Annotated in this window: 57 protein-coding genes, 2 tRNA genes and 1 pseudogene (2 of these 60 only partly in view); 29 read left to right on the forward strand and 31 right to left on the reverse strand. The window is 71.1% G+C overall.

The annotated features are described in order from the left end of the window. On the forward strand, positions 1–211 hold the end of the coding sequence (locus ACIQV3_RS10400) for an acyl-CoA dehydrogenase family protein (protein WP_403711744.1). The gene continues 932 nt to the left of window position 1, outside the view; the window shows 211 of its 1143 coding nt (coding positions 933–1143); its start codon lies off the left edge, out of view; it ends in the stop codon at positions 209–211. A gap of 28 nt (positions 212–239) precedes the next feature. On the opposite strand, the gene ACIQV3_RS10405 is transcribed toward ACIQV3_RS10400, so the two are convergent. The 5 genes from ACIQV3_RS10405 to ACIQV3_RS10425 form a co-directional block, all read right to left on the reverse strand. Next, on the reverse strand, positions 240–584 hold the full coding sequence (locus ACIQV3_RS10405; protein WP_112446690.1) for a rhodanese-like domain-containing protein: 345 nt from the start codon (positions 582–584) through the stop codon (positions 240–242). A 126-nt stretch (positions 585–710) separates the two neighbouring features. Next, positions 711–1562 (reverse strand): J domain-containing protein, encoded by an 852-nt coding sequence (locus tag ACIQV3_RS10410; protein WP_403711746.1) that lies wholly within the window; start codon positions 1560–1562, stop codon positions 711–713. A 90-nt stretch (positions 1563–1652) separates the two neighbouring features. Then, positions 1653–3098 carry a DUF2252 domain-containing protein gene (locus ACIQV3_RS10415; protein WP_403711748.1) on the reverse strand — a complete coding sequence of 482 codons (1446 nt, stop codon included), beginning with the start codon at positions 3096–3098 and terminating at the stop codon, positions 1653–1655. A 44-nt stretch (positions 3099–3142) separates the two neighbouring features. Next, on the reverse strand, positions 3143–3790 hold the full coding sequence (locus ACIQV3_RS10420) for a response regulator (RefSeq protein WP_403712289.1): 648 nt from the start codon (positions 3788–3790) through the stop codon (positions 3143–3145). 20 nt (positions 3791–3810) lie between these two features. After that, positions 3811–5448 carry a sensor histidine kinase gene (locus ACIQV3_RS10425; protein WP_403712291.1) on the reverse strand — a complete coding sequence of 546 codons (1638 nt, stop codon included), beginning with the start codon at positions 5446–5448 and terminating at the stop codon, positions 3811–3813. Between the two features lie 399 nt (positions 5449–5847). Between ACIQV3_RS10425 and ACIQV3_RS10430 the strand changes: the two genes are divergently transcribed. From ACIQV3_RS10430 to ACIQV3_RS10455, 6 genes are all read left to right on the forward strand, one after another. Continuing rightward, a complete protein-coding gene (locus ACIQV3_RS10430) occupies positions 5848–6459 on the forward strand; it encodes a MerR family transcriptional regulator (protein ID WP_403711750.1) in 612 nt (203 codons plus the stop codon). A 465-nt stretch (positions 6460–6924) separates the two neighbouring features. Next, positions 6925–7728: a sensor histidine kinase gene (locus ACIQV3_RS10435; RefSeq protein ID WP_403711752.1), complete on the forward strand. Its 804-nt coding sequence runs from the start codon at positions 6925–6927 to the stop codon at positions 7726–7728. Then, positions 7712–8410, forward strand: coding sequence for a response regulator (locus ACIQV3_RS10440; RefSeq protein ID WP_403711754.1), 699 nt, complete (start codon positions 7712–7714; stop codon positions 8408–8410). The genes ACIQV3_RS10435 and ACIQV3_RS10440 overlap by 17 nt, the downstream gene beginning before the upstream one ends. Positions 8411–8640: 230 nt before the next feature. Beyond that, the gene (locus ACIQV3_RS10445; protein WP_403711756.1) at positions 8641–9465 is read left to right on the forward strand and encodes a UbiA family prenyltransferase; all 825 of its coding nucleotides are present in this window, start codon (positions 8641–8643) and stop codon (positions 9463–9465) included. Between the two features lie 108 nt (positions 9466–9573). After that, positions 9574–10353 carry a BTAD domain-containing putative transcriptional regulator gene (locus ACIQV3_RS10450; protein WP_403711758.1) on the forward strand — a complete coding sequence of 260 codons (780 nt, stop codon included), beginning with the start codon at positions 9574–9576 and terminating at the stop codon, positions 10351–10353. Next, positions 10350–11015 (forward strand): 4'-phosphopantetheinyl transferase family protein, encoded by a 666-nt coding sequence (locus ACIQV3_RS10455; protein WP_403711760.1) that lies wholly within the window; start codon positions 10350–10352, stop codon positions 11013–11015. Before ACIQV3_RS10450 ends, ACIQV3_RS10455 begins: the two co-directional genes overlap by 4 nt. A gap of 86 nt (positions 11016–11101) precedes the next feature. Here the strand turns inward: ACIQV3_RS10455 and ACIQV3_RS10460 are convergent, their stop codons facing one another. From ACIQV3_RS10460 to ACIQV3_RS10475, 4 genes are all read right to left on the reverse strand, one after another. Beyond that, positions 11102–12325 carry a lactonase family protein gene (locus ACIQV3_RS10460; protein ID WP_403711762.1) on the reverse strand — a complete coding sequence of 408 codons (1224 nt, stop codon included), beginning with the start codon at positions 12323–12325 and terminating at the stop codon, positions 11102–11104. After that, on the reverse strand, positions 12322–13143 hold the full coding sequence (locus ACIQV3_RS10465) for a hypothetical protein (protein WP_403711764.1): 822 nt from the start codon (positions 13141–13143) through the stop codon (positions 12322–12324). The genes ACIQV3_RS10460 and ACIQV3_RS10465 overlap by 4 nt, the downstream gene beginning before the upstream one ends. Before the next feature lie 407 nt (positions 13144–13550). Beyond that, a complete protein-coding gene (locus tag ACIQV3_RS10470; RefSeq protein ID WP_403711766.1) occupies positions 13551–15782 on the reverse strand; it encodes an MMPL family transporter in 2232 nt (743 codons plus the stop codon). A 122-nt stretch (positions 15783–15904) separates the two neighbouring features. Then, on the reverse strand, positions 15905–16558 hold the full coding sequence (locus ACIQV3_RS10475; protein ID WP_403711768.1) for a DedA family protein: 654 nt from the start codon (positions 16556–16558) through the stop codon (positions 15905–15907). Between the two features lie 190 nt (positions 16559–16748). On the opposite strand from ACIQV3_RS10475, the gene ACIQV3_RS10480 reads away from it, so the two are divergent. Further along, positions 16749–17402 (forward strand): class I SAM-dependent methyltransferase, encoded by a 654-nt coding sequence (locus ACIQV3_RS10480; RefSeq protein WP_403711770.1) that lies wholly within the window; start codon positions 16749–16751, stop codon positions 17400–17402. Here ACIQV3_RS10480 and ACIQV3_RS10485 read toward each other — a convergent pair. Continuing rightward, positions 17390–18091: a MerR family transcriptional regulator gene (locus ACIQV3_RS10485; protein ID WP_403711772.1), complete on the reverse strand. Its 702-nt coding sequence runs from the start codon at positions 18089–18091 to the stop codon at positions 17390–17392. The genes ACIQV3_RS10480 and ACIQV3_RS10485 overlap by 13 nt on opposite strands. A 215-nt stretch (positions 18092–18306) precedes the next feature. Here ACIQV3_RS10485 and ACIQV3_RS10490 point away from each other — a divergent pair, with 215 nt between their 5' ends. The 5 genes from ACIQV3_RS10490 (at position 18307) to ACIQV3_RS10510 (ending at position 22804) form a co-directional block, all read left to right on the forward strand. After that, positions 18307–19296 (forward strand): AfsA-related hotdog domain-containing protein, encoded by a 990-nt coding sequence (locus tag ACIQV3_RS10490; RefSeq protein ID WP_403711774.1) that lies wholly within the window; start codon positions 18307–18309, stop codon positions 19294–19296. After that, entirely contained in the window at positions 19293–19970 is a 678-nt protein-coding gene (locus ACIQV3_RS10495; protein ID WP_403711776.1) for an HAD family hydrolase, read from the forward strand. The genes ACIQV3_RS10490 and ACIQV3_RS10495 overlap by 4 nt, the downstream gene beginning before the upstream one ends. 43 nt (positions 19971–20013) lie before the next feature. Then, entirely contained in the window at positions 20014–20718 is a 705-nt protein-coding gene (gene fabG, locus ACIQV3_RS10500) for a 3-oxoacyl-ACP reductase FabG (RefSeq protein ID WP_403711778.1), read from the forward strand. Between the two features lie 114 nt (positions 20719–20832). Next, a complete protein-coding gene (locus ACIQV3_RS10505; protein ID WP_250738707.1) occupies positions 20833–21276 on the forward strand; it encodes an ester cyclase in 444 nt (147 codons plus the stop codon). A gap of 121 nt (positions 21277–21397) precedes the next feature. After that, positions 21398–22804, forward strand: coding sequence for an MFS transporter (locus ACIQV3_RS10510; protein ID WP_403711780.1), 1407 nt, complete (start codon positions 21398–21400; stop codon positions 22802–22804). Here the strand turns inward: ACIQV3_RS10510 and ACIQV3_RS10515 are convergent. From ACIQV3_RS10515 to ACIQV3_RS10535, 5 genes are all read right to left on the reverse strand, one after another. Next, positions 22707–23114, reverse strand: a complete 408-nt coding sequence (locus tag ACIQV3_RS10515) for a MaoC/PaaZ C-terminal domain-containing protein (protein ID WP_403711782.1) — start codon at positions 23112–23114, stop codon at positions 22707–22709. The two genes, ACIQV3_RS10510 and ACIQV3_RS10515, sit on opposite strands and share 98 nt — an antisense overlap. Continuing rightward, on the reverse strand, positions 23111–23608 hold the full coding sequence (locus ACIQV3_RS10520) for a MaoC family dehydratase N-terminal domain-containing protein (RefSeq protein WP_403711784.1): 498 nt from the start codon (positions 23606–23608) through the stop codon (positions 23111–23113). Before ACIQV3_RS10520 ends, ACIQV3_RS10515 begins: the two co-directional genes overlap by 4 nt. Before the next feature lie 154 nt (positions 23609–23762). Next, positions 23763–24893 (reverse strand): beta-ketoacyl synthase N-terminal-like domain-containing protein, encoded by a 1131-nt coding sequence (locus tag ACIQV3_RS10525; protein ID WP_403711786.1) that lies wholly within the window; start codon positions 24891–24893, stop codon positions 23763–23765. After that, a complete protein-coding gene (locus ACIQV3_RS10530; protein ID WP_403711788.1) occupies positions 24890–26146 on the reverse strand; it encodes a beta-ketoacyl-[acyl-carrier-protein] synthase family protein in 1257 nt (418 codons plus the stop codon). The genes ACIQV3_RS10525 and ACIQV3_RS10530 overlap by 4 nt, the downstream gene beginning before the upstream one ends. Continuing rightward, positions 26139–26414, reverse strand: coding sequence for an acyl carrier protein (locus ACIQV3_RS10535; protein WP_403711790.1), 276 nt, complete (start codon positions 26412–26414; stop codon positions 26139–26141). Before ACIQV3_RS10535 ends, ACIQV3_RS10530 begins: the two co-directional genes overlap by 8 nt. 268 nt (positions 26415–26682) lie before the next feature. On the opposite strand from ACIQV3_RS10535, the gene ACIQV3_RS10540 reads away from it, so the two are divergent. Genes ACIQV3_RS10540 through ACIQV3_RS10550 form a run of 3 tightly spaced genes read left to right on the forward strand, consistent with a single transcriptional unit; the run spans position 26683 to position 29875 of the window. Continuing rightward, a complete protein-coding gene (locus ACIQV3_RS10540) occupies positions 26683–27684 on the forward strand; it encodes an ACP S-malonyltransferase (RefSeq protein ID WP_403711792.1) in 1002 nt (333 codons plus the stop codon). Further along, positions 27681–29378, forward strand: a complete 1698-nt coding sequence (locus ACIQV3_RS10545; RefSeq protein WP_403711794.1) for a phytoene desaturase family protein — start codon at positions 27681–27683, stop codon at positions 29376–29378. Before ACIQV3_RS10540 ends, ACIQV3_RS10545 begins: the two co-directional genes overlap by 4 nt. A 2-nt stretch (positions 29379–29380) precedes the next feature. Beyond that, complete coding sequence (locus tag ACIQV3_RS10550; RefSeq protein ID WP_403712293.1) at positions 29381–29875, forward strand: TetR/AcrR family transcriptional regulator; 495 nt, start codon at positions 29381–29383, stop codon at positions 29873–29875. A 151-nt stretch (positions 29876–30026) separates the two neighbouring features. On the opposite strand, the gene ACIQV3_RS10555 is transcribed toward ACIQV3_RS10550, so the two are convergent. Then, positions 30027–30109 (reverse strand) — tRNA-Leu (locus tag ACIQV3_RS10555). A gap of 293 nt (positions 30110–30402) precedes the next feature. On the opposite strand from ACIQV3_RS10555, the gene ACIQV3_RS10560 reads away from it, so the two are divergent. From ACIQV3_RS10560 to pknB, 6 genes are all read left to right on the forward strand, one after another. Next, positions 30403–31257, forward strand: a complete 855-nt coding sequence (locus ACIQV3_RS10560; RefSeq protein WP_403711796.1) for an FhaA domain-containing protein — start codon at positions 30403–30405, stop codon at positions 31255–31257. Positions 31258–31267: 10 nt separating this feature from the next. Beyond that, positions 31268–31771, forward strand: coding sequence for an FHA domain-containing protein (locus tag ACIQV3_RS10565; protein ID WP_327305713.1), 504 nt, complete (start codon positions 31268–31270; stop codon positions 31769–31771). A gap of 150 nt (positions 31772–31921) precedes the next feature. Next, entirely contained in the window at positions 31922–33397 is a 1476-nt protein-coding gene (locus tag ACIQV3_RS10570) for a PP2C family protein-serine/threonine phosphatase (protein WP_403711799.1), read from the forward strand. A 31-nt stretch (positions 33398–33428) separates the two neighbouring features. Further along, positions 33429–34865 (forward strand): FtsW/RodA/SpoVE family cell cycle protein, encoded by a 1437-nt coding sequence (locus ACIQV3_RS10575; RefSeq protein ID WP_403711801.1) that lies wholly within the window; start codon positions 33429–33431, stop codon positions 34863–34865. Next, on the forward strand, positions 34862–36331 hold the full coding sequence (locus ACIQV3_RS10580) for a peptidoglycan D,D-transpeptidase FtsI family protein (RefSeq protein ID WP_403711804.1): 1470 nt from the start codon (positions 34862–34864) through the stop codon (positions 36329–36331). Before ACIQV3_RS10575 ends, ACIQV3_RS10580 begins: the two co-directional genes overlap by 4 nt. A 216-nt stretch (positions 36332–36547) precedes the next feature. After that, positions 36548–38584, forward strand: coding sequence for a Stk1 family PASTA domain-containing Ser/Thr kinase (gene pknB, locus ACIQV3_RS10585; RefSeq protein ID WP_403711806.1), 2037 nt, complete (start codon positions 36548–36550; stop codon positions 38582–38584). A 229-nt stretch (positions 38585–38813) separates the two neighbouring features. Here the strand turns inward: pknB and ACIQV3_RS10590 are convergent, their stop codons facing one another. Next, entirely contained in the window at positions 38814–39386 is a 573-nt protein-coding gene (locus ACIQV3_RS10590) for a hypothetical protein (protein ID WP_403711808.1), read from the reverse strand. 7 nt (positions 39387–39393) lie between these two features. Between ACIQV3_RS10590 and ACIQV3_RS10595 the strand changes: the two genes are divergently transcribed. Further along, a complete protein-coding gene (locus tag ACIQV3_RS10595) occupies positions 39394–39762 on the forward strand; it encodes a restriction endonuclease (protein ID WP_403711809.1) in 369 nt (122 codons plus the stop codon). A gap of 55 nt (positions 39763–39817) precedes the next feature. On the opposite strand, the gene ACIQV3_RS10600 is transcribed toward ACIQV3_RS10595, so the two are convergent. The 6 genes and pseudogenes from ACIQV3_RS10600 to ACIQV3_RS10625 form a co-directional block, all read right to left on the reverse strand. Next, positions 39818–40534 (reverse strand): class E sortase, encoded by a 717-nt coding sequence (locus ACIQV3_RS10600; protein WP_403711811.1) that lies wholly within the window; start codon positions 40532–40534, stop codon positions 39818–39820. A gap of 10 nt (positions 40535–40544) precedes the next feature. After that, positions 40545–41192: pseudogene (locus tag ACIQV3_RS10605) on the reverse strand (class E sortase); the annotation flags it as partial. A gap of 203 nt (positions 41193–41395) precedes the next feature. After that, positions 41396–42034, reverse strand: coding sequence for an aminodeoxychorismate/anthranilate synthase component II (locus tag ACIQV3_RS10610; protein ID WP_254382122.1), 639 nt, complete (start codon positions 42032–42034; stop codon positions 41396–41398). Continuing rightward, positions 42031–42231 (reverse strand): hypothetical protein, encoded by a 201-nt coding sequence (locus ACIQV3_RS10615; RefSeq protein WP_254382427.1) that lies wholly within the window; start codon positions 42229–42231, stop codon positions 42031–42033. The genes ACIQV3_RS10610 and ACIQV3_RS10615 overlap by 4 nt, the downstream gene beginning before the upstream one ends. A 65-nt stretch (positions 42232–42296) precedes the next feature. Beyond that, complete coding sequence (locus tag ACIQV3_RS10620; RefSeq protein WP_403711813.1) at positions 42297–42989, reverse strand: class E sortase; 693 nt, start codon at positions 42987–42989, stop codon at positions 42297–42299. Positions 42990–43002: 13 nt separating this feature from the next. Then, positions 43003–43779 (reverse strand): DUF881 domain-containing protein, encoded by a 777-nt coding sequence (locus ACIQV3_RS10625; RefSeq protein WP_403711815.1) that lies wholly within the window; start codon positions 43777–43779, stop codon positions 43003–43005. Positions 43780–43870: 91 nt separating this feature from the next. Between ACIQV3_RS10625 and crgA the strand changes: the two genes are divergently transcribed. After that, positions 43871–44125: a cell division protein CrgA gene (gene crgA, locus ACIQV3_RS10630; RefSeq protein WP_403711817.1), complete on the forward strand. Its 255-nt coding sequence runs from the start codon at positions 43871–43873 to the stop codon at positions 44123–44125. A gap of 106 nt (positions 44126–44231) precedes the next feature. Here crgA and ACIQV3_RS10635 read toward each other — a convergent pair whose 3' ends face one another. Both ACIQV3_RS10635 and ACIQV3_RS10640 read right to left on the reverse strand, forming a co-directional pair. Continuing rightward, positions 44232–45116, reverse strand: a complete 885-nt coding sequence (locus ACIQV3_RS10635; protein WP_403711818.1) for a rhomboid family intramembrane serine protease — start codon at positions 45114–45116, stop codon at positions 44232–44234. A gap of 107 nt (positions 45117–45223) precedes the next feature. After that, entirely contained in the window at positions 45224–45751 is a 528-nt protein-coding gene (locus ACIQV3_RS10640; RefSeq protein ID WP_403711820.1) for a peptidylprolyl isomerase, read from the reverse strand. Positions 45752–45926: 175 nt separating this feature from the next. On the opposite strand from ACIQV3_RS10640, the gene ACIQV3_RS10645 reads away from it, so the two are divergent. Continuing rightward, on the forward strand, positions 45927–46682 hold the full coding sequence (locus ACIQV3_RS10645) for a DUF5324 family protein (RefSeq protein WP_403711822.1): 756 nt from the start codon (positions 45927–45929) through the stop codon (positions 46680–46682). 101 nt (positions 46683–46783) lie between these two features. On the opposite strand, the gene ACIQV3_RS10650 is transcribed toward ACIQV3_RS10645, so the two are convergent. Then, positions 46784–47311, reverse strand: a complete 528-nt coding sequence (locus tag ACIQV3_RS10650; protein WP_403711824.1) for a LysM peptidoglycan-binding domain-containing protein — start codon at positions 47309–47311, stop codon at positions 46784–46786. 114 nt (positions 47312–47425) lie between these two features. After that, positions 47426–47908: a MarR family winged helix-turn-helix transcriptional regulator gene (locus ACIQV3_RS10655; RefSeq protein WP_403711826.1), complete on the reverse strand. Its 483-nt coding sequence runs from the start codon at positions 47906–47908 to the stop codon at positions 47426–47428. Positions 47909–48009: 101 nt separating this feature from the next. Between ACIQV3_RS10655 and ACIQV3_RS10660 the strand changes: the two genes are divergently transcribed. Continuing rightward, entirely contained in the window at positions 48010–49479 is a 1470-nt protein-coding gene (locus ACIQV3_RS10660; protein ID WP_403711828.1) for an MFS transporter, read from the forward strand. Between the two features lie 124 nt (positions 49480–49603). Here ACIQV3_RS10660 and ACIQV3_RS10665 read toward each other — a convergent pair whose 3' ends face one another. Beyond that, positions 49604–50422: an isocitrate lyase/phosphoenolpyruvate mutase family protein gene (locus tag ACIQV3_RS10665; RefSeq protein ID WP_403711830.1), complete on the reverse strand. Its 819-nt coding sequence runs from the start codon at positions 50420–50422 to the stop codon at positions 49604–49606. A 239-nt stretch (positions 50423–50661) separates the two neighbouring features. On the opposite strand from ACIQV3_RS10665, the gene ACIQV3_RS10670 reads away from it, so the two are divergent. Continuing rightward, entirely contained in the window at positions 50662–51135 is a 474-nt protein-coding gene (locus tag ACIQV3_RS10670) for a hypothetical protein (protein ID WP_403711832.1), read from the forward strand. 126 nt (positions 51136–51261) lie between these two features. Here ACIQV3_RS10670 and ACIQV3_RS10675 read toward each other — a convergent pair whose 3' ends face one another. Further along, entirely contained in the window at positions 51262–52419 is a 1158-nt protein-coding gene (locus ACIQV3_RS10675; protein WP_403711833.1) for an epoxide hydrolase family protein, read from the reverse strand. 106 nt (positions 52420–52525) lie between these two features. Continuing rightward, positions 52526–52598, reverse strand: a tRNA-Ala gene (locus ACIQV3_RS10680). 159 nt (positions 52599–52757) lie between these two features. Between ACIQV3_RS10680 and ACIQV3_RS10685 the strand changes: the two genes are divergently transcribed. Together ACIQV3_RS10685 and ACIQV3_RS10690 are read left to right on the forward strand one after the other, a co-directional pair. Then, positions 52758–53309 carry a DNA-binding protein gene (locus ACIQV3_RS10685; protein ID WP_243331094.1) on the forward strand — a complete coding sequence of 184 codons (552 nt, stop codon included), beginning with the start codon at positions 52758–52760 and terminating at the stop codon, positions 53307–53309. Between the two features lie 68 nt (positions 53310–53377). Continuing rightward, positions 53378–54679, forward strand: coding sequence for a serine/threonine-protein kinase (locus ACIQV3_RS10690; RefSeq protein WP_403711836.1), 1302 nt, complete (start codon positions 53378–53380; stop codon positions 54677–54679). Here the strand turns inward: ACIQV3_RS10690 and ACIQV3_RS10695 are convergent. Continuing rightward, a protein-coding gene (locus tag ACIQV3_RS10695) for a hypothetical protein (RefSeq protein ID WP_403711838.1) crosses the window boundary here: on the reverse strand, positions 54676–55763 show its 3' portion. It continues 235 nt past the right edge of the window; 1088 of the gene's 1323 nt are visible here — the last part of the coding sequence; its start codon lies beyond the right edge, outside the window; the stop codon is at positions 54676–54678. The two genes, ACIQV3_RS10690 and ACIQV3_RS10695, sit on opposite strands and share 4 nt — an antisense overlap.

The raw sequence follows: 55763 nt of genomic DNA on the forward strand, positions 1-55763 counted from the left end.
TGACGTGGCCGTGGCCAAGATCTGGGCCTCCGAGGGCGTACGCCGCGTGGTGCAGACGGCGCAGCACCTGCACGGCGGCTTCGGCGCCGACACCGACTACCCGCTGCACCGCTACCACGCCTGGGCCAAGCAGCTGGAGCTCCAGCTCGGCCCGGCCGCGGCCCACGAGGAGGCACTGGGCGACCTGCTGGCCGCCCACCCCCTCGCCTGAGCCGCCCGGGCCCGCGGGGGCCGCCGTCTCAGACGACGAAGCCCGGGGCGCCCGCGTCGGTGACGACCGGACGGCCCGCGGCCTCCCAGTCCTGCATGCCGCCGGCCACGTTCACGGCGTCGATGTCCTGGCCGCGCAGGTACTGGGCCACCTGGGCGGAGCGCCCGCCGACCCGGCACATCACGTAGACCGGGCGCTCGTCCTCGATCTTCTCGGTCAGCTCACCGATGCGCGCCACGAACTCGCTCATCGGGATGTGCAGCGCGCCCTCGGCATGGCCGGCCGCCCATTCGTCGTTCTCGCGAACGTCGAGGACAAAGGCTTCGGAGGGCAGCGCGGAGGCGGCCACCGAGGGAAGCGGTCCGGAGTTCATGTCTGTCGCCTTCTCTCGTCACGGATAGCTGAGCCAACCTATCCGACCCCGCCTGCCGACCCGTCCGCGACGGCTTCGGCCTCGGCCGGGCGCCGGCCGGGGCCCAGGCGGCGCCCGGCCGGGGCCTCACTCGGCGGCGAGGGCCGCCAGCTCCGCCTCACGCTTCTCGACGTCGCCGAGCAGCTGCTCGGCGATCTCCTCCAGCAGCCGGTCCGGGTCCTCCGGAGCCATCCGCAGCATCGACCCGATGGCGCTCTCCTCCAGGTCCCGGGCCACCACCGACAGCAGCTCCTTGCGGCGCGAGAGCCATTCCAGGCGCTCGTACAGCTCCTCGCTCTCGCTCAGCCGCTGCTCGGCAGGCGCCGGACCCTCCGCCCACTCCTGCGCGAGCTCGCGCAGCACCTGCTCCTCGCCGCGTCCGTAGGCCGCGTTGACCCGCGCGATGAACGCGTCGCGCCGCTCGCGCTCGGCCTCGTCCTGGGCCAGGTCGGGATGCGCCTTGCGGACCAGCTCGCGGTAGAGGCGGCGCACCTCCTCCGAGGGGCGCACCCGCTCTGGCGGCCGCACCGCGCGGTCCGTGAGCATCGCGGAGGCGTCGTCGGACATCCCGTCCGCGTCCAGCCAGTCGTGGAACAGCTCGTCCACCCCGGGCATCGGCATCACCAGCGAGCGGGCCTCGCGCGCACGGCGCAGGTCCTCCGCGTCACCGGTCCTCGCCGCCTTCGCCTCGGCGATCAGGGCGTCCAGCTCGTCGAGCCGCGAGTACATCGGTCCGAGCTTCTGGTGGTGCAGGCGGGAGAAGTTCTCCACCTCCACCCGGAAGGTCTCCACCGCGATCTCGAACTCGATCAGTGCCTGCTCGGCGGCCCGCACGGCGCGCTCCAGGCGTGCCTCGGGCCGCTCGTCGGCAGCGGGGCCGGGGCCGGAGCCGGGCTCGGACGCGGGCTCGGACGCTTCGGGAACAGTCTGCTCGCTCACCCGGCCAGCCTAAGGCCCGCGAGCCCGGGTGTTTCACGTGAAACATCGACCGGTTTCACGTGAAACATCCCGGCTGCTCGGACCGATCGCTCAGACCCCGGACTCCGCCGCGATCCGCCCGGACCGCACCGCCTCCACCAGCACCGCGTGGTCGGCCTCGCTCCGGTCGGCGTAGGCCACGGCGAAGCCCGCGATGGCCTCGTCCAGCTCGTCGGTCTTGCCGCAGTACCCGGCCAGCAGCCGCGGATCCGCGCTGTGCGCGTGCGCCCGCGCCAGCAGGGCTCCGGTCATCCGCCCGTAGTCGTCGAACTGTTCGGCGGCCAGCGCCGCCGGGTCCACGCTGCCCTTGCGATTGCGGAACTGGCGGACCTGGAAGGGCCGCCCCTCCACCGTCGTCCAGCCCAGCAGGATGTCGGAGACCACCTGCATCCGCTTCTGCCCGGCCACCACCCGGCGGCCCTCGTGCTCCTCCGGCGGGGAGACGAAGCCGAGCCCGGGCAGGTGCGGCAGCAGTGCGGAGGGCCTGGCCTCCTTCACCTGGAGGACCAGCGCCTCACCCCGGTGGTCCAGCAGCAGCACCACGTACGAGCGGGTGCCGACGCTGCCCGTGCCCACCACCCGGAAGGCCACGTCGTGGATCGCGTACCGGGCCAGCAGCGGCAGCCGGTCGCCCTGGAGGGTCTCCAGGTACGGGCCCAGCGCGGCCGCCACGGCCGCCGCTTCCCCGTCCCCGACCCGGCGCAGCACGGGCAGCGCGTCCACGAAGGCACGGCCCCCGTCGGGCGTCGGCTCGGTGGACTTGGCCGCGAACCGGGCGGAGGTGTTGTTGCGGGCCTTCTGCGAGACGCGTTCCAGCGTGCCCAGCAGGTCACGGGCATCGGTGTGCGAGACCAGTTCCTCGTCCGCGATGGCGTTCCACGCGTCGAGGGCCGGCAGTTTGGCCAGCAGGCGCATCGTGCGCCGGTAGGCGCCCGCCGTGTCGTGCGCGGCCGCCCGGCAGGTGTCCTCGTCCGCGCCGGCCACCCGGCCGGCCAGGACCAGCGAGGTGGCCAGCCGCTTGAGGTCCCACTCCCACGGGCCGAAGACCGTCTCGTCGAAGTCGTTGAGGTCGATGACCAGCCGGCCGCGCGCGTCTCCGTACAGGCCGAAGTTGGCCGCGTGGGCGTCTCCGCAGATCTGCGCGCCGATCCCGGTCACGGGACCGCCCGAGAGGTCGTGCGCCATCAGCCCGGCCGAACCGCGCAGGAACGCGAAGGGGTTGGCGGCCATCCGGCCGGTGCGTATCGGCGCGAGTTCGGCGACCCGCCCGACGTTGGACTCCTCCACCGCCCGCACCGCGTCCGGACGGTCGGCCGGGGCCTCGAACCGCGCGTGCGCCGACCGGGGCACCCGCACGCGCAGTGCCTTGCCCGCCTCCCGGGGGGACACTGAGGGGGAAACCGCGGAAGAACCGGCCCGCACGGCGAACCCCTCGACCGCCGGGATCCGTACCTTCGACTCCGGTCCCACGCCACGCTCCTGCGCTACCGCCGTCATGCGCCCCGCCCCCTGATCGCCATCGGATTTCGGCCCGACCGTACCTACAGCCCGGCGTCCCTGGCCAGCAGGGCCGCCTGTACGCGGTTCTCGCATTCCAGTTTCGCCAGGATCCGGCTGACATACGTCTTCACCGTGGCTTCGCTCATGTGCAGCCTGCGCCCCGCGTCCGCGTTCGACAGCCCCTCCCCGAGCAGCGCCAGCACCCCGCGCTCGCGCTCGCTCAGTTCGGCCACCCGGCGCCGCGCCTCCTCCTCGCGGCCGGCCGTCCGGCCGGAGGCGATCTGGTCCACCACGTGCCGGGTCGCCGCCGGGGACAGGTACGCGTCCCCCGCCGCGGCCGCCCTTACGGCGCCGATGAGTTCGCCGGGCGCCGAGTCCTTCAGCAGGAACCCCGCGCCGCCGCCGCTCAGCGCCCGCAGCACGTTCTCCTTCTCCCCGAAGGTGGTCAGGATCAGCGCCCGCACCTCGGGGGCCGCCCGCCCGAGCTCGGCCAGTGCCGTCAGCCCGTCCATCACCGGCATCTGGATGTCCAGCAGCACCACGTCCGGGCCGTGGGCCCGCGCCAGTTCCACCGCCTCCCGGCCGTTCGCCGCCTCGGCGACGACCTCGATGTCCGCCGCCGAGGTCAGGATCATCCTGATCCCGGCCCGGATCAGCGGTTCGTCATCAGCGATCACCACGCGGATCACCTCGGCTGTCACCCCTGCTCCTACTGCTTGGCCTGGTAGGCCTGCTTGTCGACGAGCTTGCCGTCCTTGAAGCAGAACCGGAAAACGCTGTCGCTGCCCAGGTCGGTGTCGTCGTCCGCCAGAAAGACCAGACAGGCCGCGCCCTGCGGACGCGGCGGCCCCTTCCGGTCGAGCCCTTCGGTCAGGATGCTGTCCCCGCTGGGCAGCTGCGAACGTACCGCTTCCTCCGGGTCGCCCACGTGGATGGCGTCGTACTCGGACTTGGCGAGCATCGCATCGCCCACCGAGCCCACCAGCAGCGCCACCGCGGCCCCGATCACGATCAGCAGCACCACGCAGGCCGCGACCGCGATCCCGCAGCCCAGCGTCACGCCCCCGGTGCGGCCGCTCCCGCTCAGCAGCTTCCGGTCGATCGCGTCCCAGTCCACCGGCCCGCCGCCCACGCCGGCGCCCGAGCCCAGGGTCCTGGCCTGCAACTGCTGTCCGAAGTCATCGGCGACCCCGCCCGCCCCGGCCTCCTCGGCGCCGGCCGGCTCGGTCCCGTACGGGAGCACCCCGGCCACCCGGAACCCGCCGCCGTCCACGACCCCCGCGTAGACCATGCCGCCGACCAGCCGGGCCCGTTCGCGCAGCCCGGTCAGCCCCTGCCCGCCGGACACCACCTCGCCGGCGCCCGGACCGGCCGCCGGGCCGTTGGCGATCTCCACCACCAAGGAGTCGTCCTCGTAGCGCAGTTCCACCGTGATGGGCGCGCCCGGCGCGTGCTTGTAGGCGTTGGTCAGCGCCTCCTGCGCGATCCGGTACGCCGCGTGGTCGCACGCCGCGACCAGCGGCCTGGGCTGCCCGGCGGTGGTGAGCCGTACGTCCGTCCCCGCGCTCCGGGCCGACTCCACGATCCCGGCGATGCCCGCCACCCCGCGCGCGGCGGGCTGCGCCTCCTCCACCGGCAGCGGCGCCTCCACCCCGTCCCGCAGGATGCCGACGACCTCGCGCAGCTCGTGCATGGCGGCGACCGAGGCCTGGCGCAGAACGCCCACCGCCTCGCGCTGCCGGTCGGTCAGGACCGGATCGACCTCCAGGGCGCCGGTGTGCACCGAGATCAGCGCGAGCTGGTGGCCGAGGCTGTCGTGCATGTCCTGGGCGATGCGCTGGCGTTCGCGCAACCGGGCCTGGCCCGCGACCATCGCCCGCTCGCGCAGCAGCTGGGCGTTGCGCTCCTGAAGGGCGCGCAACAGCGTATGGCGCTGGGACCAGTAGCGGCTGGCCAGACCGGGCATGACCACCGTGGCCAGGAACATCAGCGCGCTGAAGACGACGATCAGCACCGCGCGGCCCTGCACGAACTCCTTGAGCACGCTGAGGCCGATGGCCAGGGCGAAGGCCGCGGTGAAGGCACCGAGCGCCCGTCCGACGCCGACGATGCGCCGCCCCGCCGACCAGCCGAGCGGGATCGCCACGAGGAAGGCCCCGGGCAGGTAGACGCCCACCGCGGAGCCGACCACGAGCGTGGACACCGGCAGCCGCCGCCGCAGCAGGATCAGCACCACAACGACCACGGAACTGGCCAGCATCCGCGCCCCGGAGCCGTTGTCGAGATCCTCGACCCCCAGCCCGATCAGCACCAGCACCCCGGCCAGCGCCAGGTCCCCCGCCAGCATCCGCCGGGTCCAGGGCTCGGGCCCCTTCACCCAGTACCATCCCGCACGCACCCTCGCCGTCACATCCACCCGCCCGACCCTAGACACCACCCGGCCACCGGGCTGCCCTCTTTCGTCGCGCTCCGCGCGACGAAAGTCTTCCGGCACAGCCCTGACCGGGGGTGGTACGAACCGGGTGCGGCCGTTGCGTGCCTCCGGAGGAAGGCTTCCGGCTTGTCCGCTACAGGCGACCTGCCTCCGAAGAAGGGCACTCCCCTACAACTTTCGAGGCAGCACCGCCGCCGTCGGGCCGCTCCGCCTTGTGAGCCCCGTCTCTCCTACCTAAGGTCCTGCCATGACCGAACGGAATGGATCACGCAGGGAAACCGGCGGCAGAGAAGATCGGCGGGTGGAAGAGGCGTGCAGCTACCGGAACTGAGCGCCGAGATCCGCATACCCCTCCGTGTCCTTCAGCTTTACGTACGCATGGGACTGCTCCCCGCTCTTCCCGCGTACGACGAGTCCCATGTCCGCAGAGCCGTATTGGTCAGAACCCTGCTGGACGTCGGCGGTCTTTCGTATTCCTCCGCCCGCCGCGTCGTGCGGAGGATAGACATGTCGCCGCCGCCGATCGGTGAACTGTGCGGCACCATCCAATACGCCCTGCCGGCGCCCGGTTCAGAGGCGCAGGACCAGAATTGGGACCGGGCCCAGGAGCGGGTTCAGGCACTGGCCCTGGCACGGAACTGGCGGGTGAGCCCGGAGAATCCGGCGTGGCACACCTTGACGCAGACTCTCGTCGCGGTGGAGTGGCTCGGACACGACGACCTGCTGCGCCTCCTGGACACTTATGCGGACGCCTTGGAACCGGTTGTGGCCGCCGAGGTGCGCCTCCTGCACGAACAGCCTGACCCGGAGAGTGCGGCCGCCCGCATGGTGACGGGAACGGTTCTCGGGGACGTCGCATTTTCCGCACTACGCCGCCTTATCCACGAGCACGCTTCCTCCCAAGAAACGTCAGATTGCCCGTAACGGCAACTACCGCCCAGTAAGTACCTTAAGGTTGACGCCCCTACGGTTGACGTGCATCCTGTTTGGTGATCACTGGAGCCCACTCCTTCCGAACAGAACGACCGTAAGGGGATAGGCGACTTCGGGCTACAGCAAGGGCGGGGGATCTTGCGGTACAACCCAGACAGACACGGGATCTATACACCAAAAAACACAAGAGAAGAGGTGGGATTAGCAAAGAAATTCCAGGACCAGCAGCCGGAACTTCTCGAAGATTATCGAAACACTCTGGTCGAGCATCACAATCCACTAGGCTCGAACCCGGAAGCATGGGCCACCTGCAGAGAGCAAGCCCAGCACATTCTCGACGAATGCCTCCGAGCATTGAAAGACGGGGCCGAGGAACCACTCGACACCCATCTCATCGCGAAAACCCGAAGGCTCAGCGGCGCCCGCATCTCGCAGGGAATCGCACCCATCCATTCGGTGCGCGCCGGGGCCCTGCTCTTCCAGGTCGCCACGAGCCACCTCATCCGGATCGCCTCGGCTCAGCCCGAGGACCAGCGTTGCCTGATGAAGATCCTGCCCGTGCTGCAGTCATCGATCACCCAGCGGCTCGAAGCCGGCTCCACCGGGCACGACCTCTTCCTCCTCGACGTCGTACGCGATGCCACCCGGCACGGCCGTGACGGCATGGCCCGCGAGATCCACGACCGCATCGGCAGCTCCGCCAGCCTCGCCCTGCGCCAGCTGGAGCTCTACGAACTCACCCGGCACCCGTCGGGAACGGACCCCAGGCTCGAGGCCCTGAAGCAGGCCATCCTGGAGACGCTGTACACCACTCGGGACATCGTGACGGACCTGCGGACCCGGGCGGAATCCACCCAGTCCCTCTACGTCTCGCTCTCGGCCTTCGTCTCCGCCATGGCCATGGACGACCTGCGGGTCGACATCCACGTGACCGATCCGGACGACCTCCTGCCGGACGAACTCACCGAAGACCTCTACCTGATGCTCCGCGAATGCCTGCGCAACGCCTTCACCCACTCCCGTTCCTCACGGATCGACATGGAGGTCCGCGTCGAGGAGGGCCGGGTCGACGCATCGGTACGGGACGACGGCAAGGGCTTCGACCCGCACGCCCACCGCCGGGGAAACGGCCTGTCCTCCCTGACCGAGCGCACCAAACTGCTGGGCGGCCGGCTCACCATCGACAGCTCTCCGGGGCAAGGGACTGCGATCGCGCTGTCCATCCCCTTCGACACGGAGAACCATGCACACGCCACTTGAGCCGCGCCCGGCCGCCGAACCGCTCCGCATCATCGCCGTCGACGATCACTCACTGCTCCGCCGCGCCCTGTGCGAGCTGATCGAATCGGAGGACGACCTCACCGTCGTCGCCGATACGGACACCTCCGAGGGACTGGCCGAGCTGGTGGAACGCACCAGACCGCACGTGGTCCTCCTCGACGTGGAAATGCCGGGTCACCACGCGCCCACCGTGGTACGCGCCCTGACCACCCGTTTTCCCCAGGTGCACGTACTGATCCTGACCATGCACAGCGACGCTCAGCTGGTACAGGAACTGCTGGCCCACGGAGCCCGCGGTTATCTGCACAAGAGCGTCCCGCGCGAATCGCTGCTCGCCGCGCTGCGGAACACCGCCACGCGCGATCCGCACGTGACGATCGCCCTGCCGAGCAGCGGCGTTCCCACCGTCGGATTCAGCACCTCGCACCAGACCCTCTCGCCGCGGGAGCGGGAGGTGCTCACGTTCGTCGCCGCCGCCCTGAGCAACCGGCAGATCGCCGTCCGGTTGCGCATCACCGAGGGCACCGTGAAACGGCACTTGCGCAACATATTCGAGAAACTCGGCGCGATATCACGCATCGACGCGGCGAACAAGGCAATTGATGCGCGGCTCATCAGAAGGCCGGGGCCGGAAGACCGGCCGGGCATCGGAAGAGGATAGGACCAAAAACTGCACAACAGGCCCTCCCGAATACCTCTTTGAGAGTATCGGGGTTACCCCCAGCGGGTCTGCCCCGGGTTGGACCATCCAAATATATTCAAGCCATGCCGATAAAGACGCCCATAATTTCCGATGGAATTGAGCGTTCCACAAAATCGTTATCGCCGTCGGCCGCGCCCATCAAATGGGTCCGGGTCCTGCTGCTCTGCTTCCAGGAATCCCGGGCAGCGGTGCAGGCAATTTTCCTGATGCGCTTCCTGCTGGCTGCCACGGCCGGCGCCACGTCCTATCTGACGCTGCCCCCCGCCCTGTTCGGCGGGGCCGGCGTCTGGCTGCTGGCCGCGACGTCCGTCTACCTCTACAACGGGGTGACGGACGTCGACGAGGACCGGGCCAACGGCTCCACCCGCCCCATCGGACGCGGCGCGCTGTCACCCGCCGACGCCCGTCGTACCGCACACGTAATGGGCGCCGTGGCGCTGGCCGGCGGTGCGTGGATCGGCCCGGCGATGCTCACGGCGACCGCGTGCATGCTCCTCCTCGGCTTCGTCTACTCCTCTCCCGGCATCGCCCTCAAGACCAGCACCCCCGGCACCATGGCCACCGTGATCGGCAGCGGCGCCCTCACCTACACCGCCGGCATCGTGTGTTCCGGGAGCCCCGTCTCACCGTCGCTGATCGCGTTCTGCACCGCGATGTGCCTGTGGATGGGGCTGGTCGGGGCCGTCACGAAGGACTTCTCCGACGCCGCCGGCGACGCCCGGCACGGGCGCCGCAACTGGACGGTCCTATGGGGGTACACGAGGACGGCCGCCGTCGTCTCGCTGAGCGCCGTGACGGTGGGGGCGGGTCTGCTGGTGTCCGCCCTCGTCCTGGACGCGCCCCGGCTGCTGGTGCCCTCCTTGGTCCTGCTGGGCGGGGCACTGGCGCTGGCGGCCACGGCGCTCACGGGGCGGTCGCAGGACTCGCGCTCCCGGCGCAGGCTGCCCTACCGGATGTTCATGGTCACGCAGTACGCGGCGCATCTCGTCGCTTTCGCCCAGCCCATCGGCTGAACGACAAACGGGGGAACCACAGTGAGGCACAGTCAGATACATCCCTGGGCATCCGGCCGCCCGGACGCGCGACCCGCTGCCACGGCCGGCGCCGACACCGACACCGCGATGCGCCACGACGGGTTCGGCATCCGCATCCTCGGCCCGCTGGAGGCGGTCAACGGCGCCTCGGCGCACCGCCCGCGCGGCCCAAAGGTTCGCAAGCTGCTCGCCCTGCTGGCCGTCCGCGCGGGGGACATCGTCGAGGTGGACACGCTCGTGGAGGAGCTGTGGGACGGATCGCCCCCGCCCACCGCGGTCAGCACGGTCCGTACGCACGTCTACCACCTGCGCCAGGAGCTGGGACGGGAACTGGGCGACACCGACGACGTCCGCCGCGTCATCACCACCGAGGGCACCGGGTACTCGCTGTGCCTGGCCCCCGGCCGGCTGGACCTGGAGCAGTTCACCCAGCTGTACGGTCAGGCCCGCACCGACCTGCGCGCCGGCAACGCCGAAGCCGCGCTGGAACGGCTGGACACCGCGCTCGGCCTCTGGCGGGGCCGCGCGCTGGCCGATGTGAGCCGGGGCCGCGTGCTGACGGGACACGGCGCCCGCATCGAGGAACTGCGCTCGCGGGCCCAGCAGTTGTGGATCGAAGTCATCATGGTCCTGGGGCGCCACGGCGAGGTCGTCCCGGAGCTGCTCCGCTTGGTCACGGTGGACCCGCTGAACGAATGGCTGCACGCCCGCCTCATCGACGCCCTGTACCGGAGCGGGCGGCGGGGCGACGCCCTGCGCGCCTTCCACCACGTACGGAACGTACTGGCCGAGGAGCTGGGGCTGGAGCCCTCCGACGACCTGCGCCGGCTCCAGCACCACATCCTCTCGGGTGGAGCCGCCGCGTGAGAATCCGGATCTGGACCGTCCCGACCGCTGACGCGGCGGCCTGGGCCCCGTACGAAGAGGCGTACGCGGTGATGGACTCCCGGGAGCGGCACCGGCTGGCCCGCTTCGGCCGCACGACCGACCGGCGGCGCTACCTGGCCATCCACCACGTCTACCGGAGCCTGCTCGGGCGGGAACTCGGCATCCACCCGGCCGAGGTGGTCTTCCGCCGGTCCTGCACCCGCTGCGAGAGCCGGGAGCACGGCCGGCCGGTGCCCCACGCGCCGAACGGGACCACCCTGTCGGTGAGCCTGTCCCATTCGGCGGCGTACGCCGTCGTCGCGATCGGTGACAGCCCGGACGTCCCGGTCGGAGTGGACATCGAGCGGGTGCGGCCGCACATGGACTGGAGCCGCATCCCGTGCGTCCAGGGCGTGCGCACGACCCACGGCTTCGAGCAGTGGACGCGGGCCGAGGCGCTCGTGAAGGCCGCGGGCACCGGCCTGGAGGCCGACCCGCCCCGCTACACCGGCCACGCCTTCGGGCCGTGGCGCGCCGCGCTCGTACCGGGCTCGGCCCGGGACTGGTACGTACGCAGCATCCGCTCCCCCGAGGGGTACGCCGCTTCGCTGGCGTCCGCGAACGCGGACGCGACGGTCACCGTCGCGCAGTGGCGGCCCTGACGGCCGTCAGGGCCGGAAGGGCACAGAAGGAGGGCGGCGCCCGGGAAGTTCCGGGGGCCGCCCTCCTTCTCTGCGCGCCCGCCCCGCTACCGCAGCAGGACGCAGCTGGGGCTGGGCACGGCGAGCGGCGGCGCGGCCGGGGTGAGCCGGCCGGTGGCCGGGTCCAGGCGGAAGGCGCTGACCGACTGCCCGGCCTGGTTTGCCGTGTACACGTAGCGGTCGGAGGCGTCGAGGGCCACGTCCCGCGGCCAGCAGGTGCCCGGCGCCTTGGCGCTGACGGGCTGGGATTCGATGAGCGCGAGGCTCCGGCCCGCGTTACCCACCCGGAAGGACTCGACGGTGTCGAGCCCCCGGTCGGCCGTGATCAGGAGCCCGCCGTCGCGCGTGAGGTGCACGGCGGAGGGGGCGTTGCGGGGGTCGATGCCGGGCGGCGCGACGGACGCGTGGGAGACCGGGCGGAGCTCTCCGGTGCCGGCGTCGTAGGACAGCACGGTGACGGTGTGCCCGAGTTCGTTGGTCACGTAGGCCAGGTCTCCCCGCGGGTGGAAGACCAGGTGCCGCGGGCCGATGCCACTGCCGAGCCGGACCCTGCCGGCCGGGCGCAGCCCGCCGGTGGCGGAGTCGAAGTCGTAGACGTGGACGTGGTCGTCGCCCTTGTCGGGAACCAGCACCCGGCGGCCCGCGGGATCGAAGGCGATCATGTGCGGATGCGGGCCGCGCTGCTCCTCGGGGTGCGGGCCGCGGCCGTCGTGGCGTACGACGGTCACGGCCTCGCCCAGCGATCCGTCGGCCGCGACGGGCAGGACGGCGATGTGCCCCGAGTCGTAGTTGGCCGTGAGCAGGAAGCGGCCTTCGGGATGGACCGCGAGGTGCACCGGCGCCGCGCCCGCGCTGGAGCGCGGGCTCCCGAGCAGGTGGAGCCGGTCCCCGTCGATCCGGTAGGCGTGGACGGCTCCGGTGGCTCCGTCCGGGAGCTGGCTGACGGCGTAGAGGCGGGCCCCGTCGGGCGAGAGCGTGAGGAACGAGGGGTTCTCGATGCCCCGCTGCCACCTCCTTACGTCGAGCCGGCCGTCGGCGCCGACGGCGGCGATCCCGATGCCGGGAAGGCCCGGCAGTCCGTACTCGCCGATCGTGAAGCCGCCGATGTAGGCGTGGCGGGCATCCGGGCGGGGTGCTTCGCCCGCGGCGGTGGACATGCCGGTCCAACCGATCCCCGCGAGGGCACCCGCCCCGGCGAGCGCGAGGAATCCGCGACGGTCGTACGAGGAAGGGGCCGGAGCCCGTTCACCAAGTCTGCTGGGGCGGTTCACCGTTCGGCTCCGAAGATCAGCCCGGGTGCGAGGAGGACGGCGAGCCCTCCGCCGGCCAAGGCCAGCAGGACCTGCCACCCGGTGCGCAGGTTCCTGATCCGGGCCCGGCGGCGGGTCAGGGCGAGCACCGCGACCGACGCCGCCCAGGCGGGAAGTGCGATGCGCAGGCTGACCTCGCCGGTGAACAGGAGTCCGGCGCGGCCCGTGATGCATTCGGCCGCCGAGCACCCGTCGGGCGGGGCCGACGAGGACCACAGGACCCCGAGCCCCAGGAAGACCAGCGGGGCCACGGCGGCGAGTCCGGTGGTCCACACGTAGGGCGCCAGTCCGGTGCGCCGGCGGGCACGCCGCCGGGTGATGGCGAAGGCGGCCAGGGCGGGTACCCACCCGGTCAGCACGCCGAAGAGCCCCGCGTGCGCGGCCTCCGAGAGCGCGGCCCAGGCGCCGTCCGCCCCCCAGCCGCCCCGCAGCAGTGCGAGGAGGCCGGTGGCGGCGGCGAGTCCGGCCGCGGTGTGCGCCCAGGTCCGTGCGAAGGAGGGGGCGCCGGCCCAGCCGACGAAGACGCCGGCCAGTGAGACCAGGAGCACGGGCGGACCCGCGGTCACCCCCCAGGGCAGCGGAAACCCGGGCAGGCCGTCGCCCAGGGGCGCCGACCAGCCCCCCCAGTCTCCGAACAGGGCCGCCAGGACGGCGGTGACACAGGCGGCGACGGCGCCGGCGTGCTGCACGCGGTCGGTGCCGGCCCGGTCGGCCTCCGCCCGGGCCCGCAGCATCCGGTCGGCCTCCGCCTCATCGGCCTCCGCCCGGGCCCGCAGCATCCGGTCGGCCTCCGCCTCATCGGCCTCCGCCAGGACACGCTCCCCCCGGCCGGCCTGACCCCGGACATGCTCCCCCCGGCCGGCCTGACCCCGGACACGCTCCCCCCGGCCGGCCCCACCCCCGGCCTCGCCGCCCCCTCTCAGGACGAGCGCCACGCCCCGGGCCCGGAACGGGGGAGGTCCGGAGACGGAGCGCGGCGCTGCCTGCGGGATCGCCGGGCCGGTGGAAGCCGGCCCGGTCGCGGCCCCGTGGGCAGCCTCGGAGGGAAGTCGGGGGACCGTACCCTCCGAGGCGGTTCGTGGCGTCGGGCCGGGGGCGGCGACGGCTATGTCCGCCTCCGGCTCCCCGGAACCCTTCGCGGTCGCGGGGCGCCCGGATGCGGACGCTCCGGCGGGCCGGGCCGTGGTCATCGCCCGGCCTCGGCGGCATGGACGGGGTCGGCTGCGGGGTCGGCGGCGCGGGCAGCGGCCTGCGGCGCAGGGCCCGTACGCTCCCCGGCCGCGGACTCCCGGAAGCCGTAGCGGGACCACCAGCGGGCCAGCGGCGCCGGTGCCCACCACGCCCACTTGCCCATCAGGGCCATGGTGGCGGGCACGAGCAGGCCCCGGACCACGGTCGCGTCGATGACCACCGCGATGACCAGGCCGACCCCGATCATCTTCATGAACAGGATGGACGAGGTCGTGAACCCGCCGACCACGACGACGAGCAGCAGCGCGGCACTGGTGATGATCTTCGCGGTGCGCTGGAGCCCGATGGCCATCGACTCGACCGGGTCACCACTGGCCTCCCACTCCTCGCGCACGCGGGAGAGCAGGAAGACCTCGTAGTCCATGGCCAGACCGAAGGCGATCGCCACGATGAGCACGGGGAAGTTGGCGTCCACGGCACCGATGGGTTCGAAGCCGAGCAGCCCGGAGAGGTGCCCGTCCTGGAAGATCCACTTGATGGCGCCGAAGGTGGCCAGGAGCGACAGCAGGTTCAGGATCACGGACTTCAGGGGGAGCAGCAGCGAGCCGAAGGCCAGGAAGAGCACCAGGAAGGACACGACGGCCACGAACAGGGCCATCCACGGAAGACGTCCGCCGATCATGTCGACGATGTCCACGCGAGAGGCCGGCATTCCGGTCACCAGCGTCTTCGCGCCCTCCGGCGCCGCGGTGTCCCGGATCCCGTGCACCAGGTCCACGGCCGGGCGGGACATCGGGTCGGGCGCGTACCGCACCGTCACCCGCGCGTCGTTGCCCGCGAAGGCCGTGGGCGTCGCGGACGTCACGCCCGCAATCCCCTCCAGCCGGTCCGCGTACGCCTCCACGGCGCTGCGGTCGGCCGGGCCGTCGAAGCGGACGACCGAGGTCATGGTCCGGCCGGGGTTGGTGTCGAAGTCGGCGGCCAGGGTCTTGCTGACGACCTTCGCGTCCCCGCTCGACGGCAGGACCCACTCGCCCGGCCGGGCCCAGTTGACGCCGAGCAGCGGCGCACCGAGGCCGACCAGGACGGCGACGATCGCCAGCGAGGACAGCAGCGGATTGCGCATGACCGCGTGCGCGGTGCGGTACCAGCGCCCCTGCGTCAGCGGCTTCGCCGCGCCGCGCCGGCCGCCCGGCAGCGGGATCCGCCACTTGTCGATGCGGTGTCCCGTGTAGCGCAGCAGGGCCGGGAGCAGCGTCAGCGAGCCGACGACCGCGAAGGAGACCACGGCGACGGCCGCGTACCCCATGGAGGACAGGAACCGCGACGGGAAGAGGGCCAGGCCCGCGAAGGAGATGGCCACGGCGAGCCCGGAGAAGGCGACCGTGCGCCCGGCCGTGGCCGTCGCACGCCGGACCGCGGTGTCCACGTCCGCACCGGCGTGCAGCTCCTCGCGGAACCGGTTGACCAGGAAGAGGGCGTAGTCGATGGCCAGGCCGAGGCCCAGGATGGTGATGACGTTGATGACGGTGCTGGAGATCTCGGTGAACATCGTCAGCACGCGCAGCACCACGAAGGATCCGAGTGCCACGAAGGTGCCGACGGCGAGGGGCAGCAGCGCGGCGACCGCACTGCGGAAGATCAGCACCAGCAGGACGAGCAGGATCGGGATCGAGAGCATCTCGGCCCGGGCGATGTCCGAGCCGGTCAGGGCATTGACCTGTTCCGTCATGGCGGCCACGCCGCCGAAGCGGGCGGTGACCCCCTCGGCCTCGAACTCCTCCTTGATCTTCGTCAGCGTCTCGACCTGGTGCTGGTCGTTGTCGTCGGCGAACTGCACGGTCGCGTACATGCGGGTGCCGTCCCGCGATACGTAGGCGTCCGCGCCCTGGGCGCCGGGGTCCCAGTAGGAGCTCAGGCGTGCGATGCCCTCGCGCGGGACGTCGTCGAGCGCCGACCGGACGGCGCCGCCGAACTCCTCGGCGCTCCGGCCGGCGACCTTCGACTCGTAGAGGACGATCACGTCGTTGGACTCGCGCCCCAGGGGGCCTTCGAGAACCTTGTCGGCCTCGACCGACTCACTGGCCGGATCGTCGAATCCGGCACCGCCGGTGAACGAGCCGAAGACGCCGGTCCCCCACACGCCTGCGAACAGCGTGAAGACGACCGCCGCGATCACGACCCATTTGCGACGCCGCGCGGTGAATGCTCCGATGGCGGCAAACAATTTTCTCTCCCTGGCTGGTATCGCTTTTGCTGAGGCTTGCTGAATACGTCGACCCCGCGCAGGTTCGATTCACGACTCTTTCAGAGCCGGTAATCACGCGGAATGCACATTCGGATAGTTCGCTATACCTCTTTCGACACATTCCCGGCCGCGGTCCGCGCGGGAAGGGCGAGCCGGGTGGTGCGCCGCTGCGCGAGCGAGGCGACCACTCCCACCACCACCGACAGCCCCAGACCGATGGCGACCGAGTGCACCGGGTCGTCGCTGAGCGCACCGCCGAAATAGCCCACCCCCACGGAGTACGCGGTCCATATCAGCTCCGCCAGCGCGGCCCCGGAGGCGAACCTGCCGAGGGGGTACCCGGCGGCGCCCGCCGAGAGCCCGCCCAGCAACCGCCCGCTCGGCAGGAAGCGCACGCCGACGACGAACGGAATGCCGCGCCGGCGCACCTGCACGGACATCCACTCGAAGAGCTCGCCGCGCCGCCCGCGCGCCACGGCGCCCAGGCGCGCCCGGTCCCCGAGGAGCCGGCCGCAGCGGTGTATCAGCAGGTCACCGAGGAGCGCGCTGCCTGCCACCGACAGCACGACCAGGACGATCGACATCTCTCCGCGCGCCGCGAGCACACCGCTGGTGACCAGCAGCACGTTGTTCGGCAGCAGCGGCGGCAGGGTCGTGAGCGCCAGGATCGCGTACGCCCAGCAGGCCGCGCCCGACAGGTTCCCCGCCAAGCCGGAGGTGACGTCGACCCAGGTCACGAGCGAGTTGATGTCCACGGCCTTCCCTCCATCCGTTCGACCCCGGCCACGAAGGGTCCGGGGCAGCCGGCACTACCTCTTTCGAGACATGTGCCGGGTCATTGGTGAGTGATGACCCCAGGTCGGCGGGTCACTAGCGTCGGTTCGGCAGCGGACGAACGCGCCTCCAGAACTGTAACCTAAGCTATCGATAGATTCACTATCACCTATGACCAGCCTAGGCGGGCGCATGACCGACGTGATGCTGTTCCTCAGGGAGTTCGCCCGGACCCGTCGGGACACGGGAGCCATCGCTCCCAGCAGTCCCTTACTGGCCCGGGCCCTCACCCGCTATGTGATCCCCAGTCCGGGCAAGCCGCGCGCCGTGCTCGAAGTGGGCCCCGGCACGGGCGCCGTGACCCGGCACATCCAGCCGGCACTGGGTCCTCTCGACACCCTCGAACTGATCGAGCCCAACCCGCGGTTCGCCGACCTCCTGCGGCACACCTACCGGGACGACTCGCGCATAGGCCTGCTGCCGGGCCTGGTCCAGGACCACGAACTCGGCTCGTACGACACGATCGTGTGCGGCCTGCCCTTCGCGAACTTCGAGGCCCCGGTCGTGGAGGACATCCTCGGGCAGCTGCTGGGCGCCCTGAACCCGGGCGGCACCCTGTCCTTCTTCGCGTACGCCGGAGTCCCGCCCCTGCGCCGGGCCCTCACCTCGGGCGAGACGCGCGAGCGCACGCTGGGAACCCAGGCGGTACTGGAACGGACCCTGCGGCGCCACCGGTTCCGCACCGAGACGGTGCTGTGGAACGTACCGCCCGCCCACGTGCACCACCTGGCCCTGGTCGCACCCGCGCTCGCCTACAGCGCCTGATCCTCCGCCGGCGCCTGGTCCTCCGCCGGCGCCTGGTCCTCCGCCGGCGCCTGGTCCTCCACCCGGGCGGACACGCGTCGGGACGCGTCCTCCTGAGCGATGCGGCGCAGGGCCGACATGGCCGCGTCGCCGAGGAGGGTGCCGAGGACGACGCCCTCGACCTTGCCGTCCACACTGGGCACCCGGGCGAGGGCGGCCAGCTCGGCGCCGGCCAGGCGACCGGCCACGCAGGCGTACTCGTCGAGCAGGGACAGCAGGTCGCCCCGGCCCAGGTCGCGGTAGGTCACGACGATCTGGACCAGCGCCTTCCAGCCGGGGTTCTCGGGCTTGACCGCCCACCCCTGGCGCCGCACCAGCTCCTCGACGGTGCGTTCGGCACCCGCCCAGTCGCCCTCCGGATTCGGGTCGGCCACGGCGCGGGTGACCGCGGACTGGGCGACGCCGAGCATGCCGTGGACCGTGCGGCGGGGCGAGTCGACCTCGGCGAGCACCTCGCGGACGGCAGCGATCGACAGACCGCCGACCTCCAGCATCGCCCGGATCAGCCTGAGCCGGTGCGCGTGCGCCTCGGAGTAGCTCACCTGGTTGGGGCTCGTCCGCTCGCCGGACGGCAACAGCCCTTCACGGGCGTAGTACTTGACCGTCGCTACCGAAACTCCGGTACTCCGCGCCAGCTCTCCAATACGCATTCGACCAGGATACTGCGTTTCCCCTCCGCGTTTACCCCCCGGCCACAACAACCCGGACGGAGCCCACCGTGTCCGCGAATTGCCCAGCTTTTATCGGTCTTGAATTTGCGCACGATCACGCTTCCATGCCGGACTGCCAGGCTCAATCCGTACCCAAACTCACGTCTTGGAAGCCAAAGAAACCCAGCCGAAGAACCCAGCCGAAGGAATCAGGTATGACCACAGAAGTGGTTCCGGAGCTTCCCCCGGAGCCCGGCGATCTCGCCTACGGGCGCACCGTGGACCGCTCCCTGGTCCACCGGGCCGCCGTCTCCGAGGTCTTCGTCACCGACATCAGGCCCCTGACCGCCATGCGCGTACGCACCGCGGTCCAACTACCCCTGACGCACGGCTACTACAGCGACCACGTGCAGCAGCCGGCCCTCTACGACGCCCTGCTGCTCCTGGAGTCGGGCCGGCAGGCCGCGATCGCCGGAACGCACGCCCACATGGGCCTGTCCCAGGGCACCACGATGATCGTCGACAGCTTCCGCATGGACCTGTACGGCCTCGCGGCGCTGAAGATCGGCTCAAAGCCGGGACGGCTGCGCATCGACACCGAGTACTCCGGCAAGGCGAACCGGCGCGGCCGGGTCCGCAAGGGCATGGTCGTCCAGCGGTACTTCATGGACGACGTCGAGGTCGGCGACCACGAGATGGACGTGCTCTTCCTCAACCCGCACGAGAACGAGGTGCTGCGGCACGCCCAGCGCGGCACCCCGGCGCCCCTGACCTCGGACTACGGCCGCCACGGACCGGGGGACGACGGCAGCGGACAGCAGCAGCCCGGACAGGTCGGCCGGGGCAACCCCCTCAACGTCGTGCTGTCCGGCGCCGAGCACGCGCCGGAGGCGGTCAGGGCCCGGGTGACGCCCCGTTTCGACAACCGCGCGCTCTTCGACCACGTCTACGACCACCTCCCGGCCATGACCCTCGTCGAGGCCGCCCGCCAGCTCGCCCTGCTCACCACCGGCGAACCCCTGGCCACGTACGCCGTCGGCTTCGAGGCCCGGTTCGACCGGTTCGCCGAACTGGACGACACCGTCCTCGCCGAGGCGGCCCGCCCCGGCGGTGGTGCATCCGGCACGGTTCCGGTGCGCTTCGTCCAGGCCGGCGTGCAGATCGCCCACGTCACCGTCACCACCGCATCCGGGAGCCAACTGTGAGTACGCGGCGCCTTGCCGTCTGGACCGACTTCGGCGGTGTTCTGACACCTCCGATCTCCCACACGATGGCCGCCTTCTGCGCGGCGCAGAACCTCGACCAGCAGGTGCTCGGGCAGGCCCTCGGAAAGGTCACCGCCCGCTACGGCACGGTCGACCCGATGGAGCCCATCGACACCCCTCTCATCACCGAGGAGCAGTGGCTCGACGAGATCTCCGCCGTGCTGGCGGCCGATCACGGGATCACCGGCCGCAAGCTGACGACCCTCGCCGACACCTGGTTCGACGGCCGCGAGACCAACCACGCGTGGGTCGCCGAGCTGCGCAAGGCGCGCGAGGGCGGCGCCTTCGTCGGGATGGTCTCGAACATGGTCCCGACCTGGGACGCCCACTGGCGCCGCATGGTCGACGTGGACGAGCTCTTCGAGGACGTCCTCCTCTCCTTCGAGGTCGGCCACCGCAAGCCCTCGCCCGCCATGTTCGCGCTCGCCGCGGAGCGAGCCGGGGTCCCCGCCGCCGACTGCGTCCTGATCGACGATCTCGCGCACAACGTCGCGGGAGCCGAGGCCGCCGGCTGGACGGCGATCCACTTCACCGACACGAGCACGGCGGCGGAGCAGCTGAGCGCCCTGCTGGCGTCCGCGTCCTCGCCCTCATCCGCGCCGTCGGCCGCGTAATCGCCCACGTTGTCGTCAGACCTTCGATAAGGAGCCCCATACCGTGAGCCGTTCCGTGCTCGTCACCGGCGGGAACAGAGGCATCGGCCTCGCCACCGCCCGCGCCTTCGCCGAACAGGGCGACAAGGTCACCGTCACCTACCGCACCGGCGAGCCGCCCGAGGGGCTCTTCGGCGTGCGCTGCGACGTGACGGACCCCGAGTCCGTGCGCCGCGCCGTGGAGGAGGCCCGCATCCAGCACGGGCCGATCCAGGTGCTGGTCTCCAACGCCGGCATCACCCGCGACGAGCTGTTCGTCGGCATGCATGCCGAGGACTTCCGCGCCGTCATCGAGACGAACCTGCTCGCGGCGGTGGCCGTCACCAAGGAGGTCCTGCCGGACATGCTCAAGGCCCGCTGGGGCCGGATCGTCCTCGTCGCGTCGGTGAGCGCCCTGGCCGGCGCCCCGGGCCAGACCAACTACGCCGCTTCCAAGGCCGGCCTGATCGGGTTCGGGCGCTCGCTCGCCCTGGAGGTCGGGCGCCGCAAGGTCACCGTCAACGTGGTGACTCCGGGCCTGATCGAGACCGACATGGTCAAGGACGTCACCGGCCCGCGCCGCGAGCACCTGCTCAGCCAGACCTCCCTGTTCCGCGCGGGCGAGCCCGAAGAGGTGGCCGGCGTCGTGAAGTTCCTCGCGAGCGACGACGCCTCGTACGTGACCTCGGCGGTCATCCCCGTCACCGGCGGCCTCGGCGTCGGCCACTGATCTTCCCCACCCCGCCGCTCCCCACCGCGCCGCTCCCCACCCCGCCGCTCCCCCGCGCGTCACCCCCCACGTGCCGCATCCACCCGTCACATCCATCCGCAGGAAAGGAAACCCATGGCGAACGACAAGGTCCTTGAGATCGCCCACCAGATGGGCCGGATCTTCAACGATCTGGACGCGGAGGCCGCCCACTCGCTGGTCGCCCCCGACTTCGTCGACTACGAGGCCCCGCCCGGCACCCCCGGTGGCCCCGACGGCTACCTCGGCACCGCCCGCTGGATGAACTCCGTGTTCTCGGAGGCCGGCTGGGACCACCTCGACTCCTTCGCCGACGGCGACAGGGCCGTGATCCGGGTGCGGTTCACCGGAATCCACACCGGCAACTTCCTCGGCTTCGAGGGCACCGGCAACAAGGTGGACGTCGAGCACATCCACATCTACCGCGTGGGTGACGACGGCCTCGTCCACGAGCACTGGGCCTGCCGCCAGGACCTGTTCCTGCTGGCCCAGATCGGCGCGGTCGAACTGAAGCTGCCGCCCACGGGCACGCAGGCGTAACCCCTTCCCCCGCTCCCCCACTCAGGTCGCCGAACACCCCACGGGTTCGGCGGCCTGCGTGCATTTCCAGCAACAGCACACGACAGACGTGACAGACACCACAGAGAGGAAGGAAGCCGTGATGAGAGCCGATCGGCCGGCGTGGGCCCTGGTGGCGACCTCGCTGCCCATGTTCATGGTCGCCGTGGACAACCTGGTCGTCACCAACGCCCTCGCCGTGATCGCGGACGACCTGAACACCACCCAGACCGGCCTGCAGTGGGTGGTCAACGGCTACATCCTGCCCTTCGCCGGACTCCTGCTCGCCGGCGCCGCGCTGGGCGACCGGATCGGCCGCCGCCGCGTCTTCGTCTGGGGCATCGGCGTGTTCACCGCGGCCTCGGCCGCCTGCGCGCTCGCCACCTCGGTGGGCGCCCTGATGGCCGCCCGCGTCCTGCAGGGCGCCGGAGCCGCAGCGATCCTGCCGGTCTCCCTGACCCTCGCGGTCGCCGCGGTCGCCCCGGCGAAACGCGCCCTGGCCGTCGGCGTGTGGGGCGGGGTCAACGGCCTGGGCATCGCCATCGGCCCGATGGCGGGCGGGATGGTGACCCAGGGCCTGGACTGGCACTGGATCTTCTGGCTCAACGTGCCGGTGGGCCTGCTCGCCCTGCCGCTCGCACTGTGGGCCGTACGCGAATCGACCGGTGCGGCCCGCCCCCTCGACGTGTGGGGGACCCTGCTCTCCTGCGGCACCGTCGTGGCCGCGGTCTGGTCCATCATCCAGTCCGCCGGAGAGGACGTGTCACCGCTCCGCACGCTCCTCGGCGTCGCGCTGACCGCCGTACTCGGAGCCGCGTTCGCCCACCGCCAGCGCACCGCCGCGCACCCGCTCATCCCGCTCCACCTCTACCGGGTGCGGCCGTTCATGCTGAGCAACATGCTGGCGATGGCCATGTACTTCGGCGTGTTCGGATCCATCTTCTTCCTGGCCCAGTTCCTCCAGGGTCCGATGGGCTACTCACCGCTCGAAGCGGGCCTGCGCACCCTGCCCTGGACCGTGGCCCCGATGGTGGCCGTACCCGTGGCCAGCGCCCTGCTGGACCGGGTGGGCGGCTGGCGGCTCCAGGCGGCCGGCTGTCTGGCCCAGGCCGTCGCGCTGGCCTGGCTGGGGCTGATCGCCCGGCCCGGCGTGTCCTACGGGCCGATGGTCGCCGCCATGGTGCTCGCCGGCGTCGGCATGGGCCTGGTCTTCGCGGCCAACCCCGCGACCGTGATCGGCTCGGTGAAGGAGCACGAGCACAACCTGGCGTCCGGGGTGAACAACACCATCCGCGAGTTCGGCGGCGCCCTCGGTATCGCCGTGCTCACCCTCGTGTACGTACAAGGCGGCCTCCGCAGCGCCGTGCTGACGGGGGCCGCCGTGGTGTTCGCGGGCGCCTTCGCGGGACTGGCTATCGGGCGTACGAAAGCACGGCCCGGGTCCGCGCCAGCACCTTCTGCGACCCCGAGCGCACGGTCAGATCGACCCGAACCGAGCCGTCTTCCCTGACCTCCGCCACCGAGCCGTCGACGGTGATCTCCACACCGTCGGCGGTGTCGGGGACCACGACGGGGCGGGTGAACCGGGTCCCGTACTCCTCGAAGACGGCCCCCTCGCCCACCCACCCGCGCAGGGCCGTCGCGGCGAGGCCCATGCTGAGCATCCCGTGGGCGATGACGCCCGGCAGCCCTACCCGGGCGGCCCCGGAGTCGGACCAGTGGATCGGGTTGTGGTCACCGGACGCCGCCGCGTACCGGACGAGATCGGCCCGGGTCACGCGGAAGGTACGGGTGGGGAACGCGTCTCCTGCGGCGGTCACCGGCCGGCCTCCTTTTGTCCTGAAGCGTTCTGTCCCGCAGTGCTCTGTCCCGCAGTGCTCTGTCCCGCAGTGTTCTCTCCCGCAGCGTGCCGTGAGACGAGCGTGGACGTCGTCGTGCACACCAGCGCGCCGCCGTCCGCCTCCCGGACCAGCCCGCGCAGGGTGAGCACGTCGTTGCCGTCGACGGTGGCGGCGGCGAGCACCTCGATCACGACGACGAGGCGGTCCCCCGACCGGACCGGCCGCACCGCGTCGAACCGCTGGTCGCGGTGGAGGACCCGGGAGAAGTCGAAGCCGAGCCCGGGATCGTCGATCACCTGCCGCTCGGCGTGCATGGACAGCACGATGGGGAACGTGGGCGGCGCCGTCAGGCCGTCGCCTGCCTCGTCGCCCACCGCGCGCGAGAACTCGCGGATGGTCTCGCGGCCGACTTCGTAGGGCTCGCTCGGCAGGTACGTACGCCCCGCGAAGGACGTGTCGAAAGCGGATGGCATGGGGCCTCTCCTCGGAATGTGCAGACAGAAGGACGAACAGCCGGACAGCCGGACAGCCGGACGGACCGGCACAGTGACGGGCAACACCAACGGCCGGACAGCACAGCGGCGCCCGCGTGAGGGTTCGCGGGCGCCGCTGTGAGCCGGCCGGACATCAGCGGGGTGAACTCACCACCAGGGCGGCCGCGTTGCCGTCCCACCCGACGGAGGTGATGAGCGCCGTCACCCGCGTGACGGGCGGCTGCGCCTTCCACAGCGCGAGGAGACCGGCGAGCTGCATCGAGCCGCTCGCGCTGTACGTCTCACCGAGCACGTCGGCGATCCGCAGGGTCGCCTTCGGCGCACCGCCCAGCGCGACCCGCACGCCGCGCCGTTCGACCGCTTCCAGACCGCGCTGGTGCACGGCCCCGAGGGAGACCACGTCGACCTCGCCCGGTTCGACCCCGCTGCGCCGCAGCGCACGCGAGACGGCGAAGGCCAGTCCGTCGGCGTAGTTGCGCGGATCGGCGGTGAACCGCGATTCGCACGCGAGGAGTTCGGCCAGTTCGCCACCAGCCGGCCGGTCGGGCTGGACCGTGAACACCGCGGCGCCCTCGCCGAGCGCGGCGCCCTCCCGCAGCACCCCGGTACGGTGCCAGCCCCAGGCCGCCGGAGCGCTCAGCTCCTCCACGCCACCGACCAGCAGCCGGTCCGCGCGCCCGAGCGTGAGCGCCAGCCGGGCGTGCCGGAAGGCGAGCAGGGAGGCCGTCTGGCCGCCCGCCACCGTGGCGTTGAGGCCGCGCAGTCCGTTGCGGATGGCGATCTGGCCGGTGGTGCTGTTCATCACCGTGTTCGGGAACCGGCCCGGATTGACCAGGTACGGCTTCTCCAGCGTCAGCGTGTCGTAGAGCAGAGTGCTGTGCGTGGACACCGATCCGGTGTTCGTGGCGAGCACCACGCCCGTGCGCGCCCCGTCGACCTCGATTCCCTGGAGCACTTCCTTGCAGGAGACCAGCCCGAAGGAGGTCAGGCGGTCCAGGTACTTCGTGCCCTTGCGACCGAGCTGCTCCTTGGCGTCCAGGCCCCGTACCGCCCGGACCGGACGCGGCGGGTAGTCCGCCGCGTCCTCGCCGACCGGCTCGTCACGGGACTCCTCGGGGGCCTCGCCGCCGAGCAGCCGCTCGGCCAGCGCGTCCAGGCCCAGACCGGCCGCGGAGACGACGCCCGCCGACGCCACGTAGAGCGGTTCGACGACGGTCACCTTCCGCTCCGCGGCAGCGCCGGCGGCCTCGGTCGTGGCGGTCACGAAACCCTCCCCAGGATGGTGACGACGTTGTTCCCGCCGAAGGCGAAGCCGTGGTTCTGCACGATGTTCAGGCGGGCCTCGCGGCCGGTGCCCGGCACGCAGTCCACGCCCTCGCCGAGCTCGGGGTCCGGCTCGGTGACGTTGGCAGTGGGCGGCAGGAAGTCCTGCTCCAGCGCCTTGCAGCAGGCGATCGCGCCGAAGCCGGAGGCCGCGCCCATGGTGTGGCCCAGCATCGACTTGATCGAGCTGATCGGCGGTATGCGGTCGCCGAACACCTCGCGCGCCGCCGCCACTTCGGTGGCGTCGTTGGTGGGGGTGCCCGTTCCGTGCGCGCAGATGTAGTCGATCTGCTCCGGGTCCACCCCCGCCGCCTCGTGCGCGGCCCGGATACCGGAAGCGATGCTGGCCGCGTCGGGGTGCACCATGTGGGAGGCGTCGCAGTTCGCCGCGTACCCGAGGACCTCGGCGTACATGCGGGCACCGCGCCGCCGGGCGTGCTCGTACGTCTCCAGCACCAGCACCGCGCCGCCCTCGCCGGTGACGATGCCCGAGCGGTCCGCGGCGAAGGGCCGCGGAACGTCCTCGGCCATGGCGCCGAGGGCGTAGAATCCGGCGTGCGTCAGCCGGTTGACGGCATCGGCGCCGCCCGCCAGCATCACGTCGGCCTCACCGCTGCGGACCAGGTCGAAGGCGTACCCGAGCGCGTAGTTGGAGGCGGAACAAGCCGTCGGGATCGTCTGGGTGTCGCCGCTGAGCAGCAGCTCGGAGCTGACCGCGTTGGCGATCCGCGCGGCCGGGGTCTGCCCGGCCAGGCCGCCGTCGATCGACTCCAGGCCGCCCTGGATCCACTGCCCGGCCAGCTCCTGGACGACGGCGGACTCCCCGCTGGTCGTCCCCATGATCGCGCCGGCACCGGCGGCTTCCAGCTGGCCCTCGTCGATCCCGGCGTCGGCGAGGGCCAGCCGGGCGGCCGCGGCGGCCAGCAGGCCGCTGCGGCCCCAGCGGGCCGGGTCGAGCCGCTTGAGGTGGTCGGTGGGATCGAAATCGAGGACCTCGCCGGCATTGCGCCGCGGGAAAGCACTCGCATCGAAACTCTCGATCGGCCCGGTACCACTCTCGCCCGCACGGATGGCCGCGGCGAAAACATCGGCACCAATACCGACCGGAGACACCGCGCCGAGCCCAGTGATGACCACCCGACGGTACGTTCCCGCCGCCTTTCCGGCAGTGCGCGCGGGTCCGGTCTCAGTCATTCGGGTTCTCCTTGGCATACCGCTCGACACCGTCCACCAGGAGGCGCAGGTTCACGAGTTCGGTGAGGTCGGTCTTCGGCATGACCACACCCAATTCCTTCTCGATCCTGGCGACGACGGTGATGAGGGAGAGCGAGTCACTGTCGTAGTCGTCGATGAAGTGGCCACCGTCGGTGAGCTCACCGTCTTCCAGCTCGAGCTCTTCGTTCACGATCGAACCGACAGCCGCGTAGTAGTCACTCACGGATGCCGCAGTCTGCTGAGTCATGCGCTTGCCTCTCGTCGCCTTCGAACCGTTCGAACAGGACCGTATGCGGGTATGAATTGACCGAGCAAGTCCCACTCAACCAAAGAGGCAGCGCATTCCCCCAAAGTGACAACGCCGCACCTCGATCACCTTCGCCCGGCATTTGCCTGGGGTTTTATCGATGGTTTATCCGGGGTTTATCGAGGTTTTGTCGATGGTTTATCGAGATTCCAAACCTCCCTGCCAGAATCACCGGGACGGTGATATCGGGACGGCGGAAGAGGTAGAGATGAGCGGTCCGAGTGGTCTGCGCGGTCTGCGAGGTCCGCGTTTGGCTTTGATATTCCCGGGCCAGGATGCGCGGCATCCCGGAATGGGGCGGCCCTGGGCCGACTCCCCGAGCTGGTTCCTGGCGGAGCGCGCGAGCGAGGTCTCCGGGCACGACGTGGCCGGCCTGCTGCTGGATCCCGTCCACGGCGCGGACGGCGCGAACCACCCGCCGCGGACGGACGGCGCCCAGATCGCCACCTTCGTACTGGAGATGGTGATCCTCGCCGATCTGCGGCGGGCCCTGCCGGCAGCCGCCCGCCCCCTCGTCTGCGCCGGCCACGGCCTGGGCGAGTACTCCGCACTCGTCGCCGCCGGGATCATCGGCTTCGACGAGGGCGTACGCCTGGTCGCCGCCCGCGGCAAGGCCATGCAGGAGTCATCCCTCGCGGTCCCCGGCACCATGGCGGCCGTTCAGGGGCTCGCCCCCGAAGCCCTGGAGCGCGCCGCGGAGTCGGTGCGCGAGGCCGGCGGCCGGGTCTGGGTGGCGCACCTCGACTCGGCCCAACAGACCGTCCTGTCGGGCGACCCGGCCTCCGTGGCCCGCTGCCGCACCCTGGCACGGGAGCTGGGGGCCACCGGGATCCTGCCGGTCCCCCTCGGCGGCGCCTTCCACACCCCGCTGATGGCCGGCGCCACGGCGGCCCTCTCCACCGCCCTCGCCGCCACGGAGTTCCACCGCGGATCCGCGCCCGTCGTGGCCAACGCGGACGCGCGGCCGCACCACGGCCCGGACGGCTGGCCGGGCCTGCTGGAGCGCCAGCTGACCGGCCCGGTGCGCTGGGCGGACTCGGTGCGCACGATGGCCGACGACCTGTACTGCGACATGTTCGTGGAGGTCGGCCCCGGCCGCAGCCTCACCGCACTGGCCCGCCAAAGCGCGCCGCGAGTAACCCGCCTGACCATCTCGGAGCCGGGTCAACTGCCCGCCGTCCCGAGGACCCTCGTACGGAGCGCCGCATGAACACGACCACCCACACCCACACCGACGCGGCCGCGACCGCGGCCGCCCGCACCCACTGGGACGCGATCGTCATCGGCTCGGGCATCGGCGGCCTGGTGTGCGCGGCCTACCTCGCGGTCGGCGGCAAGCGGGTCCTGGTCGCCGAGCAGGGATCGGTCGCGGGAGGCAACAGCCACGTGTTCCGCAGACGCCGCGCCTACGAGTTCGACGTCGGCGTGCACTACCTCGGCGACTGCGGCCCCGACGGCATCCTGCCCGCCATCCTGGACGGTCTGGGGCTCCAGGGCAGGGTCCCGTACGAGGAGATGGACCCCGACGGCTTCGACCGCATCGTGGCCGGTGGCACCACCCTCGACATGCCGGCGGACTGGAAGCGGTACCGCGAGCGGCTCCAGGAGGCCTGCCCCGCGGACGCCGCCGGGATCGACACCTTCCTGGACGTCGTGGCGGGGCTCGGCACCGAGCGCCGCGACGCCATCGTCTCCGCCGCGGACCTGCCCATGGCCGAGCTGCAACGCCTCGCCCCGCAGTCGGTGGCCTGGGGCCGGCGGACGCTGACCGAGCTCTTCGACCACTGCGCGCTCTCCACCCGCGCCCGCACCCTGCTCGCCGCCCAGTCGCCCAATTACGGGATGTCGCCGGACGAGGCGACCGTCGCCACGCACGCCACCCTCATCGACCACTACGTCCGCGGCGCCTACTACCCGCAGGGCGGCGGGCAGATGCTCGCCTCGGGGCTGCTCGAAGTGATCCGCGCGCACGGCGGGGCCCTGCGGACCCGCGCCAGGGTGACGCGGATCGCGATCGAGGAGGGCCGGACCCGCGGCGTGGAGTTCGCGGACGGGACCGGTGCCACGGCTCCGGTCGTCGTATCGAACGCCGACTACCGCCGCACCATGCTCGAGCTGGTGGGCGAGGACCGGCTGCCCCGGCGCTTGGCCGCCAAGACCAGGGACGCCCGGATGGCACTGCCCTGGGCCACCGTCTACGTGGCCCTGGACAAGGACATCGAGCGCCACGCCAACGTCTGGTGGTACCGCGGCGAGGACATCGGCCGCTTCTACGAGGACCTCCGCTCCGGCGCCCCGTCCTCCACCACCGACTTCCTCTTCATGTCCTTCGCCTCCGGCAAGGACCACGTCGGCCGCCGCATCTGCCCGCCCGGCCACTCCAACTTCCAGCTGATGACGCTCTGCCCGCCCGGCCTCGAACGCTGGGGCGTCGCCGACGGCCCGGCGGACGGCGGGAGGTACCGCGACAACCCGGTGTACCGCAAGGAGAAGGCACGGCTGACCGAGTCCGTCCTGGACGCCGCGGAGGAGGTCCTCGGCCCGTTCCGCGGCCACATCACCCACGTGGAGACGGCGACCCCGCTCACCCAGGAGCGGTACACGCTCTCCACCGGCGGCACCCCTTTCGGCATGGCGCAGTGGGGCGCCACCGGCGCCCGCCCGGACACGGCCACCCTCATCCAGGGCCTGCACATCGCCGGGGCCAACACCCGCTACGGGAACGGCATCACCGGCTCGGCCGTCAGCGGCATCGCCTGCGCCGGCCAGATCCTGGGCCGGCGCCTCATGCACGAGGTGCACTCGGGATCGGTGCTCGGGGACCCCGCGCTGCTCCCGGACCGCGGCACGGAATGGGACCCCCTGACGGTCTCCCACGAGCTGTCGCCCCGCAGGCCGGCGTGAGGCTGAGCGCGGACGAACGCCGGGAGACCGTGCTCCGGGCGGCGATCGCCGAGTTCGCCACCGGCGGCTACCACGGCACCTCGACGGAGGCGATCGCCCGCCGGGTCGGAGTCTCACAGCCGTACCTGTTCCGGCTGTTCCCGACGAAGCGCGCCCTGTTCCAGGCCGCGGCGGTCCGTTCCTTCGAGCGGACCGCCGCGGTGTACGAGCTGGCCGCCGCGGACCTGCGGGGCACCGAGGCGCTGGACGCCATGGCCCGCGCCCGCGACCGCCTCCTCGCCGAGGGCCCCCTCCCCCTGATGCGGCTCCAGGCCGTCGCCGCGGCGGCGGCCCTGGACGACCGCCCCTTCGCCGCCGTCGTCCGCCGCTCCTGGTGCGACCTGCGGGACCTGGTCCACACCTGCTCCGGCGCCGCCCCGGCCGAGGTCACGGCCTTCTTCGCCCACGAAGCCCTGGCCACCACGAGAGCGGCCATGACCCCGCCGGCGGCCCGCTGACCCGCCCCCTCCGGCCCCTGCCCGGCCGGCCCGAGCGCCCGAGACCCTCGTCACGCCCGCGTCCGCATCCCGGACGCCCGCCGACCGCCCACCGGGCACGACGAAAGAGCCCCCGCTCCGGATTTCTCCGGAGCGGGGGCTCTTCGATCTGTGCGCGAGGGGGGATTTGAACCCCCACGTCCCGAAGGACACTGGCACCTGAAGCCAGCGCGTCTGCCGTTCCGCCACTCGCGCAAAGTGACTACCAGCGGTTCTTCCCTTGCGGGCCGTTCCCCTGGCGACATCGGAACATTAGCACGTCGGAGGGGCTGGATTCACATCGCTTTTCGTGCTCTCCCGACGCCCGCCGACGACCGCCCCTCCCGCACTCGGCCGCCGGTGCGGGACACTGTCCTCGGGGCGCCCCTACGATCGCTTGTGAGGACCAACACTCATGCGCACGTGACCGATGGGGAACCACCCGAATCCGCCACGCGTGGATACGATCAGTAAGCAGTACAGGGCGACAACGACGGAGGAGGTGCCCCATGGGAGTCCTGAAGCGGTTCGAGCAGCGACTCGAAGGTCTGGTGAACGGCACCTTCGCCAAGGTGTTCAAGTCCGAGGTCCAGCCGGTGGAGATCGCGGGCGCCCTCCAGCGCGAGTGCGACAACAACGCCACCATCTGGAACCGCGAGCGGACCGTTGTCCCCAACGACTTCATCGTGGAGCTGAGCACGGGCGACTACGAGCGTCTGAGCCCGTACTCGGGCCAGCTCGGCGACGAGCTCGCGGGCCTCGTCCGCGACTACGCCAAGCAGCAGCGCTACAGCTTCATGGGCCCCATCAAGGTCCAGCTGGAGAAGGCGGACGACCTGGACACCGGGCTCTACCGGGTCCGCAGCCGCACGCTCGCCTCCAGCACCTCCCAGTCCCCCGGCCAGCCCGGTCCGGGCCAGGGGCAGGGCCACCAGGCCCCCCCGGCCCAGCCCGGCGGCTACGGGTACCCCCCGGCCTCCCCGCCGCCCATGCCCGCGGGTCCGCCCCCGGGCGGACCCGGCGCGCGCAGGCCGGCCCCGGCCGGTCCCGGCGGACCGGCTCCCGTACCCACCGGAGGCGCCGTCCGGCGCCACTGGATCGAGATCAACGGCACCCGCCACCAGATCTCGCGCCCTACGCTCGTACTCGGCCGAAGCACCGAGGCCGACGTGCGGATCGACGACCCCGGCGTATCGCGCCGGCACTGTGAGATCCGGACCGGAACGCCCTCGACGATCCAGGATCTCGGGTCCACCAACGGCATCGTGGTGGACGGGCAGCACACCACCCGCGCTACGCTCCGCGACGGTTCACGGATCGTCGTGGGCAGCACCACCATCATTTACCGGCAAGCCGAAGGGTGAAGCGGGGGCAATGTCAGAGCTGACCCTGACGGTCATGCGGTTGGGTTTCCTGGCCGTTCTGTGGCTGTTCGTCATCGTGGCCGTCCAGGTCATTCGCAGTGATCTCTTCGGTACGAGAGTCACGCAGCGCGGTTCCCGCCGCGGCGGGGGCGCTTCCGGCGCCCCGGCCCAGCAGGGCCGCCAGGCCGCGGCTCCACCGCAGCAGCGCCAGCGCCGCGGTGCGCCGACCAAACTCGTCGTCTCCGAGGGCACCCTCACGGGCACCACGGTGGCCCTCGCCGGCCAGACGATCACCTTGGGCCGGGCCCACGACTCGACGATCGTGCTGGACGACGACTACGCCTCCAGCCGGCATGCCAGGATCTACCCCGACCGTGACGGCCAGTGGATCGTCGAGGATCTCGGGTCCACCAACGGCACGTATCTCGACCGGACCCGGCTGACCACCCCGACGCCCATTCCGCCGGGCGCCCCGATCCGCATCGGCAAGACCGTCATCGAGCTGCGGAAGTAGTACGAGAATGAGCGAGCGGAGCGAGCGAGCCGCAGCGGTCCGTCCCACCGGGGACACGGACCCGAGCGCGCTCCAGGCCGGAGGGTGGGCAGTGTGGCTCGAGACCGGTTGTATTCCGAGGCAGCATCGTCGTCGACAGGGCAGGTGCGCATGAGTCTGTCCCTGCGGTTCGCCGCCGGATCGCACAAGGGCATGATCCGGGAGGGCAACGAGGACTCCGGCTACGCCGGCCCCCGTCTCCTCGCGATCGCCGACGGCATGGGCGGCCAGGCCGCCGGTGAAGTCGCGAGCTCCGAGGTGATCTCCGCCCTCGTGCAGCTCGACGACGACGTCCCGGGCTCCGACATGCTCACCGCGCTCAGCACCGCGGTGCAGCGCGCCAACGACCAGCTGCGCGTCATGGTCGAGGAGGACCCCCAGCTGGAGGGCATGGGCACCACGCTCACCGCCCTGCTGTGGACGGGCCAGCGCCTCGGCCTGGTCCACGTCGGCGACTCCCGCGCCTACCTGCTCCGCGACGGCGTCCTCACGCAGATCACCCAGGACCACACCTGGGTTCAGCGCCTCGTCGACGAGGGCCGGATCACCGAAGAGGAAGCCACCACCCACCCGCAGCGCTCCCTGCTGATGAGAGCCCTGGGCAGCGGCGACATCGTCGAGCCCGACCTCTCCATCCGCGAGGTCCGGGTCGGCGACCGCTACCTGATCTGCTCCGACGGACTCTCCGGCGTGGTCTCCCACCAGACCCTGGAAGAGACCCTCGCCGACTACCACGGCCCCCGTGAGACCGTGGCCTCGCTCATCCAGCTCGCGCTGCGCGGCGGCGGCCCCGACAACATCACCTGCATCGTGGCCGACGTCCTCGACACCGACAGCAACGACACCCTGGCCGCGCAGGTCAACGACACCCCGGTCGTCGTCGGCGCGGTCGCCGAGAACCAGCACCACCAGCTCTTCGACGGCGGCAACGCCATGCAGACCCCGGCCGGCCGCGCCTCCGGGCTCGGCCGCCAGAGCCCCCCGCCCGCCGGCTCCTTCGGGCCTCCCGGCAGCGGTGAGGGCCCGGGTTACGGCGGTTACGGCGCCCAGGGACAGGGCGGCGGAGCCGACGCGTACGGCAGCTTCGGCGACACCGACCCGTACGACGGCGACTCCGGGTACGAGGACACGTACGACCACCCGCGCAGGCGCCGCGGCAAGGGCCGCAAGTGGACCACGCGCACGCTCACGCTGCTCGTGGTCCTCGGTGTCATCGGCGGCGGACTGTACGCGGGCTACCGCTGGACCCAGACTCAGTTCTACGTCGGGGCCAAGGACGAGCACGTGGCGCTCTTCCGCGGGATCAGCCAGAAGCTGGGCCCGCTGGAGCTCTCCAAGGTGGAGACCGACCGCCCCGACATCGAACTGAAGTACCTGCCGCCCTTCAAGCGCAAGCAGGTCGCTGACACCATCAGCGAGAGCAGTCTCGACGCCGCCCGCACGAAGATCGACGAACTCGGTACCCAGGCCTCCGCGTGCAAGAAGGACGAGGAACGACGCGCGGCCGAGGCACAGGGCAACCAAACACCCGGCCCCGTCCTGACTGCCGCCGAGCAGCAGGTCGTCAGCCAGTGCGATAAGCAGTAGACATACGCGGGCACAGGGGGCCCGTCACACCATGAGCGTTGTCACCAACACGACCACCATCGGCGCCATCGAGGCGCCGAGCCGGCGGAACACCGAGCTCCTGCTGCTCGCCTTCGCCGTGGTCATCACGATGTTCGCCTACGCCATCACCGGCCTGACGATCGACGACGAACTGCCCCCGGGCATGTTCACCTACGGGCTCGGCCTCGGCGTCCTGGCGGGCATCGCCCACTTCGTCGTCCGGCGCTACGCCAAGTACGCCGACCCGCTGCTGCTGCCGATCGCCACGCTCCTCAACGGGCTCGGCCTCGTCCTGATCTGGCGCCTCGACCAGTCCGAGCGCCTGCAGAGCCTGGCGAAGCGGCAGTTCGGCGCCTTCACCGAGTCCGCGCCCCGGCAGATGCTGTACACGGCCCTCGGCATCGCCCTGTTCGCCGTCGTGCTGCTCTTCCTCAAGGACCACCGCATCCTCCAGCGGTTCACCTACATCTCGATGGCCGCCGCCCTGGTGCTGCTCCTGCTGCCGCTGGTCCCCGGCCTCGGCGCGGACGTCTACGGCGCCAAGATCTGGATCAGCGTCGCCGGTTTCTCCATCCAGCCCGGAGAGTTCGCGAAGATCATCCTCGCGGTGTTCTTCGCCGGCTACCTCATGGTCAAGCGCGACGCCCTGGCCCTGGCCTCCCGCCGGTTCATGGGCCTCTACCTGCCGCGCGGCCGCGACCTCGGGCCGATCCTGGCGATCTGGGCGGTGAGCCTGCTCATCCTGATCTTCGAGAACGACCTCGGCTCCTCGCTGCTGTTCTTCGGCATGTTCGTGATCATGCTGTACGTGGCCACCGAGCGGACCAGCTGGATCGTCATCGGCCTGCTGATGTCGGTCGGCGGCGCCGTCGTGGTCGCCGGCTTCTCCAGCCACGTCGGAGCCCGCGTCAGCGCCTGGTCGGACCCCTTCGGCTGCTGGGCCAAGGGCGGCCTCCAGGCCGGACCCTGCGAGCAGATCGCCCAGTCGATCATGAGCTTCGGCTCCGGCGGGGTCCTCGGCACCGGCTGGGGACAGGGCCACTCCGACCTCATCCTGTTCGCCGCCAACTCCGACTTCATCTTCGCCACCGTCGGCGAGGAGCTCGGGCTCACCGGCGTCATGGCCTTCCTGCTGCTCTACGGACTGATCATCGAGCGAGGCGTGCGCACCGCCCTCGCCGCCCGCGACCCCTTCGGCAAGCTCTTCGCGATCGGCCTCTCGGGCGCCTTCGCGCTCCAGGTGTTCGTGGTCGCCGGCGGAGTCATGGGCCTCATCCCCCTGACCGGCATGACCATGCCCTTCCTCGCGGCCGGCGGCTCGTCCGTGCTCGCGAACTGGATCCTCATCGCCGTCCTCATCCGGATCAGCGACACCGCACGCCGCCCTGCCCCGGCCCCGGCACCGTCCCCCGACTCCGAGATGACCCAGGTGGTCCGCCCGTCATGAACAAGCCCCTGCGCCGCATCTCGATCTTCTGCGGGCTGCTCGTCCTGGCACTGCTCGTGCGGACCAACTGGCTCCAGTACGTCAAGGCCGAGGACCTGAGCACCCGCAAGGAGAACCGCCGGGTCCAGATCGCCCAGTACGCCACCGAGCGCGGCAACATCATCGTCGAGGGCAAGCCGATCACCGGGTCCGTCGTCACCGACGGCAGCGACTACAAGTACAAGCGGACCTACCTCAACGGCCCCCTCTGGGCCCCGGTGACCGGCTACGCCTCGCAGGCCTTCGGTTCCACCCAGCTCGAATCCCTCGAGGACGGCATCCTCACCGGCAACGACGACCGGCTCTTCTTCGACCGCACCATCGGCATGTTCACCGGCGAGAAGAAGCAGGGCGGCAACGTCGTCACGACGCTGAACTCCGCCGCGCAGGAAGCCGCCTTCAAGCAGCTCGGCGACAAGAAGGGCGCCGTCGCCGCGATCGACCCGCGGACCGGCGCGATCCTCGCCCTGGTCAGCACCCCCTCGTACGACCCGTCCAGCTTCGCCGGCCTGTCGCAGTCCGTGGACGGGAAGGCCTGGAACGAGCTGAAGGACAGCGAGGACAAGAAGCTCGTCAACCGCGCCCTGCGCGAGACCTACCCGCCCGGCTCCACCTTCAAGGTGGTCACCGCCGCCGCGGCCCTGGAGCACGGCGTCGTCACGGACATCAACGCGCCGACCGACACCGAGGACCCGTACATCCTCCCGGGCACCAAGACCGAGATGGTCAACCACGCCCCGAACTGCGGCAAGGCCACGCTCAACTACGCCATGCAGGTCTCCTGCAACTCCGTCTTCGCCAACATGGGCAACAAGGTGGGGCGGGACAACATGGTGAAGACCGCCGAGAAGTTCGGCTTCAACAACGGCAAGATCGACACCCCGGTCCGCGCCTACCCCAGCGTCTACGACAAGACGATGGGCAAGGACGGCAACGCGCTCAGCTCGATCGGCCAGTTCAACACCGCGTCCACCCCGCTGCAGATGGCCATGGTCACCGCCGCCATCGCCAACAACGGCAAGCTGATGAAGCCGTACATGGTCAGCCAGCTGGAATCGCCCGGCCTCGACATCGTCGAGAAGCACGAGCCGGAGGAAATGAGCCGGCCCCTCTCCCCCGAGAACGCGGAGAAGGTCCGGGCCATGATGGTCAACGTCGTCGACAACGGCACCGGCCGCAGCGCCAAGATCAACGGCGCGGTCGTCGGCGGCAAGACCGGTACCGCCCAGCACGGCGAGGGCAACAAGAAGCGCCCGTACGCCTGGTTCATCTCCTACGCCCAGAACCCCGACGGCAGCTCGCCCGTCGCCGTCGCCGTGGTCATCGAGGACAGCGGCGCGGACCGCGAGGACATCTCCGGCGCCAGCCTCGCGGCCCCCGTGGCCAAGGCCGTCATGCAGGCCGTGCTCAAGAGCAACAAGCAGTGACGGGTGGGGCGGAGCGCCACGCGCGCGCCGCACGGGGCGCCACAACTGTGATCCGGGACACCGTTCCCGCCCGGATCCGAGCGTAGGGTACCGGTCCGGTATCAGCCTGTGGTCACGAACCGATCACCGGCGATCGGCCGGTAGCCTTTGCGCGAACAGCACACCGCCGGACCACACACGGGTGCGGTCGGGACTGACGGAGAGGGCCGCAACGTTATGGAAGAGCCGCGTCGCCTCGGCGGCCGGTACGAGCTGAGCCACGTGCTCGGCCGCGGTGGCATGGCCGAGGTCTACCTCGCCCACGACACCCGGCTCGGCCGTACCGTCGCCGTCAAGACCCTGCGCGCCGACCTCGCTCGTGACCCGTCCTTCCAGGCCAGGTTCCGCCGCGAGGCCCAGTCGGCCGCATCGCTCAACCACCCGGCGATCGTGGCCGTGTACGACACCGGCGAGGACTACGTCGACAACATCTCCATCCCGTACATCGTGATGGAGTACGTCGACGGCTCGACCCTGCGCGAGCTCCTGCACTCCGGCCGCAAGCTGCTGCCTGAGCGCACCCTGGAGATGTGCATCGGCATCCTCCAGGCGCTGGAGTACTCGCACCGCGCCGGCATCGTGCACCGCGACATCAAGCCCGCCAACGTCATGCTGACCCGCTCCGGCCAGGTCAAGGTCATGGACTTCGGCATCGCCCGCGCCATGGGCGACTCCGGCATGACCATGACGCAGACCGCTGCCGTCATCGGCACCGCCCAGTACCTCTCCCCGGAGCAGGCCAGGGGCGAGCAGGTCGACGCGCGCTCCGACCTCTACTCGGCCGGCTGCCTGCTGTACGAGCTCCTCGCGGTCCGGCCGCCGTTCATCGGCGACTCCCCGGTCGCGGTCGCCTACCAGCACGTACGGGAAGAGCCCCAGCCCCCGTCGAACTTCGACTCCGAGATCACGCCCGAGATGGACGCGATCGTGTTGAAGGCGCTGGTCAAGGACGCCGACTACCGCTACCAGTCCGCCGACGAGATGCGCGCCGACATCGAGGCCTGCCTCGACGGCCAGCCCGTAGCCGCCACCGCCTCCATGGGCGCCGCCGGCTACGGCTACCCCGACCAGGGCCACGGCTACGGACACCAGGGCTACGACCAGCCCACCACCGCCCTGCGCACCGCCGACCCGAACCAGACCTCCATGCTCCCGCCGATGCCCCCGGGCGACGGCGGCTACGGACACGGGCACGGGGACCAGGGCGGCTACGACCAGGGCGGCCGCGGCCGGCGTCCGCAGAAGAAGAGCAAGGCCTCCACGATCCTGCTGGTCACCGCCGGCATCCTCGTCCTGGTCGGCGCGATCCTCATCGGACGCACCCTCTTCGAGACCAAGGCCGACAACCGGCCCACGGTGCCCAAGCTCATCGGCGAAACCCTCGAAGCGGCCAAGGCGAACGGCACCAACGTCGGCATCGTCGTCGAAAAGGTCGGGGACATGCCCTGCGACGCCGCCCCCAAGGGCAGCGTCTGCGAGCAGGACCCCGCCGAGGGCACCAAGGTCGCCAAGAACTTCGTCGTCAAGGTGAAGGTCTCCACGGGCGCGGCCAAGGTCCTCGTGCCGAACGTCGTCAACCTGGCGATCGCCGACGCGGAGAAGGCGCTCCAGGAAAAGGGCTTCCAGATCGAGAAGAAGCTGGTCGAGCACCCGCGGCCCGCCGGCACCGTCATCGATCAGACGCCGAAGAGCGGCGAGGCCGAGCGGGGCTCGACGGTCACCCTCCAGGTCGCCAAGGAGATCTCCAAGGTCACCGTCCCCGACCTGACCGGCAAGACCCGGGAGGCGGCGATCAAGCTCCTCACCGACGCCAAGCTGAAGCTCGGCAGCCAGACGGAGGTGGACGCGCCCCCCGGCACGGCCCCCAAGACGGTCGTCAGCCAGGACCCCGGCCCGAGCAGCGAGGTCGAGGTCGGCACGACGGTCAACATCTCCATCGCCAAGGAGGTCCAGCAGCTCCAGGTCCCGAACCTGGTCGGCCGGACCATCAACCAGGCCAGGGCCGAGCTCGCCTCCAAGGGCCTGATCTTCGGATCCGTCCTGTCGGGCTCCTCGGACGGCAAGGCGCGGATCCTGAGCACGGACCCGCCGGTCGGCAGCCCGGTGGACCCCAACGCGGTGATCAACGTGAACACGGTCCCCGACAACCAGCAGAACGGCGGCAACGACGGCGGCAACGACGGCGGCGGCTTCTTCGGAGGCCTCGGCAACTAGCCCCGCAACCCCGAGCACGCCCGGCTCCGGCCCCTCTCCACGAGAGGGGCCGGACCCGTTTCGTACGTGTCTTCATATGTACGGAATTCGTTAGCCCGGACGGGGGTGGGCAGCAGGGCCCGCCCGGGAGGGACGGGTCATGATCAACGAGTCGGTGCTGCTGGAGTCCAGGACTCTGCGCACGAGCGTCCTGGAGCGGACGGAAGTGTTGGACAAGGTGAAGACGCTGTCACTGCTGCCGAACGGGCTGCATGTCACGACGGCGATGGTGGCGGCCTATTTCGAGGTCGGTATTAAGACCCTCGAATCTGTGGTGATCGATCACCGAGACGAACTCACGGTCAACGGTTATCAGGTTTTGACAGGTCCAGAACTGACCTCCTTTAAGGAGGTCAGTGGGCTCAACACCCGCGCCGCGGCCATCGCCCTGTGGTCCCGACGGGCGGTGCTGAATGCGGGCATGCTGCTCCGAGACAGCAAAGTCGCACGTCAGGTGCGTACGTACCTCCTCGACGCCGAGACCGAGGTCCGCACACGCCCTGTGGACAACTTTATCCACAGCCCCAGTTGGGACGGGCTCGACGAACGGATCGACAACCGCATCACCGACGTGCTCGGCAAGACCGTCGTACCGATGCTGAACGTCCTGATCGAGACGTCCGGCGAGCAGCGCCGCGAGCTGATCTCCCTCCGGGAGGACGTCCAGCAGATCCAGATGAGGCTCGTCGAGCACGACCTCCAGATCAGCCGGCTCCAGCGCGGCCAGGACGTGAGGGCCCCTCACCGGGGTCATCGGGACCATCGACGCGATGAACTGGAAGGAGTTCGAGCTGCACGTCGCAGAGCTGCTGCGGAGGGACGGGTGCACCGACGTCGAGGTGTACGGCGGGCACGGCGGCGACCGCGGGGTCGACATCACCGCCCGCACCGCCGACGGGCGGACCGTCGCCGTCCAGTGCAAGAACTTCGCGCCCTTCCGGCACGTGCTCAGCGGTGAGATGCAGAAGTTCCTGGGTGCCGCCAAAGTGCTCCGGCGGGCCGATGTGGCGCTCTACGTGGCCACCTGCGCCTTCACGCGGGAGTCCCTGGCCATCGCCGCTCAGGGGGGCGTCACGGCCGTCCACAGGGGGCTTCTGGAGGCCTGGAGCGCCGGGGTGCGGCTTCAGGTGCTGGGGTGATTTTGAAAGAGACAGGTTGTCGCTTTCAAACGAGGGTTGTCCACAGCAACCGCTGTCAGCGCAGCTCCGCCGGCAGGCTCCGCTTCGCGTCGACGTGTTCCGCGCGGACCAGTTCGCCCCACACGATGTAGCGGTACTTCGAGGTGTACACGGGGGTGCAGGTCGTCAAGGTGATGTAGCGGCCCGGAGCCGTGCGGCCCGACTCCTTGGGGACCGGGCTGATCGCGTCCACGTTGTACTTCGAGGTCTGCCTCAGCTCGGCGAAGACCTTGTACACGTACCAGGTGTCGCGGGTCTCGAAGACGATCGCGTCGCCGTTCTTCAGCTTGTCGATGTTGTGGAACTTGGCCCCGTGCCCGTCGCGGTGCGCCGCCAGCGCGAAGTTGCCGCCCGCCGGGTCCCCCGGGAGCGCCGACTTCACCGGCTCCGTGTAGTAGCCCGCGACCCCGTCGTTCAGGACCTCCGCGGCGGTGCCCCTTTTGACCAGCACCTCGCCGTTCTTCATCGCCGGCACGTGCAGGAAGCCGATCCCGCCCCGGGTGTCCAGCGCTCCCGGCGCCGCGGACGCCGCCTGCGCGGGCGCCCGGTCCCACTGCCGGCGCACCGCGTCCCCGCCCGCCGAGGCGTCCCGGTCCGCCAGGACGTTCGTCCACCACAGGGAGTACGCCACGAACAGCCCGAGCACCAGGCCCACCGTGATCAGGAGCTCGCCCAGCAGGCTCAGGAACCCCGCGAGGGCGCTGCGGCGCGGGGGCGGTGCGACACGTGACACTGCGGATCCTCTACGGGCTGTTCAGCTCGGGCGGAGCACCCTGGCTGCGGGGGCGTTCACCGGTCATCCTGCCCCATACGATCATCCGGTAGGTGCTGGTGAACTCCGGGGTGCAGGTGGTCAGCGTGATGTACCGGCCCGGCGAAGTGAAGCCCGATCCGACGGGCACCGGCTTGATGACCGACACGTTCGACGGCGGGGTCTGCGCGAGCTGCGAGGTCATCTCGTACGTGTAGTACGCGTCCCGGGTCTCCACCACGATCTTGTCCCCCGGCACCAGCCGGTTGATGTAGCGGAACGGTTCGCCGTGCGTGTTCCGGTGGCCCGCCAGGGCGAAGTTGCCCAGGGGATCGGCCGGCATCCCGGTCGCGAGCGGGCCGTCGGCGTAGTGGCCGACCATGCCCTTGTCGAGGACCTTGGCCTTGTTCGTGCCCTCCGCGACCGGCACCTTCACGTCCAGCTTCGGGATGTACAGGATCGCGAAGCCCTGGCCCGGCTCGAACGCCGCCACCGGCGGGGCGGCCGCCCCGGCCGGATCGCGGTCCCAGTTCTTGAGGAGCGAGCCGGCCGCGCTGTCGGCCGTCCGGCCCGCCAGGTAGTTCGTGTACCAGAGCTGGTAGCCGACGAAGAGGAGCATCACCACGCCCAGCGTGATGAACAGCTCCCCCGCGAGCCTGCTGACGACCACGACCGGCCCGCCCGAGGCCGGCCGCCTGCGCCGCCGGCCCCGGCCCTGTCCCCTGCTCTGTCCCCTGCTCTGGCCGCGGCCCCGGCGGCGCGTACGCGCGCGTTTCTCGGCCTCCTGCGCCGCCCTGCGTCGCGCTGCCCGGCCCTCGGTGGGCGCGGACGGCGCGAGCGCCGTCACGCGACGGCCTTGCCCACCACCGGGGCGAGCCCCACCGAGCGCTCCACCGCGCCCGCGTCTCCGCAGCGCACCAGCCAGTTCGCGAGCATCCGGTGGCCCCACTCGGTCAGCACGGACTCGGGGTGGAACTGCACGCCCTCCACGTCGTGCTCGCGGTGGCGCAGGCCCATGATGATCCCGTCCTCGGTCCGCGCCGTGACTTCGAGGGTGTCCGGGAGGGTCGGCGGCTCGGCCGCGAGGGAGTGGTAACGGGTCGCGGTGAACGGCGAGGGCAGTCCCTCGAAGACGCCGAGGCCCTCGTGGACCACCGGGGAGGTCTTGCCGTGCAGCAGTTCCGGAGCCCGGCCGACCACGCCCCCGTAGGCGACGGCCATCGACTGCATGCCGAGGCAGACGCCGAAGACCGGTACGCCCGTGTCCGCGCAGTGGCGGACCATGTCCACGCAGACGCCGGCCTCTTCCGGCGTGCCCGGGCCCGGGGACAGGAGGACGCCGTCGAAGCCGTCCTGGGCGTGGGCGAGCTCGACCTCGTCGTTGCGCAGCACCTCGCACTCGGCACCGAGCTGATAGAGGTACTGGACCAGGTTGAAGACAAAGCTGTCGTAATTGTCGACAACCAGAATGCGCGCGCTCACGGAGTCGCTCCCGATCCCTCGTCCACCGTCACATCGTTGAACGGAAGCAGCGGCTCGGCCCACGGGAAGACGTACTGGAACAGCACGAACACCACCGCGAGCACCAGCACGAGGGAGATCATCACGCGTACCCACGCGTTGCCCGGCAAATGCCGCCAGATCCAGCCGTACATGCCGCCTGTGTCCTTTTCGTCCACGATCGTTCAACGCACCGCGGGGGCGGTACGTCCACAGCCTAAAGCCACCCGCCCGGCGCGGAGGGTCACCTTGCCAAACCCTCCGGTGAGCCCTGGGCGAGGGTCCGCGTACCGGTCAGTTCGGCCCAGACCACGAGCCGGTGGCTGTGGCCCCATTCCGGGTCGCAGGTGGTCAGCGTCAGGTACTTGCCGGGCCCGGTGAAGGGTGAGCGGGCCGGTACCGGATCGACGACGCCGACCTCCGTGGGGAGGGTGCGCAGCACGTCGCCGCGGACGGTGTACGTGTACCAGCCGGCGGCGTCCTTGAGGATGACGAGGTCGCCGGGGCGCAGCTTGGGGATGTCCTTGAAGGGGTCCCCGTACGTGCGCCGGTGGCCGGCCACCGCGAAGTTCCCGGTGCCGCCGAGCCGGGCCGTCCCGGCGTAGTGGCCCAGGCCCTTCTTCAGCAGCTCCGTGCCCGTGCCCTCCAGGACCGGCTTGTTCCAGTCGGGCCCGAAGCGCGGGACGTACATCTCGGCGAAGGCCCGGCCCGGCGGGTACGCGGCGGTCTCGGGCCCGGCCGGGGCCGCCGAGGGCGCGGGCCGCGGGGCGGCCGCGGGCGCCGCGGCCCAGCGGTCGCGCATGCGGGCCATCTCCCCGTCCATGGCCTGGTCGGCCTTGACCCCGGTCCAGAGCAGGACGTAGGCCACGAAGAGCACGATGAGCGAGCCCGCGGTCAGGCACACCTCGCTGAACGTCCGTACCAGCAGGCGCGGCACGTCGACCTCACGGTCACGGGGTGGCGGACTCCAGCGGCTTCGCATAGTGGAGGTCCACTGTGCCGGAGTAGCCCGGAAGTGTCAGCGCCTTGTGCTCGTCCACTTTCCAGCCGAGCCCGTACGCGTTCACGTACAGCTGGTAGTTCTGCAGCGCCGGGGAGGCCGCGAGGGCCTTCTTCAGCGCGCCGGGGTCGCCGACGGCCGAAACCTTGTACGGGGGCGAGTACACCCGGCCCTGGAGGATCAGGGTGTTGCCCACGCAGCGCACGGCGCTGGTGGAGATCAGCCGCTGGTCCATGACCTGGATGCCCTGGGCGCCGCCCTGCCACAGGGCGTTGACCACGGCCTGGAGGTCCTGCTGGTGGATCACCAGGTCGTTGGGCTGCGGCTCGGGCACGTTGGGGATGCGCGCCGTGGCGTTCGGGGGCGCGTCGTTCAGGGTGACCGTCACGGCCTTGCCGGTGATCGCCTCGGTGCCGGAGGCCGCGCGCAGCGCGGCCAGCTTGGCGTCCTCGGCCTCGGTGCTGCCGTTGTCGCGGTCGGCGAGCGCGTCGACCTGGCCGCGCGCGGTGGCGGTGCTCTTCTCCAGCTCCAGATTGCTCTGGCTGCGCTCCTGGATCAGGTCGGACAGCTTGAGGAGCGAGGCGTCCGTCCGGATGTTCGTACCCTTGGAGGTGTTGAAGCTGGTGACGAAGATCAAGCCGGCGAGAGCGAAAACGGCGGCCGTGAGCAGCCGGACCGGTCTGGCACGGCGACGGGGACCCGCGGAGGAGTCGTCGGAATTGCTCAACGTACCCTTCTCCTTCAACGCCACAGGTCCACTACGCTAACGGACGCCCGGGGCAGGCCAGGTCCCCCGCCCATCGACAGGAGAGCCCCTCGTGCCGAAGTCACGTATCCGCAAGAAGGACGACTACACGCCGCCCCCCGCGCGGACGCCGCAGTCGATCAAGCTGACGAACCGCAACTGGGTCGCCCCGGTCATGCTGGCGTTCTTCTTGGTCGGCCTGGCGTGGATCGTCGTTTTCTATCTGTCCGAGACCCAGCTTCCGATCGAAGCCCTCGGAAATTGGAACATTGTGGTCGGATTCGGCTTCATTGCGGCAGGATTCGGCGTCTCCACGCAGTGGAAGTAGTCCACCTCCGCAAGCTCTCCCCATGAGTTATCCACAGCGTCATCCACACCTGAGGAAAAGACAGAAGATCTGTGGATAACTCTGTGGAGAGTTGACGCCGGTGTGATCAGGTGAGTACGGAAAGCTCGGCCGTCCGGATCGCGATCAGGGCTGTGGCCAGCAGAAACACCGCCACACAGGTGCCCCACTGGACGAATTTGCGATTCTGTGTGCCCATGTCCTTCGTGGGCCACAGGAAGCCCAGCGCGACCAGCGCACCGGTGAACAATCCACCGATATGGGCCTGCCAGGACACGTTCAGCCCCGGCATGAAGGTCAGCACCAGCATGAGCACCGCCATGGTGATCAGCGGGCGCATTTCGTACCGCATCCGGCGGAACAGCACCACCGTGGCGCCGAGCAGGCCGAAGACGGCGCCGGAGGCACCGAGGGTCGCGACGTTCGGCGCGGTCAGCAGGTAGACCACGGCGCTGCCGCCCAGCGCGGACAGCAGGTACACCGTGAGGTAGCGGACCCGGCCGAGGGCCTGCTCCAGCGGTCCGCCGATGAACCACAGGGCGAGCATGTTGCTGAAGACGTGCCACATCTCGACGTGCAGGAAGGCCGAGGTCCACAGCCGGTAGTACTCGCCGGTGGAGACCCCTTCGAGCGGCCCGCCCACCTGCTCCCGGTACCGGCCCAGCAACTCCAGCTGGATCGCCAGCCCGGGGAAGACGAAGGTCGCGAAGAACACCGCCACGCTGATCCCGATCAGGATCTTGGTGACCAGGTACGGATCCGCGGCCACCACCCCGCCCGCGACCGTCCGCGGAGCGTTGGCGGCGGGCCCGTGCCCCGTTCCCGAGCCTCCACGGACGCACTCGGGGCACTGGAAGCCGACCGAGGCACTGATCATGCACTCGGGGCAGATCGGCCGCTCACAGCGCGTACAGCTGATCCCGGTCTCGCGGTCCGGGTGCCGGTAGCAGCCCGGAAGACGGTCGGTGTCCATCAGTCCCCTCGGTCGGCGGAAAACGCAGCGGTGAGGCGGCGCATCCACCCGCGCCCGTCCGGTACGTATCGAGGACGGACGGGCGGGGCCGAAAGGTTCCCCTGCGGTCAGCGCTTCTCGATGACGACCGACTGGATGATCACGTCGTCGAGGGGGCGCTCGGTGCGCGGGTTGGTGGGAGCTGCGGCGATGGCGTCGACGATCTTCTGGCTGGCCCTGTCACCGATCTCGCCGAAAATGGTGTGCTTGCGCGTCAGCCAGGCGGTGGGGGCGACGGTGATGAAGAACTGCGAGCCGTTGGTGCCCGGGCCGGCGTTGGCCATCGCGAGCAGGTAGGGCTTGGTGAAGGCCAGGTCGGGGTGGAACTCGTCGGCGAACTGGTAGCCGGGGCCGCCGGTGCCGTTGCCCAGCGGGTCGCCGCCCTGGATCATGAACCCGCTGATGACGCGGTGGAAGAGGGTGCCGTCGTAGAGCGGGTCCGTGGTCTTCTGGCCGTCCGTGGGACGCGTCCACTCGCGCTCACCGGTGGCGAGTTCGACGAAGTTCCGCACGGTCTTCGGGGCGAAGTTCGGCAGAAGCTCGATCTCGATGTCGCCGTGGTTGGTCTTCAGGGTGGCGTAGAGCTTCTCGACCACGGATCTGCCTTCCCTCGTCATCACTGTCGGTCTCAGATCCTCCCACGGAGAGCTGCACCGGGCGGAAATCGTCCACTCGTATGCCCTGTCGCGCATGCCGGTCGACGGTATGGGAGGCATGATCCGACAAAGGGTGGAAAGGTGAACTGTGTCCGCCACCGAGGAGGAGGATCCCGTGACAGGCAAGGAAAGCGTGCGCCTGGCAGCTTCAAGTGCCAGGGATACGGCGCGGCACGCAGCGGAAGTGGTGGCGCCGTACGCGGAATCCGCCAAGCACGCTGCGGTGCATTACGCCCACGAAGCAAATGAACGGCTGGCGCCGAAGGTGTCCTACGCGGCCGGCGAGGCCGCCAAGCAGGCCCGCTCGACGTACTGCTGCCACGTACAGCCCCGGATCAAGTCGGCGCGCTCCCACGTGCCGCCGAACGTCGACCGGGCGGCGTCCAATGCCGTGAAGCAGACCCGCCTGGCGGCCCGCTCCGCCGTGGACTACACGCAGCCGCGGCTGGAGAGCGCCCTCGCGGCGGCCCAGCCGGTGGCCGAGGAGGCCGCGTCCCGGTCGACGGCGGCGCTGGCGGCGCTGCGCGGCCAGGTGTCGGCCAAGGAAGTCCAGAAGCTCGTGCGCAAGCACGAGCGGCGGGCGCGCTGCGGCCGGTGGTTCAAGGGCGCGGCAGTGGTCGGCGTCCTGGCGGGCGGGGCCTACGCCGCGTGGCGGTGGTGGGACCAGCAGTCGAACCCGGACTGGCTCGTCGAGCCGCCGGCCGCCACCGAGCTCGCGGCTCGGGGGGAGGCCCCGGCCTCCCTCGACGAGGAGCTGGCGGCGAAGGAGGCCCAGGCCGGGGCCTCGGACTTCGTGTCCGGCCTGGAAGCGCAGGCCGAGGCCGCGCAGGAGCGGATCGACGCGGAGGACGCGAAGCGCAAGCACCGCTGAGGAACGCGTGAAGGAATGAAGGCGGAGCAACGAGAGCGGGGCCCGGATCCTTTCCAGGATCCGGGCCCCGCTCTCGTGGTGTTCGTTCCTCGCTCCCCGCGCTAGCCGGGGAGGTTGAGCTTCATTCCCGGGTGGATCATGTCGGGGTTCGAGCCGATGACGCCCTTGTTCATCGCGTAGAGCTCGCGCCAGCGGCCCTCGTTGCCGAGTTCGCGGCGGGCGATCGCGGAGAGCGAGTCGCCCGGGCGGACGGTGTACGTGCGCTGCGCCTTGGGCGCGGGCTTCGGCATCGGGGCCGCGGGGACCGCCTTGTGCGCGGCGGACGCCGGCGTGGGCGTGTGCGGGGCGGGCTTCGCGGCGGGCATGGCCGGTGCGGCCTTGGGGGGCATCGGTGCGGCCTTGGGCGGCATCGGCGCGGCCTTCGGCGGCGCCGCCGCCGCCATGCGCTCGGCGGCCGCCTTGGTCGCCGCCGCCGAGTCGGTGTACTTGATCCCGGTGTCGGCGGGCATCGCGGACGGCGCCGCCGGGGCGGCCGCGGCCTGCTGTTGTACCTGCTCAGCCGCCTTTTCGGCGGCCTTCTCGGCTTGTTCCTTCTTCTTGTCGGACCTCATGAAGTCGAACAGTCCCATGTGCGTACGCCTCCGGCATGGTGGTGCCCCCCTGGGCTGATTGCCTTCCTCCACTGTCTGCCAGAAGGCGCGGGACGGCCCTGTGACGGGGCCATCCGGGGAACGGCCCCGGCTCTACTGGCGCGCCCGGCGGGCCGGCCTCGGGCTCTCCGACGGGGTCTCCAGATCGCCCTTGACCAGCAGGTTCAGCACCCGCACCACGGCCTCGCGGTCCGCCTCCGCGAGGGAGCCGAGCGCCTCGGCGTGCACCCGGTCGACGATGCGGCTGCTCTCCTTCGCCAGGGCCGCGCCCTTCTCCGTGACCACGATGACGCGGGCCCGGCGGTCCGTGCCGGACTGGCGCCGCTCGGCCAGCCCGGCCTTCTCCAGGGCGTCGACGGTGACGACCATCGTCGTCTTGTCCATGCCCCCGATCTCGGCGAGCTGGATCTGGGTCCGCTCCTCCCCCAGCGCGTGCACGAGCACGCAGTGCATCCGTGCCGTGAGCCCGACCTGGTCGAGCGCAGCCGCCATGCGGGTGCGCAGGACGTGACTGGTGTGGTCCAGGAGGAAGGAGAGGTCCGGCTCGTTCCGTGCTGCGGGTGCCATGGCTGTCATGTCCGCCAGTCTAGCAATTTCAGTCCCCAACAGATCGTCCGCAACGGAACTATCTGATACGGTCTTACCAAGTCAGCCCGCCGCTCACGACTGGGGACCCGATGCCTGCCACCTCCGCTCCCTCCACCTCCACCCCCGCTCCCGCCTCGCCCACCCCCGCCCCGGCCGCACCGCGCGGGCTGCGCTCCCGCTGGACCGCCCTCGGGGTACTGTCCACCGGCGTCCTGATGACCGTCCTCGACGGCAGCATCGTCACCGTCGCGATGCCGGCCATCCAGAAGGACCTGGGCTTCACCCCCGCCGGACTGAGCTGGGTCGTCAACGCCTACCTGATCGCCTTCGGCAGCCTGCTGCTGCTCGCCGGCCGGCTCGGTGACCTCATCGGCCGCAAGCGGATGTTCCTGGCCGGGACCGGCATCTTCACCGGAGCCTCCCTGCTCGCCGGATTCGCCGGCTCGCCCGAGGTGCTGATCGCCGCCCGGTTCCTGCAAGGCCTCGGCAGCGCCGTGGCCGCGGCCGTCAGCCTGGGCATCCTGATCACGCTGTTCACCGAGCCGCGCGAGCGGGCCAAGGCCATCGCCGTCTTCTCCTTCACCGGAGCGGCCGGAGCCTCCCTGGGCCAGGTGCTAGGCGGGGTCCTGACCGACGCCCTCGACTGGCACTGGATCTTCTTCATCAACCTGCCCATCGGACTCGCCGCCCTCGCCCTGGCCCTCCCCGCGCTCCCCTCCGATCGAGGACTGGGCCTGCGGGCCGGGGCCGACGTCATCGGCGCCCTGCTGGTCACCGCCGGCCTGATGCTCGGCATCTTCACCGTCGTCGAGGTGGAGCGCTACGGCTGGCTCTCGGCGCGCACCCTCGTCCTCGGCACGCTCTCGATCGCCCTGCTCGCCGGCTTCACCGCACGCCAGGCCAGGACCCGCACCCCGCTGGTACCGCTGCGCATCTTCCGTTCGCGGACCGTGGTCGGCGCGAACCTGGTCCAGATGCTGATGGTGGCCGCACTGTTCTCCTTCCAGGTCCTCGTCGCCCTGTACCTCCAGAACGTCCTCGGGTACGGAGCCGCCGAGACCGGCCTGGCGATGCTCCCGGCGGCCGTGGTGATCGGCGGGGTCTCCCTCTTCGCCTCTGCCCCGCTGAACGCCCGCTTCGGCGAGCGGGCCGTCCTGCTCGCCGGACTCGGGCTGCTCGTCGCCGCCCTCGGCCTGCTGACCCGGCTCCCGGTCCACGCCGACTACGTCACCGACCTGCTCCCCGTGATGCTGCTGGCCGCCGGCTTCGGCCTGGCCCTGCCCGCCCTCACCGCACTCGGGATGTCCGGCGCCGACGAGCGGGACGCGGGGCTCGCCTCGGGCCTGTTCAACACCACCCAGCAGATCGGCATGGCCCTCGGCGTCGCCGTCCTCTCCACTCTGGCGGCCGCCCGCACCGACTCCCTGCTCGGCACCGGCGCCGACCGCGCCGGCGCCCTGACCTCCGGCTACCACCTGGCCTTCGGCATCGGAGCCGGGCTGATGCTCACCGCGCTCGTGGCGGCGGCGACCCTGCTGCGGACCGGCCCGCGCCGGTGACTCCCGCCCGGTGTTTCACGTGAAACACCGGGCCGATGTTTCACGTGAAACACCGAAACACCGAAACACCGCAGACGACTGTGGGCCGCTCCACCGGAGCGGCCCACAGTCGTTCCACCAGGCCCTACTTCACGAAGAGGCCGTTCAGCGTGCCGTAGTCGACCGCCCCGTCCAGCGCCCCGTACGTCCCCTGCTCCAACACCTCCACCGCCGCGGCGCGGGCCGCCGTGTACGCCGCCTGCGCCACGCCGGTGCCGACACTGACCCGGCGCACTCCGGCCTTCGCCAGCTCGGTGACGGAGGGACCGCCCGGACCGGCCATCGCGTTGACCGGCAGCGGGCCCCGCGCGATCTCGCTCAGGACCTCCAGGTCCAGCAGCCCCGGCACGAAGATCCCGTCGGCCCCGGCGGCGGCGTACGCCTCCACCCGCGCCTGTACGTCGGCGAGGCGGCCGGACTCCTCACCGATCCCGAACAGGAAGACGTCGGTACGGGCGTTGATCACCAGTTCCGGCAGCCCGGCCTCGGTGGCCGCCGCACGGGCGGCGCGGATCCGCTCGGCCTGCTCCGCGGCGGTGCGGAGCGTACCGTCGGCCGACTTGGAGTCCTCCAGGTTGATCCCGACGGCTCCCACCGCCACCACCTCGCGCACGGTGGCCGCCACGTCCTCGTATCCGCCTTCGATGTCCACGGTGACCGGGACGTCCACGGCCGCGGCGATCCGGCCGGCCGCCGCCAGCATCTCCGCCTTCGTCGCGTGCTGCCCGTCCCCGCGGCCGATCGACCAGGCCACGCCCCCGCTGGTGGTGGCGATGGCCTGCGCACCGGCCGATTCGATCACCGCCGCGCTGCCCGCGTCCCAGGCATTGGGGAGAACGATGAGCGACGCGCCCAACTCCCGCAGCTTCAGCGCCTTCTCGGTGGTCTTCGCTTGCACGGGCATCCGAACTCTCCTCAGCCATCGTCTGCGAGTGATGATCGACTCGCCCCATAGGCAGAGGACTCTAACCGGCGGGCACGCCGGCCCTCCGGCCGGTTTCCGACGTGTTCCCCGTTGCCCGGCCATGACGGAGGGCCCACGAGGGCCCACGAGGGCCCACGTTCCGGTCGGTCACGATCCAGACGGCGACACCGCGCATGCGAGGCTCCGCCCCTTCCCGGACAATGGGCCGAGGAGTCGTGATGCGTACCGCCCTTCGTACAGCCCTCGTCACCGCCGCCCTCGCCGGAGCCCTCCTGGCCCCCGCCACGACGGCCGTCGCCGCGCCCGCCGCGCAGGCCGTGACCTCCCTCTCGGCGGTGACCGCGGTGACCGCGGTGCCGGCCGTGCCCGGGGACCCCTCCGGCAACGACCGCTACGACGGCGAGAAGGTCCTGGTCGCGAAGGGCACCCTGGCGGTGCTGCGCAACGGCGCCGAGGGCCCCGAGGTCTGGATCCGTGCCGTCGCCCCCGACTGGAAGCCCGGTGACGGCTGGGCCGGCCGCGTCCTGGCCAAGCTCGACCCCGCCCACGAGCGCGCCGTCGTCGCAGGCGTCCAGTACGACCTCAAGAGGATCGACTCCGGCCCGTACGAAGGCCGCTACGGCTTCGACGTCCGCGTCCTCGGCGAGGGCACCGCCAAGGGCCGGCACATCCTGCCGAAGGCCGCACCGTAACGCGTCAGGTGGCGGAGGCGCTCGGAGCGACCATCCACATCCTCGACCGGCGCGAGGAGTTCGCCGGTCAGTACGTCGCCCCCGCGATCGCCGCCCAGGCCGTCGTCGCGGGAGCGGGGAGCGCGCTCAGCGGGAGCGGAAGAAGCGCCGGACGTCCGCGACCAGCAAGTCGGGCTCTTCCAGGGCCGCGAAGTGGCCGCCGCGCTCGAACTCGGTCCACTGCACGATGTTGTTGGTCCGCTCGGCGAGGTGCCGCAGCAGGACGAAGTTCTCGTGCGGGAAGTGGGCCAGGGCGGTGGGCGCCTTCGACGGCTCGGGCGGTGCGCCCCAGTAGTCGGCGTGCGCGCGCTCGTAGTACAGCCGCGCGGAGGAGCCCGCCGTGGCCGTCAGCCAGTAGAGCATCACGTTCGTGAGGAGCAGGTCGCGGTCGACGGGAGAGCCCGTCCACTCCTCGAACTTCTCGGCGATCCAGGCGAGCTGGCCGACGGGCGAGTCGGTCAGGGCGTACGCGAGGGTCTGCGGGCGGGTGGACTGGATGTCCGCGTACCCCTGCCGGTCGCGGGCCCATTCCTCGAACCGCTCCCAGGACAGCCGGGTGCGCGCGGCCTGCTCCGGGGACAGGCCCAGCAGGTCAGCCGGTTCCGGCTCCCTCGCCATGTAGGCGTTCGGAATCAGATTCAGGTGGACGCCGATCACCTCGGGCCGGGTGCGGCCGATCTCGCGGGAGACGGCCGCGCCCCAGTCGCCGCCCTGGACCCCGTACCGCTCGTATCCCAGCCGCCTCATCAGCTCGGCGAAGGCGGCGGCTACGCGCCGGAACTCCCACCCCGACTCCCTGGTCGGCCCGGACAGACCGAAGCCGGGGATGCTCGGCAGGACCAGGTGGAAGGCGTCGGCCGGGTCGCCGCCGTGGGCGGCCGGGTCGATGAGCGGCCCGGCGACATCGGTGAACTCGACGATCGAGCCCGGCCATCCGTGGGTCATGAGCAGCGGGGTGGCGTCCGGCTCCGGAGACCGTATGTGCGCGAAGTGGACGTGCGCCCCGTCGATCTCGGTCGTGAACTGCGGCCATGCGTTGAGCTTGGCTTCGGCGGCCCGCCAGTCGTACGCGTGGCGCCAGTACCGCATCAGTTCCTTCAGGTGCCCGCCCGGAATTCCGTAGGCCCAGCCCGAGCCGGGGATCTCGTCCGGCCACCGGGTGCGATCCAGGCGTTCGTGGAGATCGTCCAGATCGGCTTGGGGGATGTCGATCCGGAACGGAGTGACGTTCTCTTCGGGGATCACGCGACGCATCCTCACTTCGACCGCAGCGTCGGCCGGTGGCCGGGCGCAGCTGGCAAAAAGGTCCCCTGATCTGCGTTGTCGCAGGTCAGGGGACCTTGGTGCACTGTGGAGCCTAGGAGATTCGAACTCCTGACATCTGCCTTGCAAAGGCAGCGCTCTACCAACTGAGCTAAGGCCCCGGATGTGGACGTACCGGTCCCCCGCGAGCGAGTGACCGTTCCGTAGGACAGAGTACCGGGTGTACCCCCTCATCCCGCAAAATGATAGGGACTCCCGCCCCGCGACCACTCTCCGTAAGATGCTCGCGAGGTTCGCACCAGCGAAGGGGAGTAGTAAGAGTGGACGCAGTACAGCAAGAGGCGACCGCCAGAGCCAGGGAACTCCAGCGGAGTTGGTACGGGGAGCCGCTCGGCGCGCTGTTCCGCCGGCTCATAGATGACCTCGGCTTGAACCAGGCCCGCCTCGCTGCCGTCCTCGGACTGTCGGCACCGATGCTGTCCCAGCTGATGAGCGGCCAGCGGGCCAAGATCGGCAACCCCGCCGTGGTCCAGCGGGTCCAGGCGCTCCAGGATCTCGCCGGCCAGGTGGCCGACGGGAGCGTCAGCGCGGGAGAGGCGACCGACCGGATGGACGAGATCAAGAAGACCCAGGGAGGTTCCGTCCTCAGCAACAGCACCAGCCAGGCCGCCACCGGTTCCGGCGCACCCACCGTCAAGCGCGTCGTGCGCGAGATCCAGTCGCTGCTGCGCTCGGTCTCGGCGGCCGGCGACATCATCGACGCGGCGGACACCCTCGCCCCGACCCACCCGGAACTGGCAGAGTTCCTCAGGGTGTACGGAGCGGGCCGCACCTCCGACGCCGTCGCGCACTACGAGGCGCACCAGAACTGACACGCGACGCACGCGAAGAACGCGACGCGCGCGACGGACACAGCTGACGACGGGGGACGGGCGCAGCAATGGGTGAGATCTTCGCCGGCCGGTACGAACTGATCGACCCGATCGGACGTGGCGGCGCTGGCGCCGTATGGCGAGCCTGGGACCACCGGCGCCGCCGGTACGTCGCAGCGAAGGTCCTCCTGCACAGTGATGCCCACACCCTGCTGCGGTTCGTCCGCGAGCAGGCCCTGCGGATCGATCACCCGCACGTACTGGCCCCGGCCAGCTGGGCGGCGGACGACGACAAGGTCCTCTTCACCATGGACCTCGTCGCCGGCGGCTCCCTCGCCCATGTGATCGGGGACTACGGGGCGTTGCCGCCCCGGTTCGTGTGCACGCTGCTCGACCAGCTCCTGTCGGGGCTGGCGGCGGTGCATGCGGCAGGTGTCGTGCACCGCGACATCAAACCGGCCAACATCCTGATGGAGGCCACCGGAACCGGGCGGCCGCACCTGCGGCTGTCCGACTTCGGCATCGCCATGCGCAAGGGCGAGCCCCGGCTGACCGAGACCGCCTACGTGGTCGGCACCCCGGGCTATCTGGCCCCCGAACAACTCCTCGGCTCCGAGCCGGACTTCACCGCCGACCTGTTCGCCGTCGGACTGGTCGGCCTCTACCTCCTCCAGGGCAGCAAGCCCGACTCCCAGGCCCTCGCGGAGCAGTTCTTCACCCACGGCACCCCCGACGCTCCCGAGGGCGTTCCCGCGCCGCTGTGGGACGTCCTGGCCGCGCTGCTCCAGCCGGACCCCCGGAGCAGGTTCCAGACGGCCACCGGGGCGCGCAAGGCCCTCGCCGAGGCCGTGGAACTGCTCCCGCCGCCCGGCCCGGACGTGGATCCCGTCGAGGTGTTCGACCAACTGGGCCCGGTGCCACACGATTTCACGCCCCGGGCACTGCGCGAAGCGGCCTCCGAAGCCCCGCCGACGGCCGGGACGACGGACCGTCCCACCCCGTCCACCGGGCCCACCCCGCCCACCGGTGCCGCGCAGCCCTCCTCCGCCCCCGCGCCGGTCACCGCGCCCGTCCCCCCTCCCCTCGGCGTGTTCGGCCCCTCGGAGACGGGCAGCTTCCACCTCCCGCCGCCCCAGTCGGCCACCGCCCCGACCCCGCAGACCGCGCAGACCCCGCAAACGGTGCCGACCGGGCCGACGGCCCCGCATCCGTACGCGCAGCCCCAGCCCCAGCCCCAGCCCCAGCCGGTCCCTCCGGCCGTACCCCGCGCGAGCACCCTCGCGCCCCCGCCCGCCAAGGTCACCGCCGGGATCCTGCTCGCCGCCGTCCTGTGCTTCGCCGTCGGGATCTGGGCGCTGACCCAGGTCTAGGAGGCCCGCCGCCAGGAGGCCCGCCGCCGGGACAGCAGGGTCCAGCCGCCCAGTACGAGCAGCAGCAGCGTCCCCGCACCGAAGCCGGCGCCCGCGACCACCCGCATCACCGACCGGTTCTCCGCGGCGGCTTCGGCCTCCACGGCCGTGGAGCCCTCCTTGGCGGCCGTACGGTCCCCGGCTCCCACCCCGAACCCGCCGGCCGCGGGGTCCTCCGCGTAGGCCGGCGCCTTGCCCGGCATCCCGATGATCTGCGTGCGCAGGGTCAGCGGGACGGGCACCTCGTCCCGGGTGAACTCCCCGACCTTCCCCGCCATGGTCACCGCGACGTAGTACCAGCCGGCCACCCTGACCGCCCCAAGCATCCGGTCGGAGGCGAAGCGGTTCTCGTAGGCCACCGGCGGTGTCCGCGGCAGGGTGAGCCCCGCCTGCTTCCCGTCGTACGCGGCGTCCTCGCTGCCGATCAGCGACCGGTAGGGGCTGTACAGCGAGACGGAGAGCCCGGGCGAGGCGTACCCGGAGTCCTTCGTCAGCGTGGCGGCGGAGAGTTCGGCCGCGAGCCCGAGCTGCTGCCCCCAGTCGAGCGGCACCCGGTAGAAGCGGGTCTGCCCGGGCCGCAGCTCGTCGCTCCAGACGCCGCTGTCCAGCGCCCGCGCGTCGTTGAAGCCGGTCCCGCCGGCCCGCGGCGCCGCGTCGCTGCCCGGCAGGGTCGGGGAGGCCGAGGGCCAGACGCTGGGCGCCGCGGTGGGCGCGTTGCCGCCGCCGAGCTTCGGCTCGCGCTGGACCCGCAGTTCCAGGGGCCAGGACGACGGGTCGCCGTCCTTGGCCGTCTCCCGCGTGACCTTGACGTAGTAGGGGCCGCCCCCCTGGCAGTCGCCGTCCTCCCGCATGATCCGGCCGCCCACCGCGCTGATGGGGACGGGGTCGTAGCCGAAGGACGCCCGTCCCGGACCGCTCTGGCAGGAACGGTTCTCGATGCTGAGGACCTCCACCTCCAGGCCGTCGCTGTAGCTCACCTTGGCGCCGCCCGGGGGCTGGAGCACCGCGGAGACGTACACGCTCGAACTGTCGTCGAGGTTGAGCG

This window comes from Streptomyces sp. NPDC099050 (assembly GCF_044759865.1).
Taxonomy (GTDB): domain Bacteria; phylum Actinomycetota; class Actinomycetes; order Streptomycetales; family Streptomycetaceae; genus Streptomyces.

Bases quoted from the DNA above. Each gene is read 5' to 3' on its own strand.
- ACIQV3_RS10405 (WP_112446690.1), bottom strand. From the start codon at position 584: ATGAACTCCGGACCGCTTCCCTCGGTGGCCGCCTCCGCGCTGCCCTCC.
- ACIQV3_RS10415 (WP_403711748.1), bottom strand. From the start codon at position 3,098: ATGACGGCGGTAGCGCAGGAGCGTGGCGTGGGACCGGAGTCGAAGGTA.
- ACIQV3_RS10425 (WP_403712291.1), bottom strand. From the start codon at position 5,448: ATGCTGGCGGGGGACCTGGCGCTGGCCGGGGTGCTGGTGCTGATCGGG.
- ACIQV3_RS10440 (WP_403711754.1), top strand. From the start codon at position 7,712: ATGCACACGCCACTTGAGCCGCGCCCGGCCGCCGAACCGCTCCGCATC.
- ACIQV3_RS10450 (WP_403711758.1), top strand. From the start codon at position 9,574: ATGCGCCACGACGGGTTCGGCATCCGCATCCTCGGCCCGCTGGAGGCG.
- ACIQV3_RS10465 (WP_403711764.1), bottom strand. From the start codon at position 13,143: ATGCTGCGGGCCCGGGCGGAGGCCGATGAGGCGGAGGCCGACCGGATG.
- ACIQV3_RS10480 (WP_403711770.1), top strand. From the start codon at position 16,749: ATGACCAGCCTAGGCGGGCGCATGACCGACGTGATGCTGTTCCTCAGG.
- ACIQV3_RS10485 (WP_403711772.1), bottom strand. From the start codon at position 18,091: ATGCGTATTGGAGAGCTGGCGCGGAGTACCGGAGTTTCGGTAGCGACG.
- ACIQV3_RS10490 (WP_403711774.1), top strand. From the start codon at position 18,307: ATGACCACAGAAGTGGTTCCGGAGCTTCCCCCGGAGCCCGGCGATCTC.
- ACIQV3_RS10505 (WP_250738707.1), top strand. From the start codon at position 20,833: ATGGCGAACGACAAGGTCCTTGAGATCGCCCACCAGATGGGCCGGATC.
- ACIQV3_RS10510 (WP_403711780.1), top strand. From the start codon at position 21,398: ATGAGAGCCGATCGGCCGGCGTGGGCCCTGGTGGCGACCTCGCTGCCC.
- ACIQV3_RS10520 (WP_403711784.1), bottom strand. From the start codon at position 23,608: ATGCCATCCGCTTTCGACACGTCCTTCGCGGGGCGTACGTACCTGCCG.
- ACIQV3_RS10530 (WP_403711788.1), bottom strand. From the start codon at position 26,146: ATGACTGAGACCGGACCCGCGCGCACTGCCGGAAAGGCGGCGGGAACG.
- ACIQV3_RS10535 (WP_403711790.1), bottom strand. From the start codon at position 26,414: ATGACTCAGCAGACTGCGGCATCCGTGAGTGACTACTACGCGGCTGTC.
- ACIQV3_RS10540 (WP_403711792.1), top strand. From the start codon at position 26,683: ATGAGCGGTCCGAGTGGTCTGCGCGGTCTGCGAGGTCCGCGTTTGGCT.
- ACIQV3_RS10545 (WP_403711794.1), top strand. From the start codon at position 27,681: ATGAACACGACCACCCACACCCACACCGACGCGGCCGCGACCGCGGCC.
- ACIQV3_RS10560 (WP_403711796.1), top strand. From the start codon at position 30,403: ATGGGAGTCCTGAAGCGGTTCGAGCAGCGACTCGAAGGTCTGGTGAAC.
- ACIQV3_RS10565 (WP_327305713.1), top strand. From the start codon at position 31,268: ATGTCAGAGCTGACCCTGACGGTCATGCGGTTGGGTTTCCTGGCCGTT.
- ACIQV3_RS10570 (WP_403711799.1), top strand. From the start codon at position 31,922: ATGAGTCTGTCCCTGCGGTTCGCCGCCGGATCGCACAAGGGCATGATC.
- ACIQV3_RS10575 (WP_403711801.1), top strand. From the start codon at position 33,429: ATGAGCGTTGTCACCAACACGACCACCATCGGCGCCATCGAGGCGCCG.
- ACIQV3_RS10580 (WP_403711804.1), top strand. From the start codon at position 34,862: ATGAACAAGCCCCTGCGCCGCATCTCGATCTTCTGCGGGCTGCTCGTC.
- pknB (WP_403711806.1), top strand. From the start codon at position 36,548: ATGGAAGAGCCGCGTCGCCTCGGCGGCCGGTACGAGCTGAGCCACGTG.
- ACIQV3_RS10590 (WP_403711808.1), bottom strand. From the start codon at position 39,386: ATGGTCCCGATGACCCCGGTGAGGGGCCCTCACGTCCTGGCCGCGCTG.
- ACIQV3_RS10595 (WP_403711809.1), top strand. From the start codon at position 39,394: ATGAACTGGAAGGAGTTCGAGCTGCACGTCGCAGAGCTGCTGCGGAGG.
- ACIQV3_RS10635 (WP_403711818.1), bottom strand. From the start codon at position 45,116: ATGGACACCGACCGTCTTCCGGGCTGCTACCGGCACCCGGACCGCGAG.
- ACIQV3_RS10650 (WP_403711824.1), bottom strand. From the start codon at position 47,311: ATGGGACTGTTCGACTTCATGAGGTCCGACAAGAAGAAGGAACAAGCC.
- ACIQV3_RS10655 (WP_403711826.1), bottom strand. From the start codon at position 47,908: ATGACAGCCATGGCACCCGCAGCACGGAACGAGCCGGACCTCTCCTTC.
- ACIQV3_RS10660 (WP_403711828.1), top strand. From the start codon at position 48,010: ATGCCTGCCACCTCCGCTCCCTCCACCTCCACCCCCGCTCCCGCCTCG.
- ACIQV3_RS10665 (WP_403711830.1), bottom strand. From the start codon at position 50,422: ATGCCCGTGCAAGCGAAGACCACCGAGAAGGCGCTGAAGCTGCGGGAG.
- ACIQV3_RS10670 (WP_403711832.1), top strand. From the start codon at position 50,662: ATGCGTACCGCCCTTCGTACAGCCCTCGTCACCGCCGCCCTCGCCGGA.
- ACIQV3_RS10690 (WP_403711836.1), top strand. From the start codon at position 53,378: ATGGGTGAGATCTTCGCCGGCCGGTACGAACTGATCGACCCGATCGGA.